Source organism: Streptomyces sp. NPDC104106, assembly GCF_055584345.1.
This window is the reverse complement of sequence record NZ_JBVJMF010000009.1, coordinates 1-57,671: the sequence shown is the minus strand read 5'-3', so window position 1 is coordinate 57,671 and position 57,671 is coordinate 1. Positions and strand designations below refer to the sequence as shown.

The following is a 57,671-nucleotide window of genomic DNA, read 5'->3' as shown; positions in this document are numbered from 1 at the left end:
CAGGTTCAGCAGCTGGAAGAGGTTGTCCAGGATGCCCTTCTGGTCCTGCACCGACTGCACGCCGTCACGCCCGTTGAAGGCGCTCGCGATGACCTGGTACTTCTGCGGGTCCTTCAGCTTGATCCGGTACGACTCCTGCATCTGGTCCGGCGTGAGGGAGCTGGCCAGCGGGGAGTTGCCGAACTGCTCCTTGTAGTGCTTGTACGCCTCGTCCTGCGACTCGTACGACACCTTCTCGACGATGGGCATCTTCTGCAGGTCGGCGAGGATCTGCTTCTTCTGGTCCTCGGTGACCGCGCCCTTGGCGCAGTTGGCGTCCGACTCGGCGTCGTGCTTGTTGCACAGGAAGATCGAGACGTTGACCTTGTCGTACCAGTAGCCCTTCATGGTGGACACCTGGTCGCTCATCAGCAGCGAGCCGCCGAAGAGGGCCAGGGACAGGGCGACGGAGACGATGACGGCGAAGGTCATCGTCAGGTTGCGGCGGAGACCGACGCCGATCTCCGACAGGACGAACTGGGCGCGCATGGCGGGTTCTTCAGGCCTTTCCGGAAGCTGGGTGCGGTCGGTGTCAGTGCTGGTAGCCGTAGACGCCGCGGGCCTGGTCGCGGACGAGGCGGCCCTTCTCCAGCTCGATGACGCGCTTGCGCATCTGGTCCACGATGTTCTGGTCGTGCGTCGCCATGATGACGGTGGTGCCCGTCCGGTTGATGCGGTCGAGCAGCTTCATGATGCCGACGGAGGTCTGCGGGTCGAGGTTGCCGGTGGGCTCGTCGGCGATGAGCAGCTTGGGCCGGTTGACGAAGGCCCGCGCGATGGCCACGCGCTGCTGCTCACCACCGGACAGCTCGCCGGGCCTGCGGTCCTCCTTGCCGCCGAGCCCGACGAGGTCGAGCACCTGCGGCACGGACTTGCGGATCTCGCCGCGGGACTTGCCGATGACCTCCTGGGCGAAGGCCACGTTCTCCGCGACGGTCTTGTTCGGCAGGAGCCGGAAGTCCTGGAAGACGGTCCCCAGCTGGCGGCGCATCTGCGGCACCTTCCAGTTGGAGAGGCGCGCGAGGTCCTTGCCCAGCACGTGCACCTGGCCGTGGCTGCACCGCTCCTCGCGGAGGATGAGCCGCAGGAAGGTGGACTTTCCGGAGCCGGAGGACCCCACGAGGAAGACGAACTCGCCCTTCTCCACCTCCAGGGAGACATCCCTGAGTGCGGGGCGGTTCTGCTTGGGGTAGACCTTGGAGACGTTGTCGAATCGGATCACGGATGCACCACGGGTCGCCGGGGGTAGATGAGCGTGACCATACGCGAACCGGGTGTGCAAGTGCAGTCGCAGGTAGAGCTTGGGCAAGACTTGTACGTTTTTGTACCGTCCCCTGTTCCCGCCCGCTCTTACGGTGCCTGCGCACGGCTTACGGGAACCTGGCACAGTGGGGGTGGGAACGTTCTGGTTCCCGCGAGCGTTCTAGAAGTGATGGCCGGTGCAAGGAGGGCGAGCGCATGACGTACGACCGGTTGGTGTGCGCGAACTGCGCGGCGCCCGTGAGCGAGGGCCGGTGCCCGGTGTGCCGTGCCAACCGCGAGCGACTTCAGCAAGAGGGTTTCCTCGGCGGGGTGAACCCGATGGCGCTGATCGCGCTGCTGGCGGTGCTGATCGCCGCGGTGGCGCTGCTGGCGCACCAGACCGCGTAAGAAGTGCGGAGGACGGCGCCGGCGAGCGCGAGGAGCCGGGAAGACGGCTGAGGGCCCGGAGCGCCAAGCTCCGGGCCCTCGCGCACACTAGGCGCGCACCGTGCGTGACCGAGGGGTCACGATCAGGCGGCGGCGCCGCCCCGGCCGTTCACCAGGCGCGGCAGCACCCGGAAGCCGATACCGCCGGCGATCATCGTCGCCGCGCCGATGACCAGGAACGCGGTCTGGCCGGCACCGGTCTCGGCGAGCTGCTTGTCGCCACCCTGCGCCTGCGCCTTGTTGCCCGAGCCCGTGTCGGTCAGCGCCTGCGAGCCCGCGTCCTGGGTGGCCTTGCCGCTGCCGCCCTGCGGGTTGTCGTTGTTGCCGCCCGTGGTGGAGCCGCCGGCGCTGCCGGAGCCGCCGCCCGTGGTGGAGCCGCCGGAGTTGCCGGAACCGCCGGTGGAGCTGGTGCCACCGGAGTTCCCGTTGCCGCCCGAGTTGCCGTTGCCACCGGTGCTGGTGTCGCCACCCGTGGTGCCGGTGGAACCGGTGCTGCTGTCACCACCGGTGGAGCTGGTGCTGCCGGTACTGCCGGTGCCGCCCGTGCTGTTGCCACCGGTGGTGCCGGTGGAACCGGTGCTGCTGTCACCACCGGTGGTGCCCGTGGTACCGGTGGTGCCCGTGGTGCCGGTGCTGCTGTCACCGCCGGTCGTGCTGGCGCCACCGATGGTGACGGTGCCGCCCACGGTCGTGGAACCGGTGGTGGAACCCGTGGTGGTGCCGCCGGTCGTGGAACCGGAGGTGGAGCCGGTGGTGGATCCCGTGGTCGAGCCACCGGTCGTGGAACCGGTGGTGGTGGAGCCGTCGGTCGTGGAACCGGTCGTGGAGCCACTGCTGTCGCCGCCGGTTGTGGTGCAGACGGAGACCGGGCAGCCGCCGGTCTGGCCCTCGGTGTCGTTGGGGCTGTCCGTGTGCACACCGAGGCTGATCGGGCCCGCCTGGACACCGAGGTCCAGGGCGGAGGCCGCGCCGGCTGCGGTCAGTGACGCACCGGCCGCGATCACGGCGCCGGCGGCTATCCGCGCGACCCGGATCCGCGTCTTCTTCGTCATATGGTTGCTACCCCCAGTAGCTGTTCGTCAATGAGGCGGCGCGTGGGGCGTTGCCGTGATCGACGGGAGGCAGCCGGTGACGAAGCGCGTCAACTCATTCCCCCGGTTCACATGCGCCCCGCAAGTACGCATGCCGCGTGCAACTCTTCCCATTCTTCAAAGCAACGTCAAGGCCGTTCCGGGCGCCTTGTCCCATGGGGGTGCTTTTGCGGTGACTCAGCAGCTGTAATCGTGATGTAAAACCCGGACAAAACAACAACTGCCGCCTCGCGGGCGGCAGTTGTCATGTCGACAAAGTTACTTCTCCTGCTGCTTGCGCCAGCGAATGCCGGCCTCCAGGAACCCGTCGATCTCACCGTTGAACACGGCCTCCGGGTTGCCGACCTCGTGCTCGGTGCGCAGGTCCTTGACCATCTGGTACGGGTGCAGGACGTACGAACGCATCTGGTTGCCCCAGGAGTTGCCGCCGTCGCCCTTGAGGGCGTCCATCTTGGCCTGCTCCTCCTGGCGGCGCCGCTCCAGCAGCTTGGCCTGGAGGACGTTCATCGCCGTGGCCTTGTTCTGGATCTGGGAGCGCTCGTTCTGGCAGGAGACCACGATGCCGGTCGGGAGGTGCGTGATGCGGACCGCGGAGTCGGTCGTGTTCACGCCCTGGCCGCCGGGGCCCGAGGAGCGGTACACGTCGATCCGCAGCTCGCTCTCGTCGATCTCCACGTGGTCGGACTGCTCGACGACCGGCAGCACCTCGACGCCCGCGAAGGAGGTCTGGCGGCGGCCCTGGTTGTCGTAGGGCGAGATGCGCACGAGGCGGTGCGTGCCCTGCTCGACGGAGAGGGTGCCGTAGGCGTACGGCGCCTGGACGGCGAAGGTGGTCGACTTGATGCCGGCCTCTTCGGCGTACGACGTCTCGATCAGCTCCGTCTTGTAGCCGTGCTGCTCGGCCCAGCGCAGGTACATGCGCTGGAGCTTCTCGGCGAAGTCGGCGGCGTCGACGCCGCCGGCCTCCGCGCGGATGTTGACGAGCGCCTCACGGGAGTCGTACTCGCCGGACAGGAGGGTGCGCACCTCCATCTCGTCCAGTGCCTTCTTCACCGAGGCCAGCTCGGTCTCGGCCTCGGCGCGGGTGTCCGGGTCGTCCTCCTCCTCGGCCATCTCGAAGAGGACGGCGAGATCGTCGATCCGGCCGCGCAGCGCCTCCGCCTTCCTGACCTCGGCCTGGAGGTGGGAGAGCTTGCTGGTGATCTTCTGCGCCTCGTCCGGGTTGTCCCACAGCGAGGGCGCGGCCGCCTGCTCCTCGAGCACGGCGATATCTGCCCTCATCGTGTCGAGGTCCAGGACGGCCTCGATCGACTCCATGGTCGAGGAGAGGGACTTCAGCTCTTCGGATACATCGACGACTGCCACGCATCCAGCGTAACGGCTGCGGCAAGCGACCTCGGCCGAACGGCGCCCGGCACCCCGGCGGCCCTCGCCGGGGCCGAGCCGCCCGGCGTGGTCACGGACCCGAGGTGCTGTGGGTGGCCGGGGCCCGATGGTCGTCACCGCCGGAGGAGGCGACGTACGCGCCGACCCCCGCCACCGCCGCCAGGACCAGGCCCGCCACGCCCAGCGTGATCCGGCGCCGCCGCACCGCCGCCCGGTGCCGCGCCGACCCCGGCCGGGGCGCACCGGTGGCCCGTGGAGCGCGCGCGGTACCGTGCGCGCCCCCCGCCAGCTCGTCCGGCCCCGGCACCCGCATCGAGGTGTGGGTGTCCCGGTTGGAGTCCGGCCTGGCGCCCGGCACCAGCGACACCGCGCCCCGGCGCCGTACGGGCTCGGCGGGCTCGGTCACGGGCTCCTGCGCCGCAGGCTCCTCGGCCTGGTCCGGCTCGTCCACGTCCAGCGGGGGCAGCCCGACCAGCGTGGGCAGCTGCTCGCGCAGCCGCGCCGCCAGCTCCGAGGCCCGCAGCCGGGAGGCGGGTGCCTTGGCCAGGCACTGCACGATCAGCTGCCACAGCTCCTCGGGGATGCCGGGTAGCGGCACGACGGTCTCGGTGACGTGCCGGCGCAGGACCGCGCCCGGGTGGCCGCCGCCGAACGGCGTGAAGCCGGCCAGCAGCTCGTACAGGACGGTCGCGAGGGCGTAGATGTCGACGGACGCGCGGGGGGGCAGTCCCTCGACGATCTCGGGGGCCAGGTAGTCCGGCGTGCCGATGATCTTCGTGGCCTTGGTCCGCTTCGGCGAATCGATCAGCTTGGCGACGCCGAAGTCCGTCAGCAGGGCGGGATGCGCCCCGCCCGGCCCCAGTGGCCCCTGCATGTCGAGGAGCACGTTCTCGGGCTTGACGTCCCGGTGCACGACCCCGGCCGCGTGGGCCGCCGCGAGCGCGTCGGCGACGTCGGCGACGATCGCCACGGCCGCCTCGGGGGCGAGCCGCCGCTCGCGCTCCAGCCGGGTGCGCAGGTCGGTGCCGCGCACCAGGTCCATGACGAGGGCCAGGTCGTTGCCGTCGACGACCAGGTCGCGCACGGTGACGATGCGCGGGTGCTCCAGGCCGAGCAGCGCGGTGCGCTCCTGGACGAAGCGTCCGACGAGTTCCTGGTCGGAGGCGAGGTCCTCGCGCAGCATCTTGATGGCGACAGGGCCCTCCGGCCCCTCGCCCAGCCACACCGTGCCGGCGCTGCCCCGCCCCAGGATCTGGTTCGCGGTGTACCGGCTGCCGATCTTCCGTGCCAAGACTGCTCCTACAGGCGCGCGTTGCAGACGCGTGGTGTCGCGTGGTGCGTCAAAACTACGCGTCCGAGGAGCCAACCTCCGCCGAGGAGGCGGAAATCACCCGCCAGATGTCGACAAATCCGCAAAGTCGCGGTCAGGTTACGGGCGTTCCGGGATCAGTCGCCCTCTAGTTGCCCGAGGAACCGCCCAGGTCCTTGGCCCACTTGCTGACCTGGCCGACCCAGTGGGACACCTCGTGCCAGTAGCTGCGGCCCTGGCCGACCCAGGTGTGCAGCGGGGTCAGTTCGTAGATCAGCCAGCTCGCCACGACCAGGATGACGATCGTGAACAGGCAGCCCTTCAGGCAGCCGAGCCCGGGGATCCGCATCGGGTTGGCGCTGCGCCGGCGCGGCTCGCGCGGCTCGCGCGCGGGGCGCTGCGGCTCCGCGGCGGGCGGCGCGTACCGCTGCGGTGCCTGCGGCGGGGCGTACTGCTGGGGCTGCTGCCCGCCGTAGCCGTAGCCCTGCTGGTACCCCTGCCGGCCGCGCGGCTGCGGCTGCTGCGGGCGGGGCCGCGGGGCCGGGCGCGGCTGCTGCTGGGGGCGGGCGACCTGGCGCTGCGGCCGGTGGCGCAGCGGGTCGTCCTCCGGGGACAGGTACTGCACCTGCGTCTGCTCGTTGCGGTCGCGGGCGGCGCGCAGCTGGTTCTGCCAGGGGTGCGGCTGCTCGGGCTGCTGCCCCTGCGGGCCCGGCTGCCCCTGCGGACCGGCGCCCGGCAGCACGGCCGTCGGGTCGGCGGCCCCCGTGCTCGGCAGTACGGCGGTGGGATCGGCGGCGCCGAAGGAGCCCGGACCGGGACCGCCGGTGTGCGGCAGGACACTCGTCGCCGCGCTCGGGTCGTACGCCTGCTGCGGCGCGTTCGTCGGCAGCACCTGGGTGGGGTCGGCGGCGCCGGGCACGCCCGGTACGGCCGTCGGCGCCGGGTCGGGCGCGAGCAGCGCGCCCACGCCCTCGGCGGCGGCGATCTGGGCCGCGTTCGCGTGCACGCCGATGCCCTCGGCGACGACGCGCAGGCCCCGCGCGAGGCTCTCGGCGCTCGGCCGCCCCTCGGGGTTCTTGCGCAGACAGCGGTCTATGACCGTCCACAGCGGGTCCGGGACGGTGGAGGGGCGGCGCGGCTCGGCGCTCAGGTGCTGGTGCAGCACTTCGAGCGCCGTGCTGCCGGAGAAGGGCGGGCGGCCGGTGACCAGCTCGTACAGCAGGATGCCCGCGCCGTAGACGTCCACCGCGGAGGTCTGCGGCCGGCCCTCGGCGGACTCCGGCGCCACGTACGCGGGCGTGCCGACGAACTCGTGGGTGCGGGTCAGGCCCGGGGAGTCGGCGAGGCGGGCGATGCCGAAGTCGGTCAGCATCGGGTGCATCTGGCCGCCGGCCTGCGCGAGCAGCACGTTGGCGGGCTTCAGGTCCCGGTGCACGATGCCGTCGGCGTGGCTCGCGGCGAGCGCGTCGGCGATCTGGGCCGTCAGCAGCGCGGCGGCGACCGGCGTGAGGGGGCCGTTCTCGCGCAGGTAGCGGTGCAGGTCGGGGCCGTCGACGAGGTCCATGACCAGGGCCAGCAGATCGCCCTCGACGACCAGGTCGCGGACCCGGACGATGTTGGGGTGGGTGAGCCGGAGCAGTACGGAGCGCTCGCGCAGGAAGCGCATCACGATGTCCGGGTCGCTCGCCAGCTCCTCCTTGAGGACCTTGATCGCGAGCGTCTCCCCGGGCTGGCCGGCCACGGCCGCCTCGGCGCCCGCGGCCTCACGCTGGCGGGCACGCCAGACGGTGCCTGTGGCGCCGCGTCCGAGCGGCTCCTCAAGCAGGTACTTGCTGCCGACTGGCCGCACGTCACGCGCTCCCTGCTGCTTGCTGATGCTTGGTTGCCTGCATTCCGGTGGTCGTTCCGGTTGTCCGACCCACTGTAGTGCCGCCTTCCTGGGCACTACGTACGCGTTCCCGAGCATGTTCGATGTGTTCGACGGAAAGACGCTCGCTCCGGTTCGTCGGTTGCCGCCGACCGGACGTGACCGATCTCAAGTGATCGTCGGCGGATCACTGGTCAGGCACTTTTGGGGGCAGAGCCGACCAATCAAGATCACTTGTTACCGGGTGCCGGGCGAGTTGTCAGTGGCAGGTGCGAGGATGCCTTTCAGTACTGGCCGACGTGCTCGTGTTGGGGTGGGGATGCAGATCCGGCTGACCGTCGTAGACCCGCTGGGCCCGTCCCCGCAGCGGGGCCGCGCCGCGAGCCGCGACGTGCTGGTCACGGCGCCCACGGGCACGGACCTGGCCGCGGTCGCCTCCGCGCTGGCCGGGGCGGTCGGCGGGGAAGCCGCGCAGGGCCGCGACGCCTCCGGTTCCGGCGTCGTCCTGTACGCCGGCACGGACCGCCTGGACCCGCGCCGCTGCACCCTCGGCGAGCCTCCCCTGGTCGACGGAGCCGTGCTGTCGCTGGGCGCCCCCGCGGCGGCCGAGCCGCATCCCGAGCTGGACGAGGCGCCGACCCAGCTGCACGTCGTCGCGGGCCCGGACGCGGGCGGGGTCCATCTGCTGCACGGCGGCCGGATCACCGTCGGCCGTTCCGCCGACGCGGACGTCCCGCTGGACGACCCCGACGTCTCCCGGCTGCACTGCGCGGTCACGGTCGGCCCCGACGGCCGCGTCTCGGTCGCCGACCTCGGCTCCACGAACGGCACGGTGCTCGACGGGGTCCGGGTCGGCGAGCGGCCGGTGCGGGTCCCCGCCGGGGGCCTGCTGCGGATCGGCGAGTCGGCGCTCCGGGTCACCCCGGCCGGGGGTCCGGGGGCGCGCGTGCGAGCGGTGCCGGACGGGGAGGGCTGCCTGCGGGTCGCCCCGGCGGGGTCCGCCGACCGCTCCGCACCGCCGACCGCGGACTCGCCCTCGGCGGGCGGCGCGGGCCGGGCCGCCGCCGGCAGTGCCCCCGCCCGCGCCGGTGAGGTCCATGGCCGGGCGGAATCGCCCCTGGTCCCCGGACAGGCGGGAGCGGGCGGGAACGAGCGCGCGGCGGGTACGGCTTCCGGCGGCGACACGCACGGGGGGCGGTTCGGGGTCGGGGAAGCTGGGGGGCTTGGTGGTGGCGGGATTGGTGGTGTTTCCGGGATAGGTGGAGCCGGTGGGTTCGGCGGTAGCGGCACCCACGGGCGCGGGGTCGCCGGTGACGCCGGCGAGGTCGGGGAGCCTGGTGGTGCCGGGGCTTTCGGAAGCGGCGGTACTGACGGGCCCGGCGGGGCGATCGGCGTCGGCGGGATCGGCGGCGCCGGTGCGGAGTCGCCGGGCAGCGGCCGTGGGAGCGCGCCCGCGCGGGGGGCCGACGTCTCCGGCCCGCAGGGCGCCCGGCGGCGCGGGCTCGGCAAGTGGGCGCGGCGGCTGGCCGGCGGTCGTGCGGAGCAGCCTGGGGGCGCGCAGGCGTACGACACCACGGCGGCCCCCTCCCCCGGCACCGCCCCGGTGTCCGACGCGCCGCGCCTGCCGGAGACCTGGCCGGATCCCGCCGCCCTGCTGCTGACCGCGCTCGGTCCCGGCCCCCGGCTGTGGGAGCGCGGGCCGAGCCACCCCGAGACGCTGACGGTCAGGGTGGGCACGGCCGACCGGAGCGCGCCGGACGGCTCGGGTCTGCTGCCCGCCGTGCCGGTGACGGCGGCCCTGCGCGAGGCGGGCTCGCTGGGCCTGGCCGGCCCGCGCCCCCGGCTGTCCGGGCTGGCCCGCGCGGTGCTGGCCCAGCTCGCCGCGCTGCACTCTCCCGACCTGCTGGAGATCGTGCTGATCAGCGCCGACCGCTCCCGTCCCGTCGAGGAGCGCACGGCCGAGTGGTCCTGGCTGGGCTGGCTCCCGCATGTCCGGCCCGGCCACGGCCAGGACTGCCGCCTGCTGCTCGCCTACGACCGCGAACAGGCCGCGGCCCGCGCGGAGGAACTGCTGCGCCGGCTGGACGACCACACGGCCACCGGCCGGAACGCGACCCACCCCACCGGCGGCACGGTGCGGGGCACCGCGGCCGCGCGCGGCACGTTCGCGGGCGCCGTCGCCCAGGCCCCGCCCCACCAGCGCACACCGTCGGACACCCCCGCCTCCGGCGGCCCGGCCCCGGCCGGCCCCGGGCCCGGCGCGCCATCCGCCTCGACCACGCGCGGTCCTCGTCCAGCGCCCCACGACCAGAACCCGCCCGTCCAGGGCGCCCCGGCACCGCCCGGCACCGCGGCTCCCGTCGGCGGAGCCGCCTCGCGCGGCGCACCCGCCATGCCCGAGCAGCCCACAGCCTCCGGCTTCCCGGGGCACCCCGGCCCATCCGCCGGCGCAGCACCCGGTTTCGGCCACGACCCGGACGCCCGCCCGGCCGCCCCGGGACACGGCCGGGAGACGACGGCGGCATCCGGCATCCCGAACGCACCCGCCCCCTCCCCGGCCTCCGGCCACGGCACGTACCCCGTCGGCACCCCCGGCGCGGCCACCCGACACACCGCCCCGGAGCCCCAGGGCTCCCCCGCCCGGGGGGCCCGCCCGCCCGGACACACCCCCGGCGGAGCAAGCGCCCCGGCCCACGACGCGTACCCCGCTGCCGCCGTCCGCGCCGCCTCCCCGGCCGATGTCCCCCGGCGTCCCTCCTGGGCGAGGGACGGCGCGGACGCCGCCGGGATCGGCGGCTTCCCGGGGCCGTACACGGTCGTCGTGGTGGACGGCGATCCCGGGGGCGCCGCGCTGCGGGAGGCTCTCGCGCGGCTCGCCGTGGCTGGGCCGCGGGTCGGGGTGCATGTGGTGTCCCTGGCCGAGACCGCGCCCGCGTCGGCCGAGTCGCCGGTGGCCGCGGTGTACGAGGCGGCCTGTGCGGCGACGCCGACGTTCCGGCACTGCGGTGCCGCGGCCCTGCTCAGCGGGGACGTCGCCACCGGGCTGCATGTCATGCGGGTGGCGCCGGGCGGGCCCGTCGGCCCCGGTGCCCTCGCCGCCGTCGACGCGGTGTCCGGCGCCTGGGCGGAGCGGTTCGCGCGGGCGCTGGCGCCGCTGCGGCCGGACGGCCCGGTCGCCGAGCCGCACGCCCGCGTGGCGGCGCCGCTGCCCCAGTCGGCCCGGCTGCTGGACGAGTTGGGGCTGGCCCGGGCCACCCCGGCCTCGCTGATGGCGCGCTGGGCCGACGCCGCCGACGACACCCAGGCCCTCGGTGGCCGCGCGCGGGCGGTGCTCGGCGCCGGGCCGCGCGGGCCGCTCATCGCCGAGCTGGTGGCCGACGGGCCGCATCTGCTGATCGAGGGGCCGGCCGGCAGCGGCCGTACGGAGCTGCTGCGGTCCGTGGTGGCCTCGCTGGCCGCCGCCGAGCGGCCGGACCGGCTGGGCATCGTCCTGATCGACGGGCGGGACGGGGTGGGAGCGAGCGCGGCCCGCGGCGAGGGGTTGCGGGTGTGCACCGACATACCGCACGTGACCACCCACCTCATCGCCAACGACCCCGTGCGCATGCGGGAGTTCGCCCAGTCGCTGGCCTCCGAGCTGAAGCGGCGCGCGGAGCTGCTGGGCCGGACGGACTTCGCCGAGTGGCACACGAATCGCGCGCTGTCGGGCCGTATCGTCGCGCAGCGCACGTCCTGCGCCGGTTCCTCCGCCCCCTCGTCCGGGGACATAGAGGCACCGCCCAGCTCCACCCTGCGGCTGCGGCCGGGTGCCGCCGCCCGCCAACGGGCCGAGGCGGCGCCGCCGTTGCCCCGGCTCGTGGTGGTCGTCGACGACCTGGACGCGCTGGTCTCACCCCCGCTCGGGTCACCCGGCCGGCCCGCCGCCGGGTCGGTGATGCGAGCGCTGGAGGCGGTGGCCCGGGAGGGCGGGCGGCTCGGCGTGCACCTGGTGGCGGCGGCCGGGGCCGGCGGCCGTACGGCGGAGACCGAGCCGGCCCGCCGGGCCACGCTGCGGGTCGCGCTGGAGGCGCCGAAGGCGGGTCCGGACGAACCGGCGCCGGGGCGCGGCCAGTTGGCGTCCGCGGACGGCCGGGTCACCGGATTCCAGGCGGGCCGGGTGACGGGGCGTATCCCGCGGACCGCGACCCAGCGGCCCACGGTCGTCCCGCTGGACTGGGCCCGCATGGGCGACCCGCCGGCCCGCCGGCCGGTGCGGGAGCTGGGCAACGGCCCGACCGATCTGGCCCTGCTGGCGAGCGCGGTGGAGCGCGCTGCCCGGGAGGTGTCGGCGACGCGCGTGCCGTCCCTGCTCTGAAGCCGGAAACCGGTACGCATACACTGCCGGTCACGAGCCGGTCACGATCACCGCTCTGCCCCCGCAGGCGCTCTTGCCCGCTCTGAGCGGCCCGGCGTACACCGGACCGCACGGGACAATCGTCTTGACGTTCAGCGATGTTCACTCATGTCCAACGACGTTCAACGAAGAACGACGAACGGGGAAGTGATGCGCAGCCAGAGCAGCAGCACCATCCGGACACGCAGGACCGTCACCACCGTCGCCGCCCTGCTCGCAGGGGCCCTCGCGCTCTCCGCGTGCTCCAGCAGCGGCGACAAGAGTGGCAACAGCGACAAGAGCACCACGGGCGGCGGGAGCACCCCCACCGGCCCCACCGTCAGCCTGCCGAAGCTGACCGGCGCCCATCTGGAGATCGCCGCCGTCTGGACCGGCCAGGAACAGAGCAACTTCAAGCAGGTGCTGGCCGAGTTCGAGAAGCGCACCGGAGCGACGGTCACCTTCGTGCCCGCCCAGGACCCGATCATCAACTTCCTCGGTTCGAAGATCGCGGGCGGTCAGCCGCCGGACGTGGCGATGCTGCCGCAGCCCGGTGCCATCAAGCAGGCCGTGCAGCAGAAATGGGCCAAGCCGCTCGGCCCGGAGGCCCTGAAGGAGTTGCAGAAGAACTACTCGCAGGGCTGGCAGGACATCGGCAAGGTCGCCGGCAAGCAGTACGGCGTCTACTACAAGGCCGCCAACAAGTCGCTGATCTGGTACAACGCCAAGGCCTTCGCCAACGCGGGCGCCAAGGAACCGAAGACCTGGAAGGACCTGCTGACCACCGCGCAGGCGGTGTACGACTCCGGGGTGACGCCGTTCTCCGTGGCGGGCGCGGACGGCTGGCCGCTGACGGACTGGTTCGAGAACGTCTATCTGTCGCAGGCCGGGCCGGAGAAGTACGACCAGCTCACCCAGCACAAGATCAAGTGGACGGACCCCTCGGTCAAGCAGGCGCTCGAAACGCTTCGGCAGATCTGGGGCAAGAAGGACTACCTCGCGGGCGGCCAGAGCGGGGCGCTGCAGACCGAGTTCCCGGCCTCGGTCACCCAGACCTTCACCGGCGGCGACCAGCCGAAGGCCGTGATGGTCTACGAGGGCGACTTCGTGCAGGTCAACATCGGTGAGACCAAGGCGAAGGTGGGTACGGACGCGAAGGTGTTCCCGTTCCCGGCGGTCGGCGCGAGCGCGCCCGTGGTCTCCGGCGGGGACGCGGCGGTGGTCCTGAAGGACTCCAAGGCGGCCCAGGCGCTGGTCACCTTCCTCGCCTCACCGGACGCGGCGACGATCCAGGCGAAGCTCGGCGGCTATCTCTCGCCGAACAGGAGCGTGCCGGTCTCGGCGTACCCGAACGAGGTGCAGCAGAAGATCGCCAAGGCGCTGATCGCGTCCGGCGACGACTTCCGCTTCGACATGTCCGACCAGGCGCCGCAGTCCTTCGGCGGCACGCCCGGCAAGGGCGAGTGGAAGGACCTGCAGGACTTCCTGCGCAACCCGTCGGACGTGGCGGGCACCCAGGCGAAGCTGGAGAAGGACGCGGCGGCGGCCTACGGAAGCGGGAGCTGAGCCGGCGATGGCGTCGGCAGCAGCGGCGGCCGGGGCCCCGCCGGGTCCCGCCGCGCCCCGCGGCCGCAAGAACGTGACCGGCACCCGCAGGGCGGTGGCAGCGCTGTTCCTGCTGCCCGCCCTGGTGCTGCTCGGCGCGCTCGTGGTCTACCCGATCGGGTACTCGTTCGTCCGCAGCTTCGTGGGCAACTCCGGCCACGGCTTCGCAGGGGTCGACAACTACAGGACCCTCTTCACCGACGACGGCATCCGCACCGCGTTCAGGAACAACGTCATCTGGGTGGTGTTCGCGCCCACGGTCTCCACCGCGCTCGGTCTGGTCTTCGCGGTGCTGACCGAGAAGGTGCGCTGGGGGACGGCGTTCAAGCTGGTCGTCTTCATGCCGATGGCGATCTCGATGCTGGCGGCCGGGATCATCTTCCGGCTGGTGTACGACCAGGATCCGCACAAGGGCGTCGCGAACGCGGTGTGGGTGGGGGTGCACGACACCTTCGCGAAGTCCTCGGCGTTCCCCAAGGCCCACCCGGGCCGCCAGTCGCCGCTCGAGCCCGACCGGGGCGGGTTCATCACATCGGCCACCGTGCACGCCGGGCAGACGGTCGCCCTGCCCCTCGTCGGTGTCGCCCCGGACCAGATGCCGGACGGCGCGAAGAGGGCCGTCGCCGCCGAGCCGGAGCCGGGCAGGATCACCGGCACCACTTGGCAGGACTTCACGCGCGGCAAGGGCGTGGGCCGGCTCGGCGTGCCCGACCCGTCCGAGCTGGGCTACGCCGGGATGCGGATCGAGGCGGTCAAGGACGGCAAGGTGGTCGCCGCCACCCGGGCGGCCGGTGACGGCACCTTCACCCTGCCCGCCTCGGCCGACGGCGCCCGGCTGCGGCTTCCGGCGAGCAACTTCCGGGAGCCGTACAACGGGGTCTCGTGGCTCGGCCCGACGCTGGTCACCCCGGCGATCATCGGGGCGTACGTGTGGATGTGGGCCGGCTTCGCGATGGTGCTGATCGCGGCCGGGCTCGCGGGCGTGCCCCGGGAGCTGCTGGAGGCCGCGCGGGTGGACGGCGCCAGTGAGTGGCAGGTGTTCCGGAAGATCACCGTGCCGCTGCTGGCACCGGTCCTCGCGGTCGTCACCGTCACGCTGATGATCAACGTGCTGAAGGTGTTCGACCTCGTCTACATCATCGCGCCGGGCTCCTCCCAGGCGGACGCGAACGTGCTCGCCCTGGAGCTGTACCGCAAGGGCTTCGCGGAGGACCGGCCGGGTGTGGCGAGCGCGATCGCGGTGCTCCTGCTGGTGCTGGTGATCCCGGTCATGGCGTTCAACATCCGGCGGCTGCGGCGGGAGCGGGAGGTGCGGCGATGAGGGCGACCGCCGTGAAGCTCGGGACGACGGACGCGGCCGCTACGGCGGTCAGGGCGCGGCGGTCCCTCGGTGCGCGCGCCGCCGAGCAGCTGAGCGGCGGCCTGGTCCGCGCGTTCCTCGTCGTCGTGGGCCTGTTCTGGCTGGTGCCGACCGTCGGTCTGCTGCTGGCCTCGCTGCGCTCCCCGCAGGACATGAGCGCGAGCGGCTGGTGGACGGTGTTCACCAAGCCGTCCCAGCTCACCTTCGACAGCTACCAGAAGCTGCTGGAGAACGGGGACATCACCGGCTCCCTGTGGAACACGGTGCTGATCACGGTCCCGGCGACGGTCCTGGTCGTCGTGGTCGGCTCGCTCGCGGGCTACGCGTTCGCGTGGATGGAGTTCCCGGGCCGGGACTGGTGGTTCCTCGGCGTGGTGAGCCTGCTGGTGGTGCCGGTGCAGGTGGCGCTGATCCCGATCGCCGAACTGTTCGGCAAGGTCGGCCTGTTCGGGACGATCTTCGGGGTGATCCTGTTCCACACCGGCTTCGGGCTGCCGTTCGCGGTGTTCCTGCTGCGGAACTTCTTCGCGGAGATCCCGCGCGAGCTGCTGGAGGCGGCCCGGCTCGACGGTGCCGGTGAACTGCGGCTGTTCGCGCGGGTGGTGATGCCGCTCGGCGGTCCCGCGATCGCGAGCCTCGGCATCTTCCAGTTCCTGTGGGTGTGGAACGACATGCTGGTCGCGCTGGTCTTCACCAAGTCGGGCACCCAGCCGATCACGGTCGCCCTCCAGACGCAGGTACGGCAGTTCGGCAACAACGTCGACGTCCTGGCGCCCGGCGCCTTCATCTCCATGGTGATCCCGCTGGCCGTGTTCTTCGCGTTCCAGCGGCAGTTCGTGTCCGGGGTGATGGCGGGGGCGGTGAAGTAGCGGCACCCTACCCGTCGCGCTGCGGTGCAGCACCGCCTCCGGCTACGGCTACGGCTACGGCTACTGCTGCGCACGAAGGTGCCGGTTCCCGAGGAGGAAGGGAACCGGCACCTGGGCGTACGGGTGTGTCACTCGACGACGAGGTCGACCTCGATGTTGCCGCGGGTGGCGTTGGAGTAGGGGCAGACCTGGTGGGCGGTCTCGACCAGCTTGCGGCCGGTCTCCTCGTCCACGGTGTCGGGCAGCTCGACGCGCAGCGTCACCTTCAGCCCGAAGCCCTCACCCTGCTTGCCGATGCCGACCTCGGCGGTCACCGCCGCGTCCGAGACGTCGACCTTCGCCTGCCGGCCGACGAGACCGAGGGCGCTGCCGAAGCAGGCGGCGTAACCGGCGGCGAAGAGCTGCTCGGGGTTGGTGCCCTCGCCGTTGCCACCCATCTCCACCGGCGGGGCCAGCTTGAGGTCGATCCTGCCGTCGGAGGAGACGGCACGACCGTCGCGACCGTGGGTTGCGGTGGCGACAGCGGTGTAGAGCGCGTCCATGAAGACCATCCCTTGACGAAAGTCCGGGTGACGGCGACCTCCTGTCCTGGCCGCCTCACAGACACAAGTAGAGCACACAATTAAGTTGTGCACAACTAAATGGTCCGCCAGCGCTACTCTGGAACCATGACCGCCACGACCCGCTCCACCGAGACCGACGCCGACGCCGGCGGCTGGCTCCATCTGGACCGTCAGATCTGTTTCTCCCTGCACGCCGCGTCGCGCGCCTTCAACGGCGTCTACCGCGTCGTCCTCAAGGACCTCGGGCTCACCTACCCGCAGTACCTGGTGATGCTGGTGCTGTGGGAACAGGGCGACCTGCCCGTCAAGAAGCTCGGCGAGCATCTGCGCCTCGACTCCGGCACGCTGTCCCCGCTGGTCAAGCGACTGGAGGCGGCCGGGCTGGTACGCCGGGAGCGCAGCGCGCACGACGAGCGCTCGGTGCGGGTCCGGCTCACCGAGGAGGGCACGGCCCTGCGCGAGCGGGCCCTGGAGGTACCCCATCGCATCGTCGCCGCCACGGGCTTCGACCCGGCGGAGATCGCCCGCCTGCGCGACCGCCTGGACCAGCTCACCGGCGCGCTGGACGAGGCGGCGGTGCGGGCGGCGGCCGACTAGCGCGCAGTCCGTAGGACAACCTTTTTGTGGTGATGTCGGCGTATCGGCCGCGATACGACTTGTATGCCGCTTAGGCTCCGGTCCGATGAACCGTCTCCGTGTCAACACCGGCCCGGTCCTCGGGGTCGCCGTCTCCTGGCCGGCCACCCGCGCCCTGATGCTGTGGCTCCTCACCCACGACAGCGCCGCGCTGCTGGGCGCGGGCACGCTGAACCGTGAGGTGTGGCATCTGTACGGCCACTGGTACGACGTCCTCGCGCACGGCGCGTTCCCGGCGCACGACACGCTCTGGCAGTACCCCCCGGGCGCGGGCGCGGTGCTGCTCGCGCCGGGTCTGCTGCCGTGGCTGACGTACTTCCAGGCCTTCGTGCTGCTGACGCTCGCCCTGGACGCGCTGGTCACGGCCGCGCTGGTACGCGCGGGCGCGCGCGCCGGGCGCAGTCTGCGCGGCGCGGCCCTGTGGACGGGCGGCCTGCCGCTGCTGCTCCAGCTGCCGCTCGCCCGGTACGACGTGGCGGTCACCGCTCTCGCCGTGCTCTCGCTGTTGGCCCTGGCGCGCTCCCCGCGCGCGGGCGGGGCGTGTGCCGCGCTGGGCGCGCTGGTGAAGGTGTGGCCGGTGCTGGTGCTGCTGGGCATGCCCCGGGGCCGGATGACGCGCGCAGCGTGGGGGACGGCGGCCCTCGTGGGGGCGGTCGCCCTGGGGCTGTTCGCCGCGGTCTTCCGCAACCCGCTGTCCTTCCTGGGCCAGCAGCGCGGGCGCGGGGTGCAGATCGAGTCGCTGGGCGGTACGGCGCTGAATCTGGCGCGGCACTTCGGATGGTCCGGGCAGGCCCGCTACCAGTACGGCGCTGTCGAGCTGATCGGTCCGCACGTGCACACCGTCGCCCTGGCGTGCCTGGCGCTGACGGCGGTGCCGTTCGGGTTGCTGGTGGCGTGGCGGGCTCGGGCGCGGCGCTGGAGCGAGGCCACGCCGTTCGACGCGGCGCTGTGCGCAGTGCTGCTGTTCACGGTCACCAGCCGGGTCATCAGCCCCCAGTACATGGTCTGGCTGCTCGGACTCGCCGCCGTCTGCCTGACCTCGCGGGCGACCGGCCAGCGCCCGGTCGCGGTGCTGGTCCTGGCGGCGACCGCGCTGAGCACCCTGGCGTTCCCGATGCACTACGGCGCGGTGGTCGACGGCACCTGGGCCGGCTGTCTGCTCATGCTGGCCCGCAACGGGATCCTGGCGGCGGCTGCGGTACTGTCGTTCGCCCGGCTGTGGCAGAGCTCACAGGTGAGCGAAAAGAGTACGCCGAGGCCGGAACCCCGGCGCGATTCCGACCGTCTTCCGGACCGAGCCGTAAGCCTTTCTTAACCCGGTATTACCGAAAATTTCTACGCTCCCCGCCTGTGGACCCCATGCGACCAGACCCCCACACCCCGCCCGCCCCGTCCGACACGACCGCCGCCCACGCGGCGGACAGCGCCGACGCGGCCGAGCCGCCAGGGCCTGGGCAGGTCGCGGTGGTCGTCATCGGCTACAACGACATCGCTCATGTGGGTGACGCCGTGCGCTCGGCGCTCGCCCAGGGTCCGGCGGTCGCCGAGGTCGTCGCCGTGGACGACTGCTCCACGGACGACAGCGCGGCACTGCTCGACCGGCTGGCGGCCGGGGAGCCCCGGCTGCGGGTGCTGCGCCGGGACGTGAACAGCGGCGGCTGCGGCAGCCCGCGCAACGACGGCATCGACGCGGTGGCGGCACCGTACGTGATGTTCCTGGACAGCGACGACGTGCTGCCGCCCGGCGCGGTGGACGCGCTGCTGGCGGCGGCCGCGGGGGCGCGCGCCGACGTCACCAGCGGGCTGTGCGTGCGCCGGGAGCTGCCCTCGGGGCGCGAAACGCCCTGGCAGGAGTCTCTCTACACGGCGCACACGGTCCTCGCGCGCCCCGCGGAGCGCCTCCGGCTGGTCCACGACACGCTGTGCGTCAACAAGCTGTACCGCACCGACTTCCTGCGCGAGCACGGCATCCGCTTCCCCGACGGCCGCTACCTCTACGAGGACATCGTCTTCACCTCGCGCGTGCTGGCCGCCGCTCCGCGCATGGCGCTCATCCCGGACCGGGTCTACGTGTGGCACGTGCGCCGGTCCGCCGAGCAGCTGTCGCTCTCCCTGGACCGGGAGCGGATCGAGAACTGGCAGGCGCGCACGGCGGCGTGCGCGCTGGCGTACGAGACTCTGCTGGGCGCCGGGCAGAAGGAGCTGGCGCGGGCGGCGCGGGCGAAGTTCCTCGACCACGACGTGCGGATGTACACCCGCGAGCTGGGGCTGCGCGACGCGGACTACCAGCGCGCGTGGTGGGCGCACACCCAGGAGTACCTCGCGCGCTACGACGCCGCCGACTGGGAGCTGAACCCGGGCGCGCCGGGCCGCGTGATCGCCCGCGTCGTCCAGGAGGCGCCCGCGCCGCGCGACCTGCCCCGTCTGCGGGAACTGGCCGCGCGCCCGGCACGGCTGCTGCCGCCGTACGCGCGGGACGCCGACGGCGTCCCCGTCTGGTCCGCCGACCTCCCGCGGGTCACCCTGGCACCACTGCTGACCCGCCCCGCCGGCGCCCTCCCGCTCACGGTGGACGCGGAACTGGACGTACGCGCGCGTGACTCACGGCTGCGTCTGCGGCTGCGCGAGCTGTACGGCCGGGTGGCCGAGGCCGGGCCGCGCGAGCTGGACGTGGCCTGGACGGCGCGCGAGAACGACACGCACACGCGGGCGCGCACGACGGTCCAGCTCACGCCCTCTCCCGCGGGGACGGCCGCGGACGCCGACACGGGCAGCTGGACGGCCGAGGTGCCGGTCGACCTGGCCGCGCTCGGCGCGGGGACCTGGGACCTGCGGCTCACCGTGCACTTCGCGGACGGCGCCCGGCGGGACCTCACGGCGCACGCCCTGAAGGGCGCCGGCCGGCTGCGCCGACGCGCCCTGCCGAGCCTGCGGCACGGACTGCTGCTGGTCCAGCCGTACGCGACCCACTCCGGCGCGCTGGCCCTGCGGCTGGCGAACGGCGTGGCCGGGGTGGCGCGGGTGGTACGCAGACGCCTGAAGCGCCTGCTGCGCTAGTCCGGCCGCCGCGCGCGTGCCGCCGCGCACCTGCCGCGCGGGTACCGCACACCTGCTGCTTCACTGGAAGACGCCCGCTGCTCCACCGAGCGGTTCCACGGGCCAACGGACAAGAGGACGGCCTTTCCATGACCTGGCTGATCACCGGCGGTGCCGGATACATCGGGGCACATGTCGTACGAGCGATGACCGAGGCGGGCGAACGCGCGGTCGTGTACGACGACCTGTCGACGGGCATCGCCGAGCGCGTGCCGGCGGAGGTCCCCCTGGTGCGCGGCTCCACGCTGGACGCGGACCTGCTGGCCCGCACCATCGCAGAGCACGAGATCAGCGGGGTCGTGCACCTGGCGGCGAAGAAGCAGGTCGGCGAGTCGGTGGAGCTGCCGCTGCACTACTACCGGGAGAACGTGGAGGGCCTGCGGGTCCTGCTGGAGGCGGTGACGGCGGCGGAGGTCCCGTCCTTCCTGTTCTCCTCCTCGGCGGCGGTCTACGGCATGCCGGACGTCGACCTGGTGACGGAGGAGACGCCGTGCGTCCCCCTCTCCCCCTACGGCGAGACCAAGCTGGCCGGCGAGTGGCTGGTCCGCGCGACGGGCCGGGCCACGGGCCTGTCCACGGCCTCTCTGCGCTACTTCAACGTGGCGGGCGCGGCGGCCCCGGAACTCGCCGACACCGGCGTGTTCAACCTGATCCCGATGGTCTTCGAGAAGCTCACCGAGGGCGCGCCGCCGCGCATCTTCGGCGACGACTACCCGACGCCGGACGGCACCTGCGTGCGTGACTACATCCACGTGGTCGACCTGGCCGAGGCGCACGTCACCGTGGCCCGCGCCCTGCGCTCGGCGCCCGGCACCGACCTGACGCTGAACATCGGCCGCGGCGAGGGCGTGTCCGTCCGCGAGATGATCGACCGCATCAACGCGGTCACCGGCTACGACCGCGCCCCGACGGTCACCCCGCGCCGCCCCGGCGACCCGGCCCGGGTCGTCGCCTCGGCGGAGCGCATCGCCACCGAACTGGGCTGGCAGGCCAAGTACGACGTCCACGACATGATCACCTCGGCGTGGGAGGGCTGGGTCCACCACCACCCCGAAGCGGCGAGGTCGTAGACCCACCGCAGAAAACCGGCCACGGGTGGCCGGACGCCCCGGGGCGGCGCCGGCTCAGCGCCGCCCCCGGCCACAGCCGTGGTGGACAGCCCCCGGGAGCACACGTTCCCGCAAGGGAGATCCCGGGGGTACGAGCCTCACGACCACCGCCGCACAGACACGGCCGCCCCGGCACAGCCCAGGCTCCCGACCGGCCACCACCGTCGGAGCTCCCGGGGCCACGGACTTCACCGCCGCCGTGGAGGCGCGGGCTCGGGATCGCCCCGCGGACACCCCCTGCGCGGGCGCGCGTGTCCCCCGCGTACGGCTCACGACAACCACCGCCGCCCGCCGCAGAGGTACAGCGCGTCGTCCCCGGCTGCCGGAGACCCGCCCCGACGGCACGGGCCCCGCCGTTCCCCGCGCCCCCGGACGCCGCAGCCGCCCCCGGCCAACGCGCACCCGCGCCCGTCCGCCGCTCAGCCCGACGGCGTCACAACGCCTTCAGCGCTCCCGCCGTGGCCCGGGCGAGCTGCTCCAGGTAGCCCTTGGGCGGCTTCGGGGAGCGGATGACGACCGCGCGCCAGTACAGCGGGCCCGAGATCAGGTCCAGGGCGAGGTCGGGGTCGAGACCCGGCCGTACCTCTCCCCGCGCCTCCGCCGCCGCCACGATCTTGCTGGCCACACCCTCCTGGCCGTCGCGCAGGGCCTTCTGGAAGGCCTCGGCGATGTCGGGAGTGCGGGCCGCCTCGGCCTGGAGGTCGGGGATGATCTGCGAGGCCACCGGGTGGCGCAGGGCGCGCGAGGTGACTTCGTACAGGAGACGGAGATCCTGCTCCAGGGAGCCCGTGTCCGGGACCGGCAGGCCCAGTACCGCCATCGCCGAGACCACGTCCAGCACCAGGTGCAGCTTGGAGCGCCACCGCCGGTACACCGCGGTCTTGCCGACGCCCGCCCGGCGCGCGATGCCCTCGATGGACATGCGGGCGTAGCCCACCGCCGCGAGTTCCTCGAAGACCGCGGCCCGGATGGCCTCGGTCACGTCCTCCCGGAGCACGGCTGCCCCGGCGGGAGCCCGGCGCGGCGGACGGTTCCGCGTCTCGTCGGCGTTCGTCGTCATGCTCACAGCATAGGTCCGTGACGACGAAACGGTTGCGTTCCGACGTCGATTGGTTCTAGTCTCACGTTGCGACGATACGGTCCCGTCTCGACGTAAGAGAACGTGAAGAGAAGCGTAAGGAAACGTCGGACAAGGCGGGACCCACCGACGCGTCCCTGCGGCAGCCGGCCGCGGCATCCCCCCTCCCCCGAGCGAAAGCAGCGGATGTGAGCCAGGTCCTCGACACACCGCCCCCCACCCAGGTCCCGGAAGAAGACCTCGCGGCACTGGCGGCCCGGCACGGCCTGACGGTCAGCGGGGCGCGACCCTCCCTGCCCGCGTACGTCCGCCAGCTGTGGGACCGGCGCCACTTCATCACCGCCTTCGCCACCGCCAAGCTCACCGCCCAGTACAGCGAGGCGAAGCTCGGCCAGATCTGGCAGGTCATGACCCCGCTGCTGAACGCGGCGGTCTACTACTTCATCTTCGGCGTGCTGCTCGGCACCAAGAAGGGCGTCCCGGACTACGTGCCGTTCCTGGTCACCGGCGTGTTCGTGTGGACGTTCACGCAGAGTTCGATCCAGGTCGGCACCCGGGCGATCTCGGGCAACCTCGGCCTGGTGCGCGCCCTGCACTTCCCGCGCGCCGCCCTGCCGATCTCCTTCTGCATCCAGCAGCTCCAGCAGCTGCTGTTCTCGATGGCCGCGCTGGTCGTCATCCTGCTCTGCTTCGGCCTGCCGGTCACCGCGTCCTGGCTGCTGGTGATCCCCGCGCTGGTCCTGCAGTTCGTCTTCAACGCGGGGATGTCGCTGATCATGGCGCGGTTGGGCGCCAAGACCCCGGACATCGCCCAGCTGATGCCGTTCGTGCTGCGCACCTGGATGTACGTGTCCGGCGTGATGTGGAGCATCCACACCCTCACCAAGAAGGACCACCTGCCGCACATCGTCACGGTCCTGCTGGAGACGAACCCGGCCGCGGTCTACATCGACCTCATGCGCTACGCCCTCATCGCGAGCTTCAAGGCCAAGGAGCTGCCGCCGCACGTGTGGCCGACGGCGATCGCCTGGGCCCTGGTCGTCGGCGTCGGCGGCTTCATCTACTTCTGGAAGGCAGAGGAGAAGTACGGCCGTGGCTGAGCAGACTCCCCAGAACCCCGAGACCGCCAGCGCCGACGGGATCGAGGAGACCCCCGACGAGCGTCTGATGCGCGAGCGGCGCGAGCGCCTCGCGAAGGCCGAGAAGATCCCCACCGTCGTCTGCGACGGCGTCGACATCGTCTACCGGGTCAACGGCACCGGAGGCGGACGCGGCTCCGCCACCGCCGCCCTCAACCGCATCCTGCGGCGCAAGCAGGCCGAGAAGGCCGCGGGCGTGCGCCGGGTGCACGCGGTGAAGAACGTGTCGTTCGTCGCGTACAAGGGCGAGGCGATCGGCCTCATCGGCACCAACGGCTCCGGCAAGTCCACCCTGCTCAAGGCCGTCGCCGGCCTGCTGCCGGTGGAGAACGGCCACATCTACACCAACGGCCAGCCCTCCCTGCTCGGCGTCAACGCGGCGCTGATGAACGACCTGACGGGCGAGCGCAACGTCTACCTCGGCGGCCTCGCCATGGGCATGTCCCGCGAGGAGGTCAAGGAGCGATATCAGGACATCGTCGACTTCTCCGGCATCAACGAGAAGGGCGACTTCATCACCCTGCCGATGCGCACCTACTCCTCCGGTATGGCCGCCCGGCTGCGGTTCTCCATCGCCGCCGCCAAGGACCACGACGTCCTGCTGATCGACGAGGCCCTCGCCACCGGCGACCGCAGGTTCCAGATGCGCTCGGAGGACCGGATCCGCGAGCTGCGCGCCACGGCGGGCACGGTCTTCCTGGTCAGCCACAACAACAAGTCGATCCGCGACACCTGCGAGCGCACCATCTGGCTGGAACGCGGCGAGCTGCGCATGGACGGGCCGACCGAGGACGTCATGAAGGAGTACGAGGCCTTCACCGGCGACAAGGGCGACAAGAAGAAGGCGGCCTGACCGCCCAGGTAAGCACACCGCAAGAAAGATTGTAAGAAGGCGGCTGAAAAGTTACGCCGGAAGAAACCCCAGGCCACGGAAGCTCGTCTTCCACTCTGGGCCCCTCATCCGGCCGTCCTCTTACTCCACCCCCGGTTATCCTTTTCATACGCTTAGTGACAGTATGTTATGAAGGGTGGCCAACCCAACGACCTAAGGAGTCCATCGCGATGCCCCAACTCAGCGTCATCGTCTACGGACCGAACGCACAGGGGCATCTGACAGAGCTGCTGGACTCCGTGGAAGCCCACCCGCTCCTCGACGCCGAGATCATCGTCGCCGCCGTCGGCGACTGGGCGCGGGAGACGGCCGAGGGCCACGCCCCCGAGACGATCGTCGTCCCCCTGCCGCAGGGCACCGGCGACGCGGCGGCCCGCGCGGCCGGCGCCGCCCGCGCCTCCGGCCGCTGGCTGCACTTCGTGCACGCCAAGGACGGCCTGCCGGCCGGCGCCCCGCGGCAGATCGCCGAGCGCACCGCCGAGCTGGACGCCGACCCCGGCGCCCCGGTCGACGTACTCCTCTTCGACCACGTCGTCACCACCTGGCAGACCGCCGCCCGCGCCTCGCGCGACGGCCGGCTCCTCGCCGCCGTCGGCCGCGAGGGCCTGCCCCTGAACGAGTCCGCGGACCTGCTGCGCCTCACCCCGATCCTCGGCAACCGCGCGCTGCGCGCCGACTTCTGGCGGGCGCACGAGGAGCAGCTCACCACCGACGACGAGCCGCGCGCCGCCCACGCGAGCCTGCTGCACGCCGGCCGCGTCGCCTGCCTGAACCAGGCGGCGTACGAGGACCGCGAGCTGCGCCCCGAGAGCCTGCCGCCGCTCGACCCCGCGGACCGCTTCGCGCTCATCGACCGCTACGAGTCGCTGCTCCCCCTCACCAAGGACCGCCGCGCCACCCGCGCGGTGCTCTACGACCTGATGATGCGCGACCTGGTGCGCACCTTCGCCGGTGAGAACCTGCCCGACGCGGTCGCCCGCGAGTTCTTCCGCCGCGCCTCCCTCGCCGCCGTCCGCTGGCGCCCCGAGCACCACGAGCGCCCGGCGGGCGTCGAGGGCGTACGGCACGCGCTGCTGGAGGAGGGCGCGTACACCAAGTACCGCGCGTTCCAGGCCGCCAACCGCACCCGCCGCGCCGCCAAGAAGGCCGTGAAGGACCGGAAGAAGGAGCTGGGCGCCAAGCTGCGCGACCAGCAGTACAACCGCGCCCTGAGCCGTCCGGTCAACCCGCACCTGGCCGTGTTCGCCGCCTACTGGGAGCGCGGTGTGGCCTGCAACCCGGCCGCGATCGCCGCCAAGATGGCCGAACTGGCCCCGCACATCCACCCGGTGTGGGTGGTGTCGAAGAGCAACGAGGCCCTGCTGCCGCCCGGCACCGACTACGTCATCCCCGGCACCCGGCGCTACTGGGAGACCCTGGCTACCGCCAAGTACCTGGTGAACAACGTCAACTACCCCAACGCGGTGGTCAAGCGCCCCGACGCCGTCCACCTCCAGACCCACCACGGCACCCCGCTCAAGCGCATGGGCCTGGACCAGCTGGAGCACCCGGCCGCCGCCAAGGGCCTGGACTTCGACGCCCTGCTGGCCCGCATCGACAAGTGGGACTACAGCGTCAGCGCCAACAGCCACTCCACCCGCATGTGGGAGCGGGCCTACCCGGCCCGCTACACCTCGCTGGACTACGGCTACCCGCGCAACGACGTCTTCTACACGGCCACCGCCGAGGACGTGCGCGCCGCCCGCCGCCGCCTCGGCATCGCCCCCGGCAAGAAGGCCGTGCTCTACGCCCCGACGCACCGCGACTACGAGGCCGGCTTCACCCCGCGCCTGGACCTCGCCGAATTCGCCGACCGGCTCGGCGAGGACACGGTCCTGCTGGTGCGCGCCCACTACTTCTACGGCGGCGCCGCCTCCCCGCTCACCGGTCTGCGCCGCTCCGGGCGGATCATCGACGTCTCCTCCTACGACCCCGTCGAGGAGCTGTGCCTGGCCGCCGACGCGCTGGTCACGGACTACTCGTCGATCATGTTCGACTACGCCAACCTGGACCGCCCGATCGTCGTCTACGCCGACGACTGGGAGACGTACCGGACCACCCGTGGCGTCTACTTCGACCTGATGGAAGACCACCCCGGCCAGGTCGCGCGCACCCAGGAGGAGCTGACGGAGATCTTCGTCTCCGGCGCCTGGCGCGACGAGAACGCGGCGAAGGCACGGGCGGCGTTCCGCCGCCGGTTCTGCGAGTACGACGACGGCCGCGCGGCCGAGCGGGTCGTACGCCGGGTGTTCCTGGGCGAGCCGGAGGAGTCCCTGCCCCCGGTGCTCCCGCTGGAGGAACGCACCCCCGCCCCGACCCCCGAGGAGGCCTCGGCATGACGACCCCGACCTCGATCCCCGACGTCACGGTCACCGTCATCGTCTTCAACGACGCGGAGCGCCTGCCCCGGGCGGTGGAGTCGCTGCGCGCGCAGACGCACGCGAACATCGAGATCATCATCAGCGACGACCACTCCACCGACGACACGCCCGCCGTGGCGCGCCGGCTGGAGGCGCAGGACGCGCGCGTGCGCTATCTCCGTCTGCCGGAGAACAGCGGCGGCTGCAGCGCCCCGCGCAACCGGGCCATCGAGATCGCCCGGGCGCCGTACCTGATGTTCCTCGACAGCGACGACGAACTCCCCGCCAACGCCGTGGAGTTGCTGCTCGCCGCGCACCGCGAGCGCGAGGTCGACTTCACCATGGGCGCGGTGCGCCGGGTGCGGGTCGACAACGGCAGGCGCTCGACGTGGATGCCGCACGTCGTGAGCGAGAAGCGCACGGTCGAGGGCATCGAGAAGGATCCGCGCCTGCTGTTCGAGCACCTGTCGACCAGCAAGATGTACGCCCGCTCCTTCCTCGACCGGCACAACCTGCGCTTCCCCGAGGGCATCCACTACGAGGACCAGCTGTTCTCGGCCCAGGCCTACTGCCTGGCGAAGGCGTTCACGATCATCCCGGACCCGGTGTACGTCTGGTACATCGACCCGTACGCGGCGGCCGCCTCGGCGTCCATCTCCAACCAGCGCCACAAGGTCCAGAACGTGCAGGACCGGGTCAACGTCCAGCGCATGATCGACGACTTCCTGATCGAGAGCGGACACGCGGGGCTGCGCGAGGACAAGGACTTCAAGTTCCTCAAGCACGACTTCCGGATGTACGCGGGTGACCTGCCCTACCGCGACGAGGAGTGGATGCGCTCCTTCGCCGAGATCATGAACCCGTACCTGGAGACGCTGGCCGACGGCGCCTACACCCGGCTGCCGCGCGCCGAGCGGGTGGTGCTTGAGCTGCTGCGGGACGGCCGCCTGGCCGACGCCCAGCTCGCCGCGCGCGGTCTGGGCAACGGGGTGGCTCCCCGCCAGGTGACGGCCGACGCCTCCGGTGTCCCGTACTGGGGCGAGGAGGTCCCCTCCTCGGACCGTGCCCGCCGCGAACTGGACCTGTCCGACCTGGAGTTGGACACGCGGCCGTTCCCGAGCGCGCAGTTCCGCCACGAGATCACGGCCCTGGAGCGGGGCCGCGGGGCGACGCTCACGCTCTCGATCCGCACGTACGACCCGGGCCTGCGCCTCCCGGTGGGGCCGCAGCGCGCCGGCCTGCTGCTGTCGCCCGGCAACCGCCGGATGACGGTCCCGTTCCGGCTGGACCCGGTCAGCCCCGGCCTCTTCGAGGGCACGGTCCGCCTGGACCTCGCGGCGGCCCCCGTCCCCCTCCAGGGCTTCGAGGGCATCCGCCACCCCCAGGTCCGCCTCCAGCAGCAAGGCCTGGCCCACTCGGGCGTCCTGCTGGCCCCCCTGGACTTCCCGACGATGACGGCCCGCGTCGACTACCGCTCCGGCGCCACCCCGCACCAGGTCACGATAGAGCCGGAGGGCCGCAACCCCGGCCGCCTGCAGGTGCGCTGGCGCCCGGTGGGCGTGACGGCCAAGGTGATCCGTCCGGTGGTGCGGAAGGTCGCGCGGCCGAAGGTGCGCAAGGCCGCGAAGCTGCTGTCGAGTGTGCTGAGGTAGCCGTCGGCGCCGTTGTGGAAGGGGCGCGGGGAGCTTCCCCGCGCCCCTTCGGGCTGTCACAGGACTCGGTACAGGACCTGGTGCCCGGGACCCGTGGTGACCTTCTTCAGGCCCGGCCCGGCCAGCCTCTTGGGGCCCACGACCCACCGCACCTTGTAGGTCCGCAGGATCGACCGCCGCACGGCGGGAGACGTGTCGGTGGCGAAGTACCGTGCCACCGCGGCGTCCCGCTTCGCCTCGTCCGGAAGGAAGAAGTCGGGGTAGCCGGGAGTCACGGTGTACGGGCCGTACGCGGGGATCTGGCGGGCCGGGAACGTCTGGGCCATCACCACGTCGCCGTACTTCACCCACGGTGTGAGCCAGTGGTAGCCCACCCACGGCTCGTGGTACTTGTCGGCGACGGCCGACGGCAGCGCGCTCTTCGGGACCACGTATCCGAGCGTGCCGGCCTGCGTCCAGGCGCCCGCGGCCAGGACGGCGCCGAGCACGCACGCCGCGCCGGTCCTCCACGCCCGCCGTCCCGCCGCCACGGCTTCGAGCGCGGCCGCGAGCTGCGCCGGGATCAGGGCGGCGGGCAGCGCTCGGCCCCAGGAGTAGTGGCCGCTCAGACCGCCCGCGGCGAACATCAGCGCGCCCAGGACGAAGAACAGGACCAGCGGATCCCAGCGGTCCCGCCGAAAGCGCAGGACCAGGGCCGCCACGCCCAGCAGGACGAAACCGAAGTGCCCGGCCAGGTGCTGGTAGAGCGGCTTGTGGACGGCCTCCAGATCCGCGCCCGCCGAGAAGAGCGAGAAGAAGTCGTAGTACGGCCACAGGCCCAGCACCAGCATGCCCAGCGCCGACGCGGCGGCCAGCCGCAGCAGCGCCGGACGGGACGGCCGCGCCGCGACCACCATCGCCAGCGCCCCGAGGGACGCCACGACACCGGTGAACTGGTGGCAGAGCAGGACCGCCGCCCAGAGCACGCCCAGGGCGAGCCACTTCGCCCACGCGGCCGGCTCCGGCTCACGCAGCGTGCGCGTGAGCCACGCCCAGAAGTGGAAGGTGAGGCCGAGCGCGAACACGCTCGGGTACGACACCGTCAGCGCCAGCGAGTTCAGGCCCACGAAGCCGGACCAGTTGAACAGCACCGGGCCCCACAGCAGGACCAGGCTCAGCAGGGCGAGGGCGGGGGCCGCGCGGTGGGCGCTGAGCGTGCGGACGTACGACCACACGCCCGTGACCAGCAGAGCGAGGCCGACGACCGCGGCGACACGCAGGACGACGAACACCGAGAGGCCGGTCAGTTTGGCGAACACGCCCAGGACCAGCATCCACGGCGAGTAGTACGGGCTCGGCGTGTCCGCGTCGACCAGCGGATTGCCGGGGTGCAGCAGATCGTGGCTCAGACGCTGGACGGTGGCCGCGTGCATGCCGAGGTCGCCCGCCCAGGGGAGGCGGACGATCACGAGGAGCAGCAGCACCACGACGAGCGCGGCGAGGGCCTGCGGCAGTACCCGGCCGACCCGCGCGGTGGTGTTCTGCGGTGGCACCGTGCGGCTCACGGGCTCGGTGTCAGACGGTGCGGCTTGCATTCTGCCGACCCTAGCCGAGATTTCTTAAGGGTCGGCAAGAAGCGGGACGCCCCGGGCGCTGGGGCCCGGGGCGTCTGTCACTGCCGTGCGGAGCTCACGAGTGCGTGCGCAGCAGCGTCCGCATCGTGCGCATCGCCACCGACAGGTTGGCGAGGTCGAAGGTCTCCGAACCGCGGATCTCCTCCAGGGTGGTGCGCGCCCGGCTCAGGATGGGCGCGTTCTTCTGCTCCCACGCCTTGAAGCGCTGCTCGGGCGTCGACGTGCCGTTGCCGACCGCGAGGACGTCCGCGCACAGCGCCGCGTGCGCCGCGTACAGGTCCTCGCGGATGGAGGCGCGGGCCATGGACTGCCAGCGGTCGTTGCGGGGCAGCTCGATGATGCGGTCCATCAGCTGGCTGATGCCCAGCCGGTCGGCGAGGTCGTAGTAGACCTCGGCGACGTCGAGCGGCTCCTTGCCCATGCGGTCGGCCACCGAGACGATGTCCAGCGCCGGGAAGGCGGAGGAGAACCCGGCCACGCGCGTGGCCAGCTCGTCCGGGACGCCGGCCGCGGACAGCTCGTCGTACACGTGCTGGTACCACTCCAGGTCCGCGCCGCGCAGCAGCTTCGGCAGCTCCTGCCAGACCCGCTCGACGCGCTCGGCGAAGAACTCGACCGTCTCGGCGAGCTGGAGCGGCTGCGGCCGGTTGTTGAGCAGCCAGCGCGTGCCGCGCTCGACCAGGCGGCGCGAGTGCAGCCGGATCCGGGTCTGGACGGCCGCGTCGACCCTGTTGTCCAGGGCCTCCACCGCGTCCCACACCGGCGCCGAGCAGAAGATCGCGCGGGCCGCGGTCTGCGCCCGGACGATCTCCTCCAGGGAGGCGCCGGTCTCCTCGCGCAGACGGTGCAGGTACGTCGTACCGCCCGTGTTGACCGTGTCGTTGACCAGCACCGTCGTGGTGATCTCGCGGCGCAGCGGGTGGTTGTCGATCGCCTCGGCGAACTGCTCGCGCAGCGCCGAGGGGAAGTAGGCGTGCAGCAGGCCGCGCAGGTACGGGTCGTCCGGCAGCGAGGTCCGCAGCAGCTCCTCGGCGACCGTGATCTTCGTGTACGCGAGGACGACGGCCGTCTCCGGGCTGGTCAGGCCCTGGCCCTGGCCGAGGCGCTCGCGGATCTGGCGGTCGGTCGGCAGGAACTCCAGCGCCCGGTCCAGGTGGCCCTCGCGCACCAGGTGGCGCAGGAACCGCTGCTGGGCGTGGAGCATGGCGCCCGCCTGCGAGAGGGCGTTGGCCAGGGCGGTGTTCTGCGCGTAGTTGTTGCGCAGCACCAGCGCGCCGACCTCGTCGGTCATCTCGGCGAGGATCTTGTTGCGCTGCTTGACGGTCATGTCGCCCTCGGCGACCAGGCCGTTCAGCAGGATCTTGATGTTCACCTCGTGGTCGGAGGTGTCCACACCGGCGCTGTTGTCGATCGCGTCCGTGTTGATCTTGCCGCCGTGCAGGGCGAACTCGATGCGGCCGAGCTGGGTCAGACCGAGGTTGCCGCCTTCGCCGACGACCTTGACGCGCAGGTCCCGGCCGTCGACGCGGATGGCGTCGTTGGCCTTGTCGCCGACGTCGGCGTTGGACTCCGCGGACGACTTCACGTACGTGCCGATGCCGCCGTTCCACAGCAGGTCGACCGGCGCCTCGAGGATCGTCCGCATCAGGTCGGCCGGGGTCATCTTGGTGACCTTGCCCTCGATGCCGAGGGCCTCGCGGATGTGGGCGTTGAGCGGGATCGACTTGGCACTGCGCGGGAAGATCCCGCCGCCCGTCGACAACAGCTCGGTGTTGTAGTCCGCCCAGGAGGAGCGGGGCAGCTCGAACAGCCGGCGCCGCTCGGCGTACGAGGTGGCCGCGTCCGGGGTGGGGTCGATGAAGATGTGCCGGTGGTCGAAGGCGGCGACCAGGCGGATGTGCTCGGAGAGCAGCATGCCGTTGCCGAACACGTCGCCGGACATGTCGCCGATGCCGACGACCGTGAAGTCCTCGCTCTGCGTGTCCACGCCCAGCTCGCGGAAGTGCCGCTTGACGGACTCCCAGGCGCCGCGCGCGGTGATGCCCATGCCCTTGTGGTCGTACCCGGCCGAGCCGCCGGAGGCGAAGGCGTCGCCCAGCCAGAAGTCGTAGCTCTCGGCGACGCCGTTGGCGATGTCCGAGAAGGTCGCGGTGCCCTTGTCGGCGGCGACCACCAGGTAGGTGTCGTCGCCGTCGTGCCGGACCACGTCCTGCGGCGGGACGACCTCTCCGGCGACCATGTTGTCGGTGATGTCGAGCAGGGCCGAGATGAACGTCTTGTAGCTGGCGATGCCCTCGGCGAGCCAGGCGTCGCGGTCCTTCGCCGGGTCCGGCAGCTGCTTGGCGACGAAGCCGCCCTTGGCGCCGACCGGCACGATGACGGTGTTCTTCACCATCTGCGCCTTGACCAGTCCGAGGATCTCCGTGCGGAAGTCCTCGCGCCGGTCGGACCAGCGCAGGCCGCCGCGCGCGACCTTGCCGAAGCGCAGGTGGACGCCCTCGACGCGCGGCGAGTACACCCAGATCTCGAACGCCGGGCGCGGTGCCGGAAGGTCCGGGATGGCCTGCGGGTCGAACTTCATGGAGACGTAGTCGTGCGGCGTGCCGGCGGCCGTCTCCTGGAAGAAGTTCGTGCGCAGGGTCGCCTTGATGACGGTGAGGAAGGAGCGCAGGATCCGGTCCTCGTCCAGGCTGGCCACCTGGTCCAGGGCCGCGTCCAGCTCCTCCAGCAGCGCGTCCACGATCTCCATCCCGGCCTTCTGCCGGTCCGGGGACATCCGCGCCTCGAACAGCGAGATCAGCAGCCGCGTGGTGTGGACGTTGTTGCGGAGGGTGTCCTCCATGTAGTCCTGCGAGAAGGTCGAACCGGCCTGCCGCAGGTACTTGGCGTAGGCGCGCAGCACCATCGCCTGCCGCCAGGACAGCCCGGCGCTCAGCACGAGTGCGTTGAAGCCGTCGTTCTCGGCCTTGCCGGTCCAGGTCGCGGCGAAGGCCTCCTGGAAGCGCTCGCGGGCGTCGTCACCGAGGTTCTCGCCGCCGCTCGCCGACGGGGGCACGCGCAGACCGAAGTCGTAGATCCAGGCGGTCGTGCGGTCCGCGCACCGCAGCTCGTACGGCCGCTCGTCGGTGACCTCGACGCCGAGGCGGCTGAGCACCGGCAGCACGTGCGAGAGGGAGACCGAGCCGCCCTTCTGGTAGATCTTGAAGCGGCGCTCCTCGGGACCCGCGCCCACCGGCTCGTACAGGCTGAGGCTGAAGGTCCGGTCCTCGCCGAGCTGCTCCAGGTGGACCAGGTCGGCGACCGCGGCACGCGGCGTGTGGTCGGCCTTGTAGCCCTCGGGGAAGGCGTGGTTGTAGCGGCGCAGCACCTCGGCCGCGCGCTCCTCGCCGCACTCGGCGGTCAGCGCCTCGGCGAACGCGTCGGCCCAGGAGCGGGCGGCCTCGACCAGGCGGGCCTCGATGCGCTCCTTGTCGGTCTCCGACAGCTCGGGCAGCACCGTGCCCGGCGGGACGCGGACGACGAAGTGCAGCCGGGACAGGATCGACTCGGTGTTCCAGGCGGTGAAGTCGACGCTGACGCCGCCCAGCTCCTCCTTCAGGATCTCGATGATCCGCAGCCGGACGCCGGTGGTGTAGCGGTCGCGCGGGAGGTAGACGAGGGCCGAGTAGTAGCGCCCGTACTCGTCCTGGCGCAGGTACAGCCGCAGCCGGCGCCGCTCCTGGAGGTAGAGCACGCTCGTGACGATGGACTGCAGTTCGGCGACGGGGGTCTGGAACAGCTCGTCGCGCGGGTAGGTCTCCAGGATCTGCAGCAGGTCACGGCCGTCGTGGCTGTTGGGCGAGAACCCGGCGAGGTCCAGCACCTCGTCCACCTTGCGGCGGATGACGGGGACCCGGCGCACCGACTCGGTGTACGCGGCGGAGGAGAACAGACCGAGGAAGCGGCGCTCCCCGACGACGTTGCCGTCCGCGTCGAACTGCTTGACGCCGACGTAGTCCAGGTACGACGGCCGGTGCACGGTGGCGCGGCTGTTCGCCTTGGTCAGCACGAGCAGCTTGTGCTCGCGGGCCTTGGCGCGGGCGTCGGCGGGCAGCCGTTCGAAGGAGGGGCTGACCGGGTGCTGGTCGTCCTCGGCGTGCTGCGGGTCGGAGCGCAGGATGCCGAGGCCGGTGCCGGGCACGGCGGCGAGCGTGTCGTCGTCGCGCAGCTGGTACTCGCGGTAGCCGAGGAAGGTGAAGTGGTCGTCGGAGAGCCAGCGCAGCAGCTCGCGCGCCTCCTCGACGTCGGCCTCGGACAGGTCGCCGGGGGCGGGGTCGCTCGGCAGCTCGTCGGCGATCCGGGTGGCCGTGCCGCGCATCTTCTCCCAGTCCTCGACGGCCTCACGGACGTCGGACAGGACGCGCAGCAGGTCGGCGGTGATCTGCTTCAGGTCGGCGCGGTCGGTCTCGCGGTCGATCTCGACGTGGATCCACGACTCGAAGTGCGCGTCGTGCGGGAGGTCACCGCCGGGCGGGGTCGGCAGGACGTCGAGCAGCTTGCCGGTCAGATCGCGTCGGACGACGAACTGCGGGTGGACGACGACGTGGATGCCGCGCCCCTGCCGGGTCAGCTCGTTGGTGACGGAGTCGACGAGGAAGGGCATGTCGTCGGTGACGACCTCCACGACGGTGTGGCTGCAGGTCCACCCGTTCTCCTCGACGGTCGGGGTGTGGACCCGCACGTTCGCCGTGCCCTGGGGGCGGTTCTCGGCGAGCCGGTAGTGCGAGACCGCGGCGCCGAAGACGTCGACCGGGTCGCGGTCGGCGAGGTCTTCCGGGGCGGTGTGCAGGTAGTAGCGCTGGAGGAACGCGAGCACGGACTCGCTGTCCGGGGTGTCCGGGGAGCCCTCGTCCGCGGTCCCGGTCGGTAGGTGCCCCCCGACCGGGCTGTTCTCAGCTACCCGAGCGGCCCTCTCCAGCAGCTCGGCCTTGGCTTCGTCCAGCTTGGTCTGCATTGTCCTCTGGCTCCTGTCGCGCGCCGTTGCGTGACGTAGAAGGAAGTACGGTCTCTTTCCCTCCGGCTCGACGCCACAGCCCGGGGTGTCCGGACCGTTCCGACGCTATGCCGCGAGGTGAGATGAGCGGGGGGAATTCGGCCATTGTCGGCACGCCTGTCCGATGTGACGCTGCTCTCAGCGCCGTCGTGTCCAGGGGTGACCGCGTCGTCCCGGGAGCCCCTGTGGCCCCGCCCCGCCCGCGAGGACCAGCGACCGCCGCCCGGCCACGGAGGTGTTCCGTGCAACCCGGGCGCAGGGCAGGGACACGATCGTCCCCGCGAGCTATCGCGCTGATCACGCCACAAGGCTATCGCTCCTCACCCCGGGCCCGTCATGAGCCGTATGTGTACAAAACCGGGGGTGGAAGTTTGACGTTCTGCACAGCGGCGGGACGCGGTCCGGTGGCGTATCCCGGTAGGCACGGTGCCTGCCCGGGTAGGTGTCAGTGCGCACTTCCGAGAGTGCGCCCCCGCCTGTCTGGAGGAGCCGACATGCCCCCGAAGGTCCTGATCGTCACCGGCGACGCAGCGGAGTCCCTCGAAGTCCTCTACCCCTACCAGCGCCTGCGCGAGGAGGGCTACGACGTCCACATCGCCGCCCCCACCCGCAAGACCCTGCGCTTCGTCGTCCACGACTTCGAACCCGGTTACGACACCTACACCGAGAAGCCCGGCTACACCTGGCCCGCCGACCTGGCCTTCGCCGACGTCGACCCCGGTGAGTACGCGGCCCTCGTCATCCCCGGCGGCCGGGCTCCCGAGTACCTGCGCAACGACCCCGAGCTGCGCAAGATCCTCAAGGCGTTCTTCGACTCCGACAAGCCCGTCGCCCAGATCTGCCACGGCCCGCTGCTCACCGCGGCGATCGACTCCCTGCGCGGCCGCCGCGTCACCGCCTACCCCGCCCTCGAACCGGACATGCAGGCGGCCGGCGCGGGCTTCCAGGACACCGAGGCGGTCGTGGACGGCACCCTGGTCTCCTCCCGGGCCTGGCCCGACCACCCGGCCTGGATGCGGGAGTTCCTGAAGGTGCTGCGCGCGACGGCCCCGGCGGACTGAGGCACGAGCGACCCGGCCGCAGAACCGGAGGAGCGCCGGCGGGCGCGGGCCGGGAGGCCGGGGGCCGGGGGCCGGGGCCGCCAAAGCGGTGCCGGCTTCCCGCTACGCCGCTATGCGGTGGGCTTCCCGCACCGCGTCCGCCAGCGTGTCCACCACCGGCACCCCCACCGCTTCCAGGCTGGCCCGGCTGTGCGACCCCCCGGTGTACAGCACGGCCCGCGCGCCCGCTTCCCGCGCCGCGACCGCGTCGTCCGCCGCGTCCCCGATCACCACGGTCCGCGTCGGCTCCACGCCGTCCCCGAGCGCCTCCAGATGCCGCACCATGTGCTCGGCCTTGCTGCCCCCGGACGGCCCCGTGCGCCCCTCGACCCGCAGGAAGTGCGCTTCGATGCCGAACCCCCGCACCAGCGGCACCAGTTCCTCATGCCCGTACATGCTCAGCAGCGACTGGCTGTGCCCGGCCGTCCGCCACCCGGCGAGCAGCTCCGCCGCGCCCTCGGCCAGCGCGCACCTCCCCCGCGCTTGCGCGTAGTGCCGATGGAACACCCCGTCCATCAGCTCCCACTCGGCGTCGGTCGGCAGCCGTCCGAGCAGCCGCTCGTAGAACTTCGGCACCGGCACGCAGTACAGCGCCCGGTACTCCTCCAGCGTGATCGGTGCGAGCCCCAGCTCCGCGAAGGCCGCGTTCGTCGCCCCGATGATCGCGTCATTGTCGTGGAACAGCGTGCCGTTCCAGTCCCACACGATGTGCGCGCTCCCGTGCATCCCCATGCCGAAAACCGTACTAGCCCCCACTGACAATCAGCCGGGCACGAGGGGAGCAGGGGGCCGGGGGCGTCAGGCGGCGGGCCCGACCAGGTTGGGAATCTCCTGCGTGGCGTACCACAGCAGCTCGTGGTCGTCCGCCCCGTCCACGACGAACTGCGCGTCGTCGTCCCCGGCGTCCGCCGCCGCCAGAGCCTCCGCCGCCGCGGCCACGTCCTGCTCCGCGTCATCGGCGTCGACGTGCACCGCGGCCGCCTTCGCGAGCGGCACGCTCGACGTCACGGTCACCTCGCCCAGCGCGGACGGGTCCAGCCCCCGGTCCGGATCGGCGTGCGCGGCGGCGTCGGGCACGTCGACGGCGACGACGACCCGGCGGCGTACCGCGCCCGGGTCGGCCGCCAGCCGCCGCAGGGAGGCCAGCGCGGCCCGGCTGAGCGCGGCGTACTCCAGCTCCTCGATGTCCTCGGAGAGGTACCACTCGCGCAGCGCGGGCGTGACGGCGTACGCGACGAAGGGGCCGCTCCCCAGCTCACCCGTCTTGTGCGCCTCGGCGAGCGCGGGGAGGGTCAGGGGGACGTAGACGCGCATGCTGGCCGCTCTTTTCCGGATCAAGGGGGCTCGACGGCCTTCAGGATACGTGCGGGGGTCCCCTTTCGAGTCCCTGCCCACCCCCCTGATCCCGTCGACCCCGGGCCGGGGATTCACCCGGTGAACCCCCGGGATCCCGGGGTTCTTGGCGCCTCGGGTCCCCCGGATAGGCGAACTTCTCCGCCGCTTCCCGGCCGGTGCCGCCGCTCTTGCCACGCGGCTTCCCGCCCCGTACAAGATCCCCACCAGCTAGTTACCGCCCGGTACAAAACCGGGCCCGCCGAACGGGGACCCCATGAACAAGGTCATGAGCCGTACCGTCCAGCCCGGCCCGCGCCACCGCCCGCCGACCCGCCGCGACACGCGCCGCCCGGGAGGCGCCCCTGCCCGCAAGCCCCCGGCGACGAGCACCCGCGACACACCGCAGGCCATCTCCAGGAGGACGGGCCCGGCCCTCCCGGCCCCGGAAGCGGCCAAGCCCCCGCAGCGCCCCACCGACCTCTTCGCCGACCGGCTGGTGGCCGTCCTGAGCGGCCAGCGCCCCGTCCACTGGATGCTCCGCCACACCGCCGGCCGCGCGTACGACGACCTGACCCGCCTCGCCGAACGCGGCCCTCTGCGCACCCGCGGCTCCCGCCCCGTCATCCGTGACATCGGCTACTACGTCCCCTGCGACGGCGCCCTGGAGGTGTTCGCCCGCGTCTCGGCCGGCGACCAGCTCCGCGCCCTCGCCTTCCGCCTGGAACTCGGCCAGGACCTGCGCTGGCGCTGCACAGCGGTGGAAGCCGCGGCCCGCTCCCATCCCGCGCCCTGACCCCGCCCGGCACGGCGCGACACGGGCACCGCACAAGCGAAAGGCCGGGCTCCCGAAGGAACCCGGCCCTGCTCAGCGGCCGTACGACCGCGGGCGGCCGCTACTTCTTGCGGCGCCGCCCGCCCTTGGCCTGCCGACGGCGCTCGGCGCGCGTCAGGCCGTCCGACTCGGAGCGCACCGGCTCCTCGTCCTCCAGGTCGCGCTCGACGGTGCCGCCCTCGCCGTCCACCGTCGGCGCGGAGAAGTGCAGCTCCCGCCGCTGCGGGACGTCCAGGCCCTTGGCGCGGATCTCGGGACGGGCCCCCGCCTGCGCCGGCACCGTCTCCTGGGCGCCCTCGACGGCCGGCTCGGCGGCCTCGACCGGGACCTCCTCGACCTGCTGCTCGACCTGGACCTCCAGGTTGAACAGGTAGCCGACGGACTCCTCCTTGATGCCCTCCATCATCGCGGTGAACATGTCGAAGCCCTCGCGCTGGTACTCGACCAGCGGGTCCTTCTGCGCCATCGCGCGCAGGCCGATGCCCTCCTGGAGGTAGTCCATCTCGTAGAGGTGCTCGCGCCACTTGCGGTCGAGGACCGAGAGCACGACCCGGCGCTCCAGCTCCCGCATGATCTCGGAGCCGAGCTGCGCCTCGCGGGCCTCGTACTGTTCGTGGATGTCCTCCTTGATGGACTCCGAGATGAACTCGGCGGTCAGACCGGCCCGGTCGCCGGCGGCCTCCTCCAGCTCCTCGATGGTGACCTTCACCGGGTAGAGCTGCTTGAAGGCGCCCCACAGCCGGTCCAGGTCCCAGTCCTCGGGGAAGCCCTCGGAGGTCTCCGCGTGGATGTACGCGTCGATGGTGTCGTCCATGAAGTGCTGGACCTGCTCGTGCAGATCCTCGCCCTCCAGCACCCGCCGGCGCTCGCCGTAGATGACCTCGCGCTGCCGGTTGAGGACCTCGTCGTACTTCAGGACGTTCTTACGCGTCTCGAAGTTCTGCTGCTCGACCTGCGACTGGGCGGACGCGATCGCGCGCGTGACCATCTTGTTCTCGATCGGCACGTCGTCCGGCACGTTCGCCATGGACATCACGCGCTCGACCATCTGGGCCTTGAACAGGCGCATCAGGTCGTCACCGAGGGAGAGGTAGAAGCGGGACTCGCCGGGGTCGCCCTGCCGGCCGGAACGACCGCGCAGCTGGTTGTCGATACGGCGCGACTCGTGCCGCTCCGTGCCGAGGACGTAGAGGCCGCCCAGCTCCTCGACCTCCTCCTTCTCGGCCTTGACGGCCTGCTCGGCCTTCTCCAGGGCGGCGGGCAGCGCCGCGGCCCACTCCTCGATGTGCTCCTCGGGGTCGAGGCCGCGCTGGCGCAGCTCCGCCTCGGCGAGGTCCTCGGGGTTGCCGCCGAGCTTGATGTCCGTACCACGGCCGGCCATGTTGGTGGCCACCGTGACCGCGCCCTTGCGGCCGGCCTGCGCGACGATCGACGCCTCGCGCTCGTGGTGCTTGGCGTTGAGCACCTCGTGCTGGATGCCGCGCTTGGAGAGCTGCTGCGAGAGGTACTCCGACTTCTCGACGGAGGTCGTGCCGACGAGGATCGGCTGGCCCTTCTCGTGCTTCTCGGCGATGTCGTCGACGACCGCCTCGAACTTCGCGACCTCGGTGCGGTAGATCAGGTCGGACTGGTCCTTGCGGATCATCGGCTTGTTGGTCGGGATCGGGACCACGCCGAGCTTGTAGATCTGGTGGAACTCCGCGGCCTCGGTCATCGCCGTACCGGTCATGCCGGAGAGCTTCGCGTAGAGGCGGAAGAAGTTCTGCAGGGTGATCGTGGCGAGCGTCTGGTTCTCGTCCTTGATGTCCACCCCTTCCTTCGCCTCGATCGCCTGGTGCATGCCCTCGTTGTAGCGGCGGCCGGCGAGGATACGGCCGGTGTGCTCGTCGACGATCATGACCTCGCCGTCGATGACGACGTAGTCCTTGTCCTTCTTGAACAGCTCCTTGGCCTTGATGGCGTTGTTCAGGTAGCCGACCAGCGGGGTGTTCACCGACTCGTAGAGGTTGTCGATGCCCAGCCAGTCCTCGACCTTGGTGACGCCGGCCTCGTGGATGGCGACGGTGCGCTTCTTCTCGTCGACGTCGTAGTCGCCGGTCTCCTCGACGCCCTTGAGCGGGTTCCCCGCCTCGCCCTTCTTCAGGCGCGTGACCAGCTTGGCGAAGTCGCCGTACCACTTGGTGGCCTGGTCGGCCGGGCCGGAGATGATCAGCGGCGTACGGGCCTCGTCGACCAGGATGGAGTCGACCTCGTCGACGATGGCGAAGTTGTGGCCGCGCTGTACCAGTTCGTCCTTCGACCAGGCCATGTTGTCGCGCAGGTAGTCGAAGCCGAACTCGTTGTTCGTGCCGTACGTGATGTCGCACTCGTACTGCTCGCGGCGCTGGGCCGGCGTCATGTTGGCCAGGATGCAGCCGACGCTCAGGCCCAGGAACTTGTGGACGCGGCCCATCATCTCGGAGTCACGCTCGGCCAGGTAGTCGTTGACCGTGATGAGGTGCACGCCGTCGCCGGACAGAGCGTTCAGATACGCGGGCAGCGTGCCGACGAGGGTCTTGCCCTCACCGGTCTTCATCTCGGCCACGTAGCCGAGGTGGAGGGCGGCGCCACCCATCAGCTGCACGTCGTAGTGCCGCTGGCCGAGGACGCGCTTGGCGGCCTCACGGACGGTGGCGAACGCCTCGGGGAGCAGGTCGTCCAGGCTCTCACCGTCGGCGTACCGCTGCTTGTACTCGTCGGTGAGGGCCCGCAGCTCGGCGTCGGAGAGGTTTACGAAGTCCTCTTCGATGGAGTTGACCTGGTCCGCGATGCGGTGCAGCTTGCGCAGGATCTTGCCTTCGCCTGCACGCATGATCTTCGAGAGGACGGACACGGGGGTTTGTCTCCTTGCCGGTCGGGCCTGGGACGGTCGGTTTCCATTTGACGTACTGAGCAACGGCCATCGTATGCGAGGACCCGGCTGGGCCGGGAGGCCTGGCGACCCGACGGCTGCGTCATCCAGGACAACGGACGGGGCAGGGCGATAGTGCCGCATCGGCGCGAGGAATTGCGCGAAATGTGATCACGCGCTCACGCACGGCGAAAAACGATGGCCCGCACGCGGGACACCCAGCACAATCGGCCGATGGAACCCGTCACCCTGACCACGGACCGCCTCGTCCTGCGCACCGTCGGCCCCGACGACACCCGGGCGGTGTACGAGGCCGCCCAGGACCCCGGCATCCAGCGCTGGACCACCATCCCCTCCCCCTATCTGCCCGAGCACGCGAGCGGCTTCACGGAGCAGCTGGTCCCCGACGGCTGGGCGCGGGGATCGATGTTCACCTTCGGTGTCTTCCTGCCGGGCGGGGAACTCGCGGGCATGCTCGGTCTCACCATGCGCTCGCTCGGCGTGGCGGAGGTCGGTTTCTGGGCGACGGCGGAGCACCGCGGGCGCGGCTACGTCACCGAGGCCACGCTCACCGCCTGCCGGTGGATCTTCACCGAGGTCGGCGTCGACCGGGTCGAATGGCGGGCCGAGGTCGGCAACCACGCCTCCCGCGCGGTGGCCGAACGGGCCGGCTTCGCCACGGAGGGCACCCTGCGCTCCGCGGTCAACAACAAGGGGGTGCGCCGGGACTGCTGGGTGGGCTCCCTGCTCCCCTCGGACCTCGGCCTGCCGTCCACGGCGCCGTACCTGCCGGCCAGAACCTGACCCACTCAGGACGAACGCCCAGGTCAGCGCGGATTGTCAGTGGCAGGCTCTAGGGTCCGGGGCATGACGACCCTTCCGCGCCCGACCACCACTCTCACCGCGGACGACGCCCGCCGTATCGCCCTGCGGGCCCAGGGCTTCCTCGGCGCGCCCGACCGGCGGTCCGGTGTCCGCGGGGTCCTGCGCCACCTCGGCGCGGTCCAGCTCGACACGATCTCCGTCCTCGCCCGCTCCCATGAACTCGTGCCGTACGCCCGCCTGGGCGCGGTCGGCCGCAAGACGATCGAGGCGGCGTACTGGCAGGGCACTCATGCCTTCGAGTACTGGTCGCACGCGGCGTGCATCCTCCCGGTCGAGGAATGGCCGCACTTCGCCTTCCGCCGCCGTGCCTACCGGCACCGCCCGCACTGGAACCACGAGCTGCCCGAGGGCGCGTACGACCAGGTCATCAAGCAACTGCGCGCGGAGGGCCCGCTGACCTCCACGGAACTGGGCGGCGCGAAGCGGACGAACGAGTGGTGGGACTGGTCGGGCACCAAGGTCGCGGTGGAGCGCGCGCTGATGTACGGCGAGGTGGTGTGCGTCCAGCGGCGCGGCTGGAAGCGGGTGTACGACCTGGCCGAGCGCGCGATCCCGGACGCGCTGCTGCACGACGAGCTGGACGACACCGAGTGCCTGCGCCGGCTGGTCCGGCTGGCCGGTGAGTCGCTCGGCGTGGGCACGCGCGCGGACATCGCCGACTACCACCGGCTCAAGGGCGAGCAGGTCGACGCGGTGATCGCCGAGTCGGGCCTGGTGCCGGTCGAGGTGGAGGGCTGGGGCAGGCACGCCTGGGCCGACCCCGCGGCCCTGGCGACCGCGCCACGCGGCCGGCACCGCACCACGCTGCTGTCGCCGTTCGACTCGCTGATCTGGGAGCGGGCGCGCACCGAGCGGATCTTCGGCTTCACCCACCGCCTGGAGGCATATGTTCCCAAGCCCAGGCGGGTGTACGGCTATTTCGCGATGCCCGTGCTGGCGGGCGGCCGGCTGGTCGGCCGGGTGGACCCGGCCCGCGAGGGCAGCACGCTGGTGGCCAAGCAGGTCACCCTGGACGACGCGAAGGCCGTTCCCGCGGTCGCCCAGGCCCTCGTCGAGGCGGCGACCTGGGTGAACTGCGCGGATGTCCGCGTCGAGCGCGTCGAGGCACCCGAGCTGCGCGAGCCCCTCACCAGGGAGCTGGCGGTCCTGCTCGGATAGGCGCTAGCGGATTTCGAGGATCTTCTCCCGCATCGCGTAGACCACCGCTTCCATCCTGGAGTGCAGCTGGAGCTTCTCCAGGATGTTGCGGACGTGGTTCTTCACGGTGTTCTCGGAGATGAACAGCTCTTTCGCGATGTCCCGGTTGTTCATCCCCGTGGCGACGAGCTTGAGGACCTCCAGCTCCCGGTCGGTGAGCCGCGGCGCGGGCACCAGCCGGCGCTCGTCCGTGCGCTGGATCATCGACTTGAACTCGGTGAGGAGCTTCGACGCCATGGACGGGCTGATCTGCGACTGCCCGTCGGCCACCGCGCGAATGGCGGTCGCCACCTCGTCCGTGGAGATCTCCTTGAGCAGATATCCGGTCGCGCCCGCCTTGATCGCGTCGTAGAGATCGGCCTCCTCGTCGCTGATCGTCAGCATGATGATCTTCGCGCTGGGTGCGACCTCCTTGATGGAGGTGCAGGCCTCGATCCCGCCCCGCTTGGGCATGCGGACGTCCATCAGCACGATGTCGGGCAGCAGGTCGGCCGCCTTCTCCACGGCCTCCGCGCCGTCCCCGGCCTCGCCGATGACCTGGATGTCCTCCTCGGCGGCGAGCACGATCTCCAGACCGCGCCGGAAGAGGGCGTGGTCGTCGACGACCAGGACTCTGATCGGCTCCACGCGTGCGGAGCCCGCGTCGGGGCTCCTGCCGATGACATCGTCGTCGGCATCTTCGTCCCGCATCGGTCCGAAGGTGTCCGCCATCGTTCCTCCCCCTGAAGGCTGTGGCCTGCTCTCCCGCGCCATCGCCAACCCAAGGCAACGGCCCACCGGTTGGGCCGGTTCGGCCATGATTTCATGCCCGGACGACACGGAGGTGACGAGCGGGGCGTGAAGTGGTCGCACACCGGTGCCCCTGGGGGCGCACACGCGCGGCCAGGGGCACCGGTTCCGCTTCTTCCGGGCGGCTCAGCCGCCCAGCGTGCCACCCGCCGCGGGGGGCTGCGCCTCAGCGACCATCGGGTCCGTGCTGAGGTGGATCACGCCGTAGTCGTAGGCGTGGCGCCGGTAGACGACGCTCGGTTCCTTCGTCTCCGCGTCGACGAACAAGTAGAAGTCGTGGCCGACCAGTTCCATCTCGTAGAGAGCCTGGTCGAGGCTCATCGGTGAGGCGACGTGGGTCTTCTCGCGGACGACGAGGGGGCCCTCCCCCTTGACCTCCAGCGAGCCGATCTTCTTCGTCGGCACCCCGTCGGTGTCTTCATCGTGGACCGGCAGGCCGTTGCCGTTCAGCGTCGCCGCGCCGGGGACGTGGTCGGGGACCTCGGCTGCCGAGATCCGGCGTGCGCCTCGCCGCGAGAAACGCTTGTCGTGCTGCTTGCGCAGCCGGGCGTCCAGCTTCTCCGCCGCCAGGTCGAGTGCCGCGTACGGGTCGCTGGCCGCCGCTTCCGCCCGGATCACCGGACCGCGGGAGCGGAGCGTGATCTCCACTCGGTCACAGCGGTCGGCCTGACGGGGGTTGGGCTCCTTGGACACCTCGACGTCGAGGCTGATCACCTTGCCATCGAGCTTCTGGATCTTCTCCAGCTTCAGCTTCTCGGCCACGTGCTTGCGGAACCGCTCGGGCACCTCGGTCTTGCGGCCTTTGACGACGATGTCCACGCAGAACTCCGTTCCCGGATCGCTCCGCTCGTCGGCGGAGCATCTCCCTTTTGCACCAGGTCCGGTGAGCACCGGACCTCGGACTCGGTGACTTCACCTCCTCCTCCCCCATCGGCGAGATCTGCACCCCCGGGGCGCGGGTGATTGCGCAAAACCCGCGCCACGGCATTCGGATATGAGAGGTGTGGCCTGCGCCTTTCCTCACAACCGAACATATCTCGCCCGGACGGATGTCGTCACCCTCTACTGCGGCGTACCTCCGTTCAGGTGAAATTCCCCTCTCATCACCTGCAACGATGCAGGTCGGGCCTCAGTTCCTGTTTATTCCGAAAGAATCCCGAGGAGCGGCGACCACGGCCGCGCGAAGCGTGTGAAGGGTGTTCGGCCCCGCCTTTTCCGGTGCACCATGCACCCACTTCCCGTCCTCCGAGTGCGTTCCGCTCCGTCGTTCTCCCCTTCCTTCCCGAGTTACGGCCGCATACACGGAGGTTCTCACTCCGCGTCCCTCTTCTTCCCGCGGCAGGGCCGTCTCCCGTACGGCCCGCGCCGCCTCCGCGAGGCTGGCACCAGTCGTGATCAGGTCGTCGACGAGCACGACCCGCCCACCGAGCAACCGGCCACCACCGGCCGTCACCTCCAGCGCGCCGGAGAGGTTCTCCAGGCGCCGACGCGCGTCGAGCCCCGCCTGATCCGCCACCGGCCGCCGCTGGCGCAGTACGGCCGCCACACGGGCCGGGATCCCGGCTCGCCGCAGCTCCCCGGCCGCCGCGAGCGTCATCCGCCGCACCGGATCGTGCCCACGCGCCCGCACGGCCCAGCGGGCGGAGGGCACGGGGACGAGCACCACGGTCCGCTCTCCCGGCGTCCCGGCCGCCTCACCGCCCACAGCTCCGGCACCGAAGCCGACGCCGACGCCGGCAGGACCGTCGCCGAGCCCCGCCCGGACGGCCCCGGCCACGGCCGCGCCCAGCACTCCCGCGAGGGCCAGCGCGCCCCGCTCCTTGTGCGCGAGCAGCAGTTCCCGTACCTCCTGCGCGTAGGGAGCCGCCGCGTACACCGCCGGCAGCCCGGCCGGCTCCGGCACCGGCCGCACCCGCCGCGGCGCGCGCTCCTCCACCGCGGCCCGGCACCGCGGGCAGAGCACCGTACGTGGCGCTCCGCAGCCCGCGCAGTCGGCCGGCAGCACCAGGTCGGTGAGATCCCGCCACCACCCCCGCATGCCCACCACTGTGCCAACGCCTCAGCGGCCCTGCCACCCCTGTGGACAACTGCCTGTGGACAACTCGGGCCGGGCGCCGAGGCTCAGCCCGGGTAGACCGGGGCCGTTCCGTCCTTGTCCACCTTCTGCCACTGCGCGCCGGTCGGCAGTCGCACGATCCCGTCGTCCTCCGAGTAGGCCACCAGCGGCACCCGCTCGTCCTCGGACGCGGCGATCGCCTTGACACCGGTGAGCGCGCCGGGCGCCGGGCCGTCGAGCGTGGAGCCGTCGACCTGGACGTACCGCATCTGCAGCACGCCGCCCTGCTCCCTGCCGACCGCGAGCAGCCGGCTGTCCCCGGCCCACGACAAGGCGCTGACCTGCTCCAAGTCCGGCGCAGCCGAGCGCAGTTCGACCACCGAGGTGCCCTGTCCGGTGCCGTCGTCGCGCTGGATACGGCCGATGAGCAGGGACTGCTTGCCGCCCTTCTCCACGACCAGCGCGATCCGCACCCCGTCGGCCGCCACCCGGGCGCCCGTGATCTGGCCGGACAGGTCCGGGACGGCGACGGCCTGCGGCCTGGTGGCGCCCTGTGCCACGACGTACAGCCGCGAGTGGCGCGGATCGCGGTCGGCCACCCACAGGTCGCCGCGGGCGTCCCAGCTCGGTGTCGTCAGCCGTTCGGCCTCGGTCGCGCCCGCGCTGGTCAGCAGCGCGTTGCCGAGCGAACCGCCCGACGCCAGAGACGTCACGTACAGCGACTTGCCCGCGTCGCCGACCCCGGCCGCGCTGTGTTCGTCGCGCGAGACCGCCACCGACTCCAGGCCCTTGTCGCCCTCGCCGAACGCTCCGGGCACCGGAACGGCGGCGGTGCCGGTGCTCCCCGTCGGCATCCGCACCAGGCGGTGCCTGGCGTCCAGGAAGTACAGGTACTCGGGGCTCTTGGCCGACCCGTGCCAGGCGACCGACTCGGCCCGCTCCTCGCTCAGGTCGCACAGCCGGCGGCCGCCGGCACCCTCCAGCCCGACCGACTCCAGCGTCGGCGTCAGGTTCCGCAGGGTGAACAGCAGCTGCGTCGCCATCTCGGTGCACTTGCCCGGCGCCACCTGGGACGCCTTGAGGTTCAGCGGCACCGTCAGCTTGTTCTGGTCGTCGGGCGTCAGCCCGGACACGTCCTGCTGCAAGGCCGTACCGCTCGGGAAACTGGATCTGACGACCGGGCGGAGCCAGCTGGTGGGGCCGCCCAGCAGCGAGCGGACGATCTGGGTCATCGGGTCCACCTTGCTGCGCACGAACACCGGATCGGCCACCGCCACCGGCTGTCCGCTCGCCCCTGCCGTCGTGTCCGAGGCGAAGTAGTACTTGTCGACGGACGTGTAGTTGCGCTGGAAGTCCGACTTGCCCATCACGACGCCGTCCGGCAGTCCGTCGATGCGCCACTGGCCGGTCTTGGCGCTCCGTGTGAGGTGCACCTTCTTGCGATAGGAGCCGCCGACGGGCTCGTACGCCTGCTGGGCGTCCACGGTCGCGACCTGCGTGCCCGCGAGGACGCAGGTGACGTTGTCGGTCGGCTCCTGGCCGCCGCCCGCGCGGCAGTCCGTCTCGATGCTCGGGCCGTTCGCGAGGACCGTGGTCGACCTCTCCGGCCGCCACTTTCGCGCAGCGTCGTCCGTGAGGTACTTGCGGGCGGTGTCGTACCCGGGATCGTCGCTGGTCAGCGCCTCCAGGAAGCCCTGCATGATCTCGGCCGGGCCGGCGCCCTCGGCCGGCGGCACGGCAAACACGCGGACGCCGGTGTCCTGCCGCGGCGTGGACTCCACGTTCCGCAGGTCCCCGCTGTCCGGCATCGAGGCGCACCCGGCCAGCAGTACGACCCCCAGTGCGGCGTACGCCACCGCGCGCCCGGTTCTGCGCCGGGCGCCCCCCGTGCGGTCAGCGACCACGAAATGCCTCCCCTGGCTCGGTCGAGTCCTTTGGCGCGGCCGCCTCGGGCCGGCCCGTGTCCGCGTCGGCCGCCGGTCGTGCCGGGCGTCCTTCGTCGGGGCTCCGCTGACCGCTGCCGGGGCGGGGTACCACGCGCGCGCCGCTGCCGTTGCCGGGCAGCGCGCTCGGGTCGACGGCCGGGGTGGCCGGGACCAGGCGCGGCGCGATCTGCGCGCGCGGCGGCAGCGCGGACGCCTGGGCGTCGCCCTGCTGCACCGGAACCGTGGCCCGCTTCTCCTCGCTTCCGCCCGGCAGGCCGGCCTCGGCCAGGCCCCGGTTGCGGCGCGAGTCCTTGGGCTCCAGGGGTATCGGCGAGCCGCGCAACGGCTCGTCGGCGGTCCTCGGCAGCGTCAGCCGGAACTGCGAGCCGCCCCCCGGCTCGCCCCAGGCCTGTAGCCAGCCGCCGTGCAGCCGCGCGTCCTCCAGGGCGATCGACAGCCCGAGACCCGTACCACCGGTGGTACGCGCGCGTGCCGGGTCCGCCCGCCAGAACCGGCTGAAGACACGCGTCGCCTCGCCCGGCTTGAGCCCGACGCCATAGTCGCGCACCGCGACGGCGACCGCGCCGCCGGCCGCGGCGAGCTTGACGACGACGTCCTTGCCCTCGCCGTGCTCGACGGCGTTGACCACGAGGTTGCGCAGCACGCGCTCCACGCGCCTGGCGTCCGCCTCGGCGACCACGGGCTGCTGGTCGCCGAGGACACGTATGTGCGTGCCCTTGCGCTCGGCGAGCGGCTCCGCACCGCTGACCACACGCCGCACGACGTCTCTGAGGTCTATCGGCTCGGCCTCCAGCGCCGCCGCGCCCGCGTCGAACCGGCTGATCTCCAGCAGGTCCGCGAGCAGTGACTCGAACCGGTCCAGCTGGTCGGCGAGCAGCTCGGCGGACCGCGCGGTCACCGGGTCGAAGTCCTCGCGCGCCTCGTGGATGACGTCGGCGGCCATGCGGACGGTGGTCAGCGGGGTGCGCAGCTCGTGCGAGACGTCGGAGACGAACCGGCGCTGCATCCGCGACAGGTCCTCCAACTGCTGGATCTTCACCTGGAGGTTCTGCGCCATCTTGTTGAAGGCCTCGCCGAGCCGCGCGATGTCGTCCTCGCCGGTGACCTTCATCCGCTCCTGCAACCGCCCGGCCGACAGCCGCTCGGCGATCCCGGCCGCCATCCGCACCGGCGTGACGACCTGGCGCACCACGAGCCACGCGATGGCGCCGAGCAGCACGACGACGAACAGCCCCGCGGTCGCGAGAGTGCCCTTGACCAGGCTCAGCGACTTCTCCTCCTGCGTGAGCGGGAAGAGGTAGTACAGCTCGTACGGCCGCCCGTTGGGATCGTTGACCTGCTTGCCGATGACCAGCGCCGGCTGCGGGTCCTTGCCGTTGGAGTACACGATCCGGGTGTAGCTCTGGGCGGCCGTCGTACCGCTGTTGACCCGCTCGCGCAGGTCGGCGGGCACGCTGGAGGTCGGGTTGACGTTTCCGGAGCCGCGCGGGCTGCGGCCGCCGCCACTGTCGTCACCGACGGGCAGCGTCACCACGTCGAAGGCGCCCGCGCCGCCGCTGGACAGCGACTCGACGAGATCGCTCATCCACTGGATGACGTTCTGCGACTGCCGTCCGTCCGCGGTCGAGGTGCCGTCACCCGTGACCGTGGTCGCGTTCGTCCCCGTGACGGTCCCGCTGGCCGCCTCGTCCGCCTTCTGCTTGGCCACGGCGAAGCCGCCGGTGGCCTGGCTCTGCGAGGCCTTCACCTTCGCGTCCAGCAGGCCGTTGCGCACCTGCCCGATCACGACGAAGCCCAGCAGCAGCACGACGCCGAGCGACATCAGCAGGGTCGTCGCGACCACCCTGAGCTGGATGTTGCGCCGCCACAGCCGCATCACCGGCAGCAGCGGCCGCCGTACCCAGCGCAGGAACAAGCGCAGGACCGGGCTGCCCTGGACCCCGCCCTGCAGCAGCCCGCCCTCGAAGAGGTTCCTGAACCGCGCGCCGGCACTCCGGCCGACAGCCCGCCCCGGCCGGGCCCCGGACCGGCCGGGCGCCGAAGCGGTGCTGTCCCCGGGCATGTCAGCTCGGTCCGGCCTTGTATCCGACACCACGGACGGTCACCACGATCTCCGGCCGCTCCGGGTCCTTCTCGACCTTGGAGCGCAGCCGCTGGACGTGCACGTTGACGAGCCGGGTGTCGGCGGCGTGGCGGTAGCCCCACACCTGCTCCAGCAACACCTCACGGGTGAACACCTGCCACGGCTTGCGGGCGAGCGCGACCAGCAGGTCGAACTCCAGCGGGGTCAGCGCGATCGACTGCCCGTCCCGCTTCACCGAGTGCCCGGCCACATCGATGACCAGGTCACCGATGGTCAGCTGCTCCGGCGCCGGCTCCTCCGACCTCCGCAGCCGCGCCCGGATCCGGGCGACCAGCTCCTTCGGCTTGAACGGCTTGACGATGTAGTCGTCTGCGCCCGACTCCAGGCCCACGACGACATCGACGGTGTCGCTCTTCGCCGTGAGCATCACGATCGGCACCCCGGACTCCGCCCGGATCAGCCGGCAGACCTCGATGCCGTCCCGTCCGGGCAGCATCAGGTCGAGCAGCACCAGATCGGGCTTGGTCTCCCGGAAAGCGGCGAGCGCCTTGTCGCCATCGGCTACGAAAGACGGCTCAAAACCTTCACCACGCAGCACGATGCCGAGCATCTCGGCCAGTGCGCTGTCGTCGTCGACGACAAGGACTCGTCCCTTCATAAACGACATCATCCCATTAGCTAATCGTTACCTGGCGTGACCTGGCACACAGCTCCGCAAGAGCCTCGGCGGTCACGGGCGAAACGGCTCCCTCCTCGGTGACGATCGCCGTCACCAGCTCGGGTGGCGTCACGTCGAACGCCGGGTTGTACGCCTGTGTCCCCAGGGGTGCCACCGGAATCCCGCCTCCTGCTCCCGTCACCGGCACCTGGGGTGCTGTGACCTCGGTCACCTCAAAGCCGGGGCGCTGTTCCACCTCGATGGACGCCCCGTCGGCGGTGTCCGGATCGATCGTCGTCACCGGCGCCACCACGATGAACGGCACATGGTGGTACCGCGCCAGCACAGCGAGCGGATAGCTCCCCACCTTGTTCGCCACCGAACCGTCGGCCGCGATCCGGTCCGCCCCGATCAGCACCGCGTCCACCTCGCCCGCCGCGAACAGGGAACCCGCCGCGTTGTCGGTGAGCAAGGTGTACGCCATGCCGCTGCGGGCCGCTTCGTACGCCGTCAGGCGAGCACCTTGCAGCAACGGACGCGTTTCGTCCACCCACAGCCGCCGCAGCCGCCCCTCCCGGTGCGCCTTGAGGGCCACCGCGAAGGCCGTGCCCTCCCCGCCCGACACCAGTGAACCGGTGTTGCAGTGCGTGAGGACCCGGTGCCCGCCGCCCGGCAGCAACTCGTCCAGCAGCGCCAGACCGTGCGCCGCCATCCGGGCGCTGGCCTCGGTATCCTCGCGGTGCAGCGTCCGGGCGGCGGCCAGCGCGGCCCCTGCCGCGTCGCCGCCCCTCGCCAGCGCCGCCCGGTAGGCGCTTTCTGCCCTGCGCACACCGACGGACAGATTCACCGCCGTGGGCCGGGCACCCTCCAGCGCCCTCGCCGCCTCTGCCACGTCGAAGCCCCGCGCGGCGGCGAGCGCGACGCCGTACGCCCCGGCGATCCCGAGCAGCGGCGCCCCGCGTACGGCGAGCGAACGGATCGCCTCCACCAGCGCCGGCGCGTCCGTGCACACCAGCTCGATCTCCTCGGCCGGAAGCCGCGTCTGATCCAGAAGGATCAGCACAGGACCTTCGGGTGGTTCCTCCCATCGGATCACGGGTATCTCGGTCGGCCGCTTGTCCCCGTCGGTTCGCACCTGCTGATCAGCCATGCGGAAAGTCTGCCCCGGATGCGGCGGACAATTGAAGGCGCCCGGCGCCCACCGCGGCAGGTCCTCGCACCACCGCCCCATGGCACGATGGCTGCCAACCTGCCGCCGCGACAGCGGACCGGCACCGAGAAGGAGCGTTCGATGACAGACACTCCGGGCTGGGCCTCGCCCGGATCCGCCCCGTCGTCCGAGGGGCGGGAACCCGGCGCGTCCGGCCCCGCCGAGCCCGCCGGCCGCCCGGAGGGCAGTGAGCCCGCGCCGCAGCCGGGCCCCGGCCCGCAGGACCCAGGTGCCAAGTGGTCCAAGGAGCAGCCGCCACCCGGCCAGTGGGCCGCTCCCACCGGTGCCCACGGCCCGCACCAGACCCCGCCACCCCCACCGCCCGGCCCCGGCTGGGGCGGACCGCAGCCCGGCACCCCGGGCCCCGGCGGCTACGCGGGACCCCCCGCCGGCTACGGCGGCCCCGGCGGCTACGGAGCCTGGGGCGGCGGCTGGGGCGGTCCCCCACCCGCGGCCAAGCCCGGTGTCATCCCGCTCCGCCCCCTCGGCGTCGGCGAGATCCTCGACGGCGCCGTCTCCACCATGCGCACCTACTGGCGCACGGTGCTCGGCATCTCGCTGGCCGTCGCCCTGGTCATGAACGTCAGCATGGTCGCTTTGCAGGGGTTCGTACTGAGCGACACCGTCCAGACCACGCTCAGCGACCCCAACGCCACTCCCTCCGAAGCACTCCACGTCCTGCGCGACGCCATGATCGGCACCGGCGTCCTGTCGGTGATCCGCACGGCCGCCATGCTCATCGCGACCGCCCTGCTCACCACCATCACCAGCCGGGCCGTCCTCGGCAGGGACGTCACCCTCCGGGAGAGCTGGCGCGACGCCCGGCCGCAGATCCTGAAACTGCTCGGGCTGCTCATCCTGCTGGCCCTGATCTTCGTCGGCGCGATCGCCGCCGGAGCGCTGCCCGGCGTGCTCGTCATCGTCACCGGCGGCGGCGACAACGCCGGACTGGCGCTGCTCTCGCTGGGCTTCCTCGGGGGCACCGTCGTCGGGCTGTGGCTGCTGGTCCGCTACTACCTGGCCGCGCCCGCCCTGATGCTGGAGCGGCAGGGCGTCGTGACCTCCCTGAAACGCTCGGCCAAGCTCGTACGCGGCTCCTGGTGGCGCATCTTCGGCATCATGCTGCTCACCGTCCTGATCACCGTCATCGTCTCGGCCGTCATCGCGCTCCCCTTCGCCGTCATCGGGGCCGTCGCCGGCGGGAACGGCATGAACGACCTGCTCGGCGCCAGCGGCGGGCACATCGGCTGGACGTCCCTGATCATCCGCGGGATCGGTTCGCTGGTCGGCACCACGCTCACCCTGCCCATCAGCGCCGGCGTCACCGTGCTCCTCTACATCGACCAGCGCATCCGCCGCGAGGCCCTCGACCTCGAACTGGCCCGCGCCGCAGGGGTCCAGGGCTACGGCACCGGCGCCCCCGGTTCCGTTCCGGGGAGCTGATGCGGTGAGCCTCACGGGGGGAGTTCTCACGGCAGCGGCGCCGTCCGGCGCCGGCGGCACGGTCGTACGCGGCCTGCTGCGCGTCTCGGACACGGCCGTCCGCGCGGCGGGCGGCTCGGGCGGCCTGCCGCCCCTGAACGTGCCGCGGGATCCCGCGCGGGAGGCGGCTCGGCGCGAGCTGTCCAAGCGCATGTACCACGAGAACGACCCCGGCCTGTTCCAGCGCGCCCTGAACGCGTTCTGGGACCGGCTGGACCGGCTGTTCGACTCGGCCGCATCGGCGACCCCCGGCGGCACGCTCGGCCTGGTCGTCGTGATCCTCTTCGTCGTCGCCGTCCTGGCCGCCCTGTGGTGGCGCCTGGGCACGCCGCGCCGCCAACCCTCCTCCGCCGCCGCACTGTTCCACGACCGCCCCCGCAGCGCCGCGGAACACCGCTCGGCCAGCGAGGCGCACGCGGCCCAGGGCCACTGGAACCAGGCCCTCCAGGAACGCATGCGGGCCATCGTCCGCTCCCTGGAGGAACGGGCCCTGCTCGACGCCCGCCCCGGCCGCACCGCCGACGAGGCGGCCGCCGAAGCAGGCCGTACGCTTCCGGCGCACAGCGGCCGACTCACGGCCGCGGCACGGGAGTTCGACGCGGTGACGTACGGCGGGCGCAGGGCGGGCGAGCAGTCGTACCAGCGCCTGGCCGAGCTCGACCGCGACCTGGAAGGCACCAGGCCCGCCCTCGCCCACAGCACCACCAGCACGACCCACACGACCCGCCAGGGGGCCGCCGAGTGACCGCCCAGGCCACCGTGCAGACCACCTCCACGGCGCCGACCACCCGACAGGTGTGGACCCGTGCGCGAGGCATCACGCTCGCCGTCGTCCTGCTTCTCACGGCGGCCGTCGCCATGGCCGCCGTGCGCTCCGCCGATCGGCACGGTGAGCTGGATCCCCGCTCGGCCGACCCCTACGGCAGCCGCGCCGTCGCCCAACTCCTCGCCGACCGCGGGATCTCCACGCGCGTCGTCACCACGCTCGGTCAGGCGCGCGCCGCCGCCGGACCGGACACCACCCTCCTGATCGCCACACCCGACATGCTGACCCCCCGTCAACAGGACCAGCTGCGCGCCGCGACCGCGCCCTCCGGCGGCCGTACCGTCCTGGTCGCGGCCGGAAGCTGGTCCGTCGAACGGCTCGCCCCCGGCGTCACCGCGGACCCCGCCACCAGCAGCCGCACCACACTCGCCCCCGATTGCGCCCTCCCCGAGGCCCGGCGCGCGGGCACCGCCGACACCGGCGGCATCCGCTACACCACCACCCATCTCGACGCCGACACCTGCTACCCCAGCGCGCGCCTCGCCACCCTGCTGCGCGTCCCCGAGGCATCCAGGGGCGGCGACACCGTCGTGCTCGGCGCGCCCGACATCCTCGTCAACGACCGCATCGACCAGGAGGGCAACGCCTCGCTCGCCCTCCAACTCCTCGGCTCCCGCCCTCATCTGGTCTGGTACCTCCCCTCGCTCGCCGACACCTCGGCCACCCACAACGGCGACCAGAAGAACTTCTTCGACCTGCTCCCCTCGGGTTGGCTCTGGGGCACGCTCCAGCTCTTCGTCGCAGCCGTCCTCGCCGCCTTCTGGCGAGCCCGCCGCTTCGGCCCCCTCGTGCCCGAAAGACTCCCCGTCGCGATCCGCGCCTCCGAAACCGCCGAGGGCCGTGCCCGTCTCTACCGCAAAGCCGACGCCCGAGACCGCGCGGCCTCCGCTCTTCGCTCCGCCACCCGCATCCGGCTCGCCCCCCTCGTCGGCGTCCCCGTCGCCCAGGCGCACGCGCCCGAGGCCCTGCTCCCCGCCCTGTCCGCCCGTCTCACCGACGACGGACAGGACCTGCACCCCCTCCTCTTCGGGCCCCCACCCGGCGACGACGCAGCCCTCATCGCACTGACCGAACAACTCGACGCCCTCGAAAGAGAGGTACGCCGTCCATGATGGACCCGACCACTGACAACGCCGGGAACACCGGGGACGCGGGCACCGCCCGAGCCTCCCTGGAGGCCCTGCGCGCCGAGATCGCCAAAGCCGTGGTCGGCCAGGATCCCGCCGTGACCGGCCTCGTCGTCGCCCTCCTCTGCCGCGGACACGTACTCCTGGAGGGCGTCCCCGGAGTCGCCAAGACCCTGCTCGTCCGCGCCCTCGCCGGCGCGCTCGAACTCGACACCAAGCGCGTGCAGTTCACTCCCGACCTGATGCCGAGCGATGTCACGGGCTCCCTCGTCTACGACACCCGCACCGCCGAGTTCTCCTTCCAGGAAGGCCCGGTCTTCACCAACCTGCTCCTCGCCGACGAGATCAACCGCACCCCGCCCAAAACCCAGTCCTCTCTCCTCGAAGCCATGGAGGAACGCCAGGTCACGGTCGACGGCACCCCGCGCCCGCTCCCCGAACCCTTCCTGGTCGCCGCGACGCAGAACCCCGTCGAGTACGAGGGCACCTACCCCCTCCCCGAAGCCCAACTGGACCGCTTCCTCCTCAAACTGACGATCCCTCTGCCCTCCCGACAGGACGAGATAGACGTCCTCACCCGGCACGCCTCCGGCTTCAACCCGCGCGACCTGCGCGCCGCCGGCGTACGCCCCGTGGCCGGCCCCGCCGACCTGGAAGCCGCCCGCGCCGCCGTCGCGAAGACGACCATCTCCCCGGAGATCACCGCCTACATCGTGGACATCTGCCGCGCCAGCCGCGAGTCGCCCTCTCTCACCCTCGGCGTCTCCCCGCGCGGCGCCACAGCCCTCCTGGCCACCTCACGCGCGTGGGCGTGGCTCACGGGCCGCGACTACGTCATCCCCGACGACGTCAAGGCGCTCGCCCTGCCCACCCTGCGCCATCGCGTCCAACTGCGCCCCGAGGCCGAGATGGAGGGCGTGACGGCCGACTCCGTCATCACCGCGATCCTCGCCCACGTCCCGGTCCCCCGCTGATGGCACTCACCGGACGCGCCGCCCTCCTCGCGGCCCTCGGCTCGATCCCCGTCGGCATCCTCGAACCCGGCTGGACGGGCATCCTCGCGGTCAACGGCCCGCTGGCCCTGGCCTGCGCCTGCGATGCCGCACTCGCCGCCCCGGTACGCCGTCTCCGCCTGACGCGTGCCGGCGACACCTCCACACGCCTCGGCGAGACCGCCGACATCACGCTCACGATCACCAACCCGTCCCGCCGCCCGCTGCGAGCCCGGGTGCGGGACGCCTGGCCACCGAGCAGCTGGCAGCCCGGCACCGAGATCGAGGCCTCCCGCCACCAGCTGACCATCCCCCCGGGCGAGCGCAGGCGCCTGACGACCCGGCTGCGCCCCACCCGCCGCGGCGACCGCCAGGCCGACCGCGTGACGATCCGCTCCTACGGCCCCCTCGGCCTGTTCTCCCGCCAGGGCACCCACAAGGTGCCCTGGACTGTACGGGTTCTGCCCCCGTTCACCAGCCGAAAGCATCTCCCGTCGAAACTCGCCCGATTGCGGCAACTCGACGGCCGCACGAGCGTGCTGACGCGGGGAGAGGGAACCGAGTTCGACAGCCTCCGCGAGTACGTCCCCGGCGACGACACCCGCTCGATCGACTGGCGAGCCACCGCCCGGCAGTCCACGGTCGCCGTCCGCACCTGGCGCCCTGAACGAGACCGGCACATCCTGCTGGTCCTGGACACCGGACGCACCTCAGCGGGTCGCGTGGGCGCCGCGCCCCGCCTGGACGCCTCCATGGACGCCGCCCTGCTCCTCGCCGCGCTCGCCTCTCGGGCCGGCGATCGCGTGGCCCTCCTCGCCTACGACCGCCGGGTACGCGCCCTCGTCCAGGGCCGATCCTCGGGAGAGGTACTGCCGGCCCTGGTCAACGCGATGGCGCCCCTTGAACCGGAACTCGTCGAAACCGATGCACGAGGCCTCACCGCAACGGCACTGCGCACGGCGCCGCGCCGCTCCCTGATCGTCGTGCTCTCCACCCTCGACGCGGCTCCGATGGAACAGGGCCTGCTCCCGGTCCTTCCGCAGCTCACCCAGCGGCACACCGTCCTGGTGGCCTCGGTCGCGGACCCGCACATCGCGCGGATGGCCCAGGCCAGGGGCAGCGCCGAGGCGGTTTACGAGGCCGCGGCGGCGGCTCAGGCACAGAGCGAGCGTCAGCACATCGCGGAACAGCTCCGTCGCCATGGAGTGACGGTGGTGGACGCAACTCCTGAAGACCTGGCACCGGCACTGGCAGACGCATATCTCGCGCTGAAGGCGGCGGGTCGGCTCTGAAAAGAGCGGGCCGGCTCAGCCGCCCATAAGCGCCATAAATGCGGAAAGGCCCACACCAGACGGTGTGGGCCTTTCCCAAAAATTGTTCGGCGGTGTCCTACTCTCCCACAGGGTCCCCCCTGCAGTACCATCGGCGCTGTGAGGCTTAGCTTCCGGGTTCGGAATGTAACCGGGC

The 57,671-nt window shown here is 72.0% G+C and carries 42 protein-coding genes and 1 rRNA gene (1 of these 43 running past the window's edge); 22 read left to right on the top strand and 21 right to left on the bottom strand.

Annotated elements, in window-relative coordinates; genetic code table 11:
• Both ftsX and ftsE read right to left on the bottom strand, forming a co-directional pair.
• Window positions 1-528: the 5' portion of a permease-like cell division protein FtsX gene (ftsX, locus tag ACZ60X_RS21900; protein ID WP_469600866.1), read on the bottom strand. The gene continues 390 nt to the left of window position 1, outside the view; 528 of the gene's 918 nt are visible here — the first part of the coding sequence; its start codon is at window positions 526-528; the stop codon falls past the left edge of the window.
• A gap of 43 nt (window positions 529-571) precedes the next feature.
• On the bottom strand, window positions 572-1,261 hold the full coding sequence (ftsE, locus tag ACZ60X_RS21895) for a cell division ATP-binding protein FtsE (protein ID WP_469600863.1): 690 nt from the start codon (window positions 1,259-1,261) through the stop codon (window positions 572-574).
• A gap of 236 nt (window positions 1,262-1,497) precedes the next feature.
• Here ftsE and ACZ60X_RS21890 point away from each other — a divergent pair, with 236 nt between their 5' ends.
• Window positions 1,498-1,689, top strand: a complete 192-nt coding sequence (locus tag ACZ60X_RS21890; RefSeq protein ID WP_023550109.1) for a hypothetical protein — start codon at window positions 1,498-1,500, stop codon at window positions 1,687-1,689.
• A 122-nt stretch (window positions 1,690-1,811) separates the two neighbouring features.
• Here the strand turns inward: ACZ60X_RS21890 and ACZ60X_RS21885 are convergent, their stop codons facing one another.
• The 4 genes from ACZ60X_RS21885 to ACZ60X_RS21870 all read right to left on the bottom strand — a co-directional run bounded on the left by ACZ60X_RS21885 (window position 1,812) and on the right by ACZ60X_RS21870 (window position 7,363).
• A complete protein-coding gene (locus ACZ60X_RS21885) occupies window positions 1,812-2,780 on the bottom strand; it encodes a hypothetical protein (protein ID WP_469600858.1) in 969 nt (322 codons plus the stop codon).
• A gap of 297 nt (window positions 2,781-3,077) precedes the next feature.
• The gene (prfB, locus tag ACZ60X_RS21880; protein WP_469600856.1) at window positions 3,078-4,184 is read right to left on the bottom strand and encodes a peptide chain release factor 2; all 1,107 of its coding nucleotides are present in this window, start codon (window positions 4,182-4,184) and stop codon (window positions 3,078-3,080) included.
• Window positions 4,185-4,275: 91 nt separating this feature from the next.
• Window positions 4,276-5,496, bottom strand: a complete 1,221-nt coding sequence (locus ACZ60X_RS21875; protein WP_469600854.1) for a serine/threonine-protein kinase — start codon at window positions 5,494-5,496, stop codon at window positions 4,276-4,278.
• Window positions 5,497-5,662: 166 nt separating this feature from the next.
• The gene (locus ACZ60X_RS21870; RefSeq protein ID WP_469600852.1) at window positions 5,663-7,363 is read right to left on the bottom strand and encodes a serine/threonine-protein kinase; all 1,701 of its coding nucleotides are present in this window, start codon (window positions 7,361-7,363) and stop codon (window positions 5,663-5,665) included.
• 337 nt (window positions 7,364-7,700) lie between these two features.
• Between ACZ60X_RS21870 and ACZ60X_RS21865 the strand changes: the two genes are divergently transcribed.
• From ACZ60X_RS21865 to ACZ60X_RS21850, 4 genes are all read left to right on the top strand, one after another.
• Entirely contained in the window at window positions 7,701-11,735 is a 4,035-nt protein-coding gene (locus ACZ60X_RS21865) for an FHA domain-containing protein (RefSeq protein WP_469601574.1), read from the top strand.
• A gap of 189 nt (window positions 11,736-11,924) precedes the next feature.
• On the top strand, window positions 11,925-13,319 hold the full coding sequence (locus ACZ60X_RS21860) for an ABC transporter substrate-binding protein (RefSeq protein ID WP_469600849.1): 1,395 nt from the start codon (window positions 11,925-11,927) through the stop codon (window positions 13,317-13,319).
• 7 nt (window positions 13,320-13,326) lie between these two features.
• Window positions 13,327-14,679 (top strand): carbohydrate ABC transporter permease, encoded by a 1,353-nt coding sequence (locus ACZ60X_RS21855; RefSeq protein ID WP_469600846.1) that lies wholly within the window; start codon window positions 13,327-13,329, stop codon window positions 14,677-14,679.
• Window positions 14,676-15,587, top strand: coding sequence for a carbohydrate ABC transporter permease (locus tag ACZ60X_RS21850; RefSeq protein WP_469600844.1), 912 nt, complete (start codon window positions 14,676-14,678; stop codon window positions 15,585-15,587). Before ACZ60X_RS21855 ends, ACZ60X_RS21850 begins: the two co-directional genes overlap by 4 nt.
• 128 nt (window positions 15,588-15,715) lie before the next feature.
• Here the strand turns inward: ACZ60X_RS21850 and ACZ60X_RS21845 are convergent, their stop codons facing one another.
• Window positions 15,716-16,129: an organic hydroperoxide resistance protein gene (locus ACZ60X_RS21845; RefSeq protein WP_469600840.1), complete on the bottom strand. Its 414-nt coding sequence runs from the start codon at window positions 16,127-16,129 to the stop codon at window positions 15,716-15,718.
• Window positions 16,130-16,255: 126 nt separating this feature from the next.
• Here ACZ60X_RS21845 and ACZ60X_RS21840 point away from each other — a divergent pair, with 126 nt between their 5' ends.
• The 4 genes from ACZ60X_RS21840 (at window position 16,256) to galE (ending at window position 20,952) form a co-directional block, all read left to right on the top strand.
• A complete protein-coding gene (locus tag ACZ60X_RS21840) occupies window positions 16,256-16,747 on the top strand; it encodes a MarR family winged helix-turn-helix transcriptional regulator (RefSeq protein ID WP_469600837.1) in 492 nt (163 codons plus the stop codon).
• Between the two features lie 85 nt (window positions 16,748-16,832).
• On the top strand, window positions 16,833-18,101 hold the full coding sequence (locus ACZ60X_RS21835; RefSeq protein ID WP_469600835.1) for a glycosyltransferase 87 family protein: 1,269 nt from the start codon (window positions 16,833-16,835) through the stop codon (window positions 18,099-18,101).
• Between the two features lie 44 nt (window positions 18,102-18,145).
• Entirely contained in the window at window positions 18,146-19,843 is a 1,698-nt protein-coding gene (locus ACZ60X_RS21830; RefSeq protein WP_469600832.1) for a glycosyltransferase family 2 protein, read from the top strand.
• A gap of 128 nt (window positions 19,844-19,971) precedes the next feature.
• Window positions 19,972-20,952: a UDP-glucose 4-epimerase GalE gene (galE, locus tag ACZ60X_RS21825; RefSeq protein WP_469600829.1), complete on the top strand. Its 981-nt coding sequence runs from the start codon at window positions 19,972-19,974 to the stop codon at window positions 20,950-20,952.
• Window positions 20,953-21,424: 472 nt separating this feature from the next.
• Here galE and ACZ60X_RS21820 read toward each other — a convergent pair whose 3' ends face one another.
• On the bottom strand, window positions 21,425-22,051 hold the full coding sequence (locus ACZ60X_RS21820) for a TetR/AcrR family transcriptional regulator (RefSeq protein WP_469600827.1): 627 nt from the start codon (window positions 22,049-22,051) through the stop codon (window positions 21,425-21,427).
• A gap of 206 nt (window positions 22,052-22,257) precedes the next feature.
• On the opposite strand from ACZ60X_RS21820, the gene ACZ60X_RS21815 reads away from it, so the two are divergent.
• From ACZ60X_RS21815 to ACZ60X_RS21800, 4 genes are all read left to right on the top strand, one after another.
• Window positions 22,258-23,169: an ABC transporter permease gene (locus tag ACZ60X_RS21815; RefSeq protein WP_469600825.1), complete on the top strand. Its 912-nt coding sequence runs from the start codon at window positions 22,258-22,260 to the stop codon at window positions 23,167-23,169.
• A 67-nt stretch (window positions 23,170-23,236) separates the two neighbouring features.
• Window positions 23,237-24,061 carry an ABC transporter ATP-binding protein gene (locus ACZ60X_RS21810; RefSeq protein ID WP_469601570.1) on the top strand — a complete coding sequence of 275 codons (825 nt, stop codon included), beginning with the start codon at window positions 23,237-23,239 and terminating at the stop codon, window positions 24,059-24,061.
• Window positions 24,062-24,270: 209 nt separating this feature from the next.
• Complete coding sequence (locus tag ACZ60X_RS21805; RefSeq protein ID WP_469600822.1) at window positions 24,271-26,478, top strand: CDP-glycerol glycerophosphotransferase family protein; 2,208 nt, start codon at window positions 24,271-24,273, stop codon at window positions 26,476-26,478.
• Complete coding sequence (locus ACZ60X_RS21800) at window positions 26,475-28,151, top strand: glycosyltransferase family 2 protein (protein ID WP_469600819.1); 1,677 nt, start codon at window positions 26,475-26,477, stop codon at window positions 28,149-28,151. Before ACZ60X_RS21805 ends, ACZ60X_RS21800 begins: the two co-directional genes overlap by 4 nt.
• Window positions 28,152-28,207: 56 nt before the next feature.
• Here ACZ60X_RS21800 and ACZ60X_RS21795 read toward each other — a convergent pair whose 3' ends face one another.
• Window positions 28,208-29,725 carry a hypothetical protein gene (locus ACZ60X_RS21795; RefSeq protein WP_469600817.1) on the bottom strand — a complete coding sequence of 506 codons (1,518 nt, stop codon included), beginning with the start codon at window positions 29,723-29,725 and terminating at the stop codon, window positions 28,208-28,210.
• A 94-nt stretch (window positions 29,726-29,819) separates the two neighbouring features.
• Window positions 29,820-34,757 carry an NAD-glutamate dehydrogenase gene (locus tag ACZ60X_RS21790; protein WP_469600814.1) on the bottom strand — a complete coding sequence of 1,646 codons (4,938 nt, stop codon included), beginning with the start codon at window positions 34,755-34,757 and terminating at the stop codon, window positions 29,820-29,822.
• A 533-nt stretch (window positions 34,758-35,290) separates the two neighbouring features.
• Here ACZ60X_RS21790 and ACZ60X_RS21785 point away from each other — a divergent pair.
• Window positions 35,291-35,857: a DJ-1/PfpI family protein gene (locus ACZ60X_RS21785; RefSeq protein ID WP_469600811.1), complete on the top strand. Its 567-nt coding sequence runs from the start codon at window positions 35,291-35,293 to the stop codon at window positions 35,855-35,857.
• Window positions 35,858-35,959: 102 nt separating this feature from the next.
• Here ACZ60X_RS21785 and ACZ60X_RS21780 read toward each other — a convergent pair whose 3' ends face one another.
• Together ACZ60X_RS21780 and ACZ60X_RS21775 are read right to left on the bottom strand one after the other, a co-directional pair.
• Window positions 35,960-36,628, bottom strand: coding sequence for an HAD family hydrolase (locus ACZ60X_RS21780; protein WP_469600808.1), 669 nt, complete (start codon window positions 36,626-36,628; stop codon window positions 35,960-35,962).
• A 66-nt stretch (window positions 36,629-36,694) separates the two neighbouring features.
• Window positions 36,695-37,210: a DUF6912 family protein gene (locus tag ACZ60X_RS21775; RefSeq protein WP_469600806.1), complete on the bottom strand. Its 516-nt coding sequence runs from the start codon at window positions 37,208-37,210 to the stop codon at window positions 36,695-36,697.
• Between the two features lie 295 nt (window positions 37,211-37,505).
• Between ACZ60X_RS21775 and ACZ60X_RS21770 the strand changes: the two genes are divergently transcribed.
• On the top strand, window positions 37,506-38,024 hold the full coding sequence (locus tag ACZ60X_RS21770) for an Rv3235 family protein (RefSeq protein WP_469600803.1): 519 nt from the start codon (window positions 37,506-37,508) through the stop codon (window positions 38,022-38,024).
• 100 nt (window positions 38,025-38,124) lie between these two features.
• On the opposite strand, the gene secA is transcribed toward ACZ60X_RS21770, so the two are convergent.
• Window positions 38,125-40,935: a preprotein translocase subunit SecA gene (gene secA, locus ACZ60X_RS21765; RefSeq protein ID WP_469600800.1), complete on the bottom strand. Its 2,811-nt coding sequence runs from the start codon at window positions 40,933-40,935 to the stop codon at window positions 38,125-38,127.
• A 252-nt stretch (window positions 40,936-41,187) separates the two neighbouring features.
• Here secA and ACZ60X_RS21760 point away from each other — a divergent pair, with 252 nt between their 5' ends.
• Together ACZ60X_RS21760 and ACZ60X_RS21755 are read left to right on the top strand one after the other, a co-directional pair.
• Window positions 41,188-41,757 carry a GNAT family N-acetyltransferase gene (locus ACZ60X_RS21760; RefSeq protein ID WP_469600797.1) on the top strand — a complete coding sequence of 190 codons (570 nt, stop codon included), beginning with the start codon at window positions 41,188-41,190 and terminating at the stop codon, window positions 41,755-41,757.
• A gap of 63 nt (window positions 41,758-41,820) precedes the next feature.
• Window positions 41,821-42,996: a winged helix-turn-helix domain-containing protein gene (locus ACZ60X_RS21755; RefSeq protein WP_469600795.1), complete on the top strand. Its 1,176-nt coding sequence runs from the start codon at window positions 41,821-41,823 to the stop codon at window positions 42,994-42,996.
• 3 nt (window positions 42,997-42,999) lie between these two features.
• Here the strand turns inward: ACZ60X_RS21755 and ACZ60X_RS21750 are convergent, their stop codons facing one another.
• From ACZ60X_RS21750 to mtnA, 7 genes are all read right to left on the bottom strand, one after another.
• Window positions 43,000-43,746 (bottom strand): response regulator, encoded by a 747-nt coding sequence (locus tag ACZ60X_RS21750; protein WP_469600793.1) that lies wholly within the window; start codon window positions 43,744-43,746, stop codon window positions 43,000-43,002.
• A 204-nt stretch (window positions 43,747-43,950) separates the two neighbouring features.
• On the bottom strand, window positions 43,951-44,643 hold the full coding sequence (gene hpf, locus ACZ60X_RS21745) for a ribosome hibernation-promoting factor, HPF/YfiA family (RefSeq protein WP_469600791.1): 693 nt from the start codon (window positions 44,641-44,643) through the stop codon (window positions 43,951-43,953).
• A gap of 310 nt (window positions 44,644-44,953) precedes the next feature.
• Window positions 44,954-45,862 (bottom strand): ComF family protein, encoded by a 909-nt coding sequence (locus ACZ60X_RS21740; RefSeq protein ID WP_469600788.1) that lies wholly within the window; start codon window positions 45,860-45,862, stop codon window positions 44,954-44,956.
• Window positions 45,863-45,945: 83 nt separating this feature from the next.
• Complete coding sequence (locus ACZ60X_RS21735; RefSeq protein WP_469600785.1) at window positions 45,946-47,784, bottom strand: LpqB family beta-propeller domain-containing protein; 1,839 nt, start codon at window positions 47,782-47,784, stop codon at window positions 45,946-45,948.
• Window positions 47,774-49,888 carry an MtrAB system histidine kinase MtrB gene (gene mtrB, locus ACZ60X_RS21730; RefSeq protein WP_469600783.1) on the bottom strand — a complete coding sequence of 705 codons (2,115 nt, stop codon included), beginning with the start codon at window positions 49,886-49,888 and terminating at the stop codon, window positions 47,774-47,776. The genes ACZ60X_RS21735 and mtrB overlap by 11 nt, the downstream gene beginning before the upstream one ends.
• Before the next feature lies 1 nt (window position 49,889).
• Entirely contained in the window at window positions 49,890-50,579 is a 690-nt protein-coding gene (gene mtrA, locus ACZ60X_RS21725) for a two-component system response regulator MtrA (RefSeq protein WP_207921802.1), read from the bottom strand.
• A 4-nt stretch (window positions 50,580-50,583) separates the two neighbouring features.
• On the bottom strand, window positions 50,584-51,717 hold the full coding sequence (gene mtnA / locus ACZ60X_RS21720; RefSeq protein ID WP_469601568.1) for an S-methyl-5-thioribose-1-phosphate isomerase: 1,134 nt from the start codon (window positions 51,715-51,717) through the stop codon (window positions 50,584-50,586).
• Window positions 51,718-51,858: 141 nt separating this feature from the next.
• Between mtnA and ACZ60X_RS21715 the strand changes: the two genes are divergently transcribed.
• Genes ACZ60X_RS21715 through ACZ60X_RS21695 form a run of 5 tightly spaced genes read left to right on the top strand, consistent with a single transcriptional unit; the run spans window position 51,859 to window position 57,496 of the window.
• Window positions 51,859-53,220: a DUF7847 domain-containing protein gene (locus ACZ60X_RS21715; RefSeq protein WP_469600781.1), complete on the top strand. Its 1,362-nt coding sequence runs from the start codon at window positions 51,859-51,861 to the stop codon at window positions 53,218-53,220.
• Window positions 53,221-53,224: 4 nt separating this feature from the next.
• Window positions 53,225-54,004: a DUF4129 domain-containing protein gene (locus ACZ60X_RS21710; protein WP_469600778.1), complete on the top strand. Its 780-nt coding sequence runs from the start codon at window positions 53,225-53,227 to the stop codon at window positions 54,002-54,004.
• Entirely contained in the window at window positions 54,001-55,197 is a 1,197-nt protein-coding gene (locus ACZ60X_RS21705; RefSeq protein WP_469600776.1) for a DUF4350 domain-containing protein, read from the top strand. Before ACZ60X_RS21710 ends, ACZ60X_RS21705 begins: the two co-directional genes overlap by 4 nt.
• Window positions 55,197-56,186, top strand: coding sequence for an AAA family ATPase (locus ACZ60X_RS21700; RefSeq protein WP_469601565.1), 990 nt, complete (start codon window positions 55,197-55,199; stop codon window positions 56,184-56,186). Before ACZ60X_RS21705 ends, ACZ60X_RS21700 begins: the two co-directional genes overlap by 1 nt.
• Window positions 56,186-57,496 carry a DUF58 domain-containing protein gene (locus ACZ60X_RS21695; RefSeq protein WP_469600774.1) on the top strand — a complete coding sequence of 437 codons (1,311 nt, stop codon included), beginning with the start codon at window positions 56,186-56,188 and terminating at the stop codon, window positions 57,494-57,496. The genes ACZ60X_RS21700 and ACZ60X_RS21695 overlap by 1 nt, the downstream gene beginning before the upstream one ends.
• An 84-nt stretch (window positions 57,497-57,580) precedes the next feature.
• On the opposite strand, the gene rrf is transcribed toward ACZ60X_RS21695, so the two are convergent.
• Window positions 57,581-57,671, bottom strand: a 5S ribosomal RNA gene (gene rrf, locus ACZ60X_RS21690); the annotation flags it as partial.

Excerpts from the sequence above, each read along its gene's own strand:
- ACZ60X_RS21890 (WP_023550109.1), top strand. The coding sequence starts at position 1,498 with ATGACGTACGACCGGTTGGTGTGCGCGAACTGCGCGGCGCCCGTGAGC.
- ACZ60X_RS21885 (WP_469600858.1), bottom strand. The coding sequence starts at position 2,780 with ATGACGAAGAAGACGCGGATCCGGGTCGCGCGGATAGCCGCCGGCGCC.
- ACZ60X_RS21865 (WP_469601574.1), top strand. The coding sequence starts at position 7,701 with ATGCAGATCCGGCTGACCGTCGTAGACCCGCTGGGCCCGTCCCCGCAG.
- ACZ60X_RS21860 (WP_469600849.1), top strand. The coding sequence starts at position 11,925 with ATGCGCAGCCAGAGCAGCAGCACCATCCGGACACGCAGGACCGTCACC.
- ACZ60X_RS21855 (WP_469600846.1), top strand. The coding sequence starts at position 13,327 with ATGGCGTCGGCAGCAGCGGCGGCCGGGGCCCCGCCGGGTCCCGCCGCG.
- ACZ60X_RS21850 (WP_469600844.1), top strand. The coding sequence starts at position 14,676 with ATGAGGGCGACCGCCGTGAAGCTCGGGACGACGGACGCGGCCGCTACG.
- ACZ60X_RS21845 (WP_469600840.1), bottom strand. The coding sequence starts at position 16,129 with ATGGACGCGCTCTACACCGCTGTCGCCACCGCAACCCACGGTCGCGAC.
- ACZ60X_RS21840 (WP_469600837.1), top strand. The coding sequence starts at position 16,256 with ATGACCGCCACGACCCGCTCCACCGAGACCGACGCCGACGCCGGCGGC.
- ACZ60X_RS21835 (WP_469600835.1), top strand. The coding sequence starts at position 16,833 with ATGAACCGTCTCCGTGTCAACACCGGCCCGGTCCTCGGGGTCGCCGTC.
- ACZ60X_RS21830 (WP_469600832.1), top strand. The coding sequence starts at position 18,146 with ATGCGACCAGACCCCCACACCCCGCCCGCCCCGTCCGACACGACCGCC.
- galE (WP_469600829.1), top strand. The coding sequence starts at position 19,972 with ATGACCTGGCTGATCACCGGCGGTGCCGGATACATCGGGGCACATGTC.
- ACZ60X_RS21820 (WP_469600827.1), bottom strand. The coding sequence starts at position 22,051 with ATGACGACGAACGCCGACGAGACGCGGAACCGTCCGCCGCGCCGGGCT.
- ACZ60X_RS21810 (WP_469601570.1), top strand. The coding sequence starts at position 23,237 with ATGCGCGAGCGGCGCGAGCGCCTCGCGAAGGCCGAGAAGATCCCCACC.
- ACZ60X_RS21805 (WP_469600822.1), top strand. The coding sequence starts at position 24,271 with ATGCCCCAACTCAGCGTCATCGTCTACGGACCGAACGCACAGGGGCAT.
- ACZ60X_RS21800 (WP_469600819.1), top strand. The coding sequence starts at position 26,475 with ATGACGACCCCGACCTCGATCCCCGACGTCACGGTCACCGTCATCGTC.
- ACZ60X_RS21795 (WP_469600817.1), bottom strand. The coding sequence starts at position 29,725 with ATGCAAGCCGCACCGTCTGACACCGAGCCCGTGAGCCGCACGGTGCCA.
- ACZ60X_RS21790 (WP_469600814.1), bottom strand. The coding sequence starts at position 34,757 with ATGCAGACCAAGCTGGACGAAGCCAAGGCCGAGCTGCTGGAGAGGGCC.
- ACZ60X_RS21785 (WP_469600811.1), top strand. The coding sequence starts at position 35,291 with ATGCCCCCGAAGGTCCTGATCGTCACCGGCGACGCAGCGGAGTCCCTC.
- ACZ60X_RS21780 (WP_469600808.1), bottom strand. The coding sequence starts at position 36,628 with ATGGGGATGCACGGGAGCGCGCACATCGTGTGGGACTGGAACGGCACG.
- ACZ60X_RS21775 (WP_469600806.1), bottom strand. The coding sequence starts at position 37,210 with ATGCGCGTCTACGTCCCCCTGACCCTCCCCGCGCTCGCCGAGGCGCAC.
- ACZ60X_RS21770 (WP_469600803.1), top strand. The coding sequence starts at position 37,506 with ATGAACAAGGTCATGAGCCGTACCGTCCAGCCCGGCCCGCGCCACCGC.
- ACZ60X_RS21760 (WP_469600797.1), top strand. The coding sequence starts at position 41,188 with ATGGAACCCGTCACCCTGACCACGGACCGCCTCGTCCTGCGCACCGTC.
- ACZ60X_RS21755 (WP_469600795.1), top strand. The coding sequence starts at position 41,821 with ATGACGACCCTTCCGCGCCCGACCACCACTCTCACCGCGGACGACGCC.
- ACZ60X_RS21750 (WP_469600793.1), bottom strand. The coding sequence starts at position 43,746 with ATGGCGGACACCTTCGGACCGATGCGGGACGAAGATGCCGACGACGAT.
- ACZ60X_RS21740 (WP_469600788.1), bottom strand. The coding sequence starts at position 45,862 with ATGCGGGGGTGGTGGCGGGATCTCACCGACCTGGTGCTGCCGGCCGAC.
- mtrB (WP_469600783.1), bottom strand. The coding sequence starts at position 49,888 with ATGCCCGGGGACAGCACCGCTTCGGCGCCCGGCCGGTCCGGGGCCCGG.
- mtrA (WP_207921802.1), bottom strand. The coding sequence starts at position 50,579 with ATGATGTCGTTTATGAAGGGACGAGTCCTTGTCGTCGACGACGACAGC.
- mtnA (WP_469601568.1), bottom strand. The coding sequence starts at position 51,717 with ATGGCTGATCAGCAGGTGCGAACCGACGGGGACAAGCGGCCGACCGAG.
- ACZ60X_RS21715 (WP_469600781.1), top strand. The coding sequence starts at position 51,859 with ATGACAGACACTCCGGGCTGGGCCTCGCCCGGATCCGCCCCGTCGTCC.
- ACZ60X_RS21700 (WP_469601565.1), top strand. The coding sequence starts at position 55,197 with ATGGACCCGACCACTGACAACGCCGGGAACACCGGGGACGCGGGCACC.
- ACZ60X_RS21695 (WP_469600774.1), top strand. The coding sequence starts at position 56,186 with ATGGCACTCACCGGACGCGCCGCCCTCCTCGCGGCCCTCGGCTCGATC.